This is a genomic window from Streptacidiphilus fuscans (assembly GCF_015690355.1).
GTDB classification, from domain to species: domain Bacteria; phylum Actinomycetota; class Actinomycetes; order Streptomycetales; family Streptomycetaceae; genus Streptacidiphilus; species Streptacidiphilus fuscans.
This window is the reverse complement of sequence record NZ_JADPRT010000025.1, coordinates 56,297-97,256: the sequence shown is the minus strand read 5'-3', so window position 1 is coordinate 97,256 and position 40,960 is coordinate 56,297. Positions and strand designations below refer to the sequence as shown.

Annotated in this window: 38 protein-coding genes and 2 pseudogenes (1 of these 40 only partly in view); 12 read left to right on the top strand and 28 right to left on the bottom strand. The window is 72.1% G+C overall.

Features of this window, described 5'->3' with window-relative positions; translation table 11 throughout:
- Nucleotides 1–35 precede the first annotated feature (35 nt).
- From I2501_RS37615 to I2501_RS37605, 3 genes are all read right to left on the bottom strand, one after another.
- Nucleotides 36–1,037, bottom strand: coding sequence for a glycosyltransferase family 2 protein (locus I2501_RS37615; protein ID WP_196198589.1), 1,002 nt, complete (start codon nt 1,035–1,037; stop codon nt 36–38).
- 344 nt (nt 1,038–1,381) lie between these two features.
- Nucleotides 1,382–1,888, bottom strand: a complete 507-nt coding sequence (locus tag I2501_RS37610; protein ID WP_196198588.1) for a GNAT family N-acetyltransferase — start codon at nt 1,886–1,888, stop codon at nt 1,382–1,384.
- A 272-nt stretch (nt 1,889–2,160) separates the two neighbouring features.
- A complete protein-coding gene (locus I2501_RS37605) occupies nt 2,161–2,529 on the bottom strand; it encodes a hypothetical protein (RefSeq protein ID WP_196198587.1) in 369 nt (122 codons plus the stop codon).
- Between the two features lie 251 nt (nt 2,530–2,780).
- On the opposite strand from I2501_RS37605, the gene I2501_RS37600 reads away from it, so the two are divergent.
- Both I2501_RS37600 and I2501_RS37595 read left to right on the top strand, forming a co-directional pair.
- On the top strand, nt 2,781–3,302 hold the full coding sequence (locus I2501_RS37600) for a GNAT family N-acetyltransferase (RefSeq protein ID WP_196198586.1): 522 nt from the start codon (nt 2,781–2,783) through the stop codon (nt 3,300–3,302).
- A gap of 528 nt (nt 3,303–3,830) precedes the next feature.
- A complete protein-coding gene (locus I2501_RS37595; RefSeq protein ID WP_196198585.1) occupies nt 3,831–5,675 on the top strand; it encodes an ABC transporter ATP-binding protein in 1,845 nt (614 codons plus the stop codon).
- 26 nt (nt 5,676–5,701) lie between these two features.
- Here I2501_RS37595 and I2501_RS37590 read toward each other — a convergent pair whose 3' ends face one another.
- From I2501_RS37590 to I2501_RS37560, 6 genes and pseudogenes are all read right to left on the bottom strand, one after another.
- Complete coding sequence (locus I2501_RS37590; RefSeq protein WP_196198584.1) at nt 5,702–6,268, bottom strand: dihydrofolate reductase family protein; 567 nt, start codon at nt 6,266–6,268, stop codon at nt 5,702–5,704.
- 387 nt (nt 6,269–6,655) lie between these two features.
- Nucleotides 6,656–7,903: pseudogene (locus tag I2501_RS37585) on the bottom strand (glycoside hydrolase family 10 protein); the annotation flags it as partial.
- A gap of 199 nt (nt 7,904–8,102) precedes the next feature.
- Nucleotides 8,103–8,420, bottom strand: a complete 318-nt coding sequence (locus I2501_RS37580) for a hypothetical protein (protein WP_196198583.1) — start codon at nt 8,418–8,420, stop codon at nt 8,103–8,105.
- Between the two features lie 384 nt (nt 8,421–8,804).
- Nucleotides 8,805–9,194 (bottom strand): cupin domain-containing protein, encoded by a 390-nt coding sequence (locus I2501_RS37570; protein ID WP_196198582.1) that lies wholly within the window; start codon nt 9,192–9,194, stop codon nt 8,805–8,807.
- A gap of 99 nt (nt 9,195–9,293) precedes the next feature.
- The gene (locus I2501_RS37565) at nt 9,294–9,779 is read right to left on the bottom strand and encodes a hypothetical protein (RefSeq protein ID WP_236047976.1); all 486 of its coding nucleotides are present in this window, start codon (nt 9,777–9,779) and stop codon (nt 9,294–9,296) included.
- A gap of 144 nt (nt 9,780–9,923) precedes the next feature.
- On the bottom strand, nt 9,924–10,508 hold the full coding sequence (locus tag I2501_RS37560) for an isochorismatase family protein (protein ID WP_196198581.1): 585 nt from the start codon (nt 10,506–10,508) through the stop codon (nt 9,924–9,926).
- 151 nt (nt 10,509–10,659) lie between these two features.
- On the opposite strand from I2501_RS37560, the gene I2501_RS37555 reads away from it, so the two are divergent.
- Complete coding sequence (locus I2501_RS37555) at nt 10,660–11,121, top strand: GNAT family N-acetyltransferase (RefSeq protein ID WP_215910324.1); 462 nt, start codon at nt 10,660–10,662, stop codon at nt 11,119–11,121.
- 4 nt (nt 11,122–11,125) lie between these two features.
- Here I2501_RS37555 and I2501_RS37550 read toward each other — a convergent pair whose 3' ends face one another.
- Entirely contained in the window at nt 11,126–11,521 is a 396-nt protein-coding gene (locus I2501_RS37550) for a hypothetical protein (RefSeq protein WP_196198579.1), read from the bottom strand.
- Nucleotides 11,522–11,543: 22 nt separating this feature from the next.
- Here I2501_RS37550 and I2501_RS37545 point away from each other — a divergent pair, with 22 nt between their 5' ends.
- Complete coding sequence (locus I2501_RS37545; RefSeq protein ID WP_196198578.1) at nt 11,544–11,795, top strand: hypothetical protein; 252 nt, start codon at nt 11,544–11,546, stop codon at nt 11,793–11,795.
- A gap of 161 nt (nt 11,796–11,956) precedes the next feature.
- Nucleotides 11,957–12,373: a hypothetical protein gene (locus I2501_RS40055; protein WP_236047974.1), complete on the top strand. Its 417-nt coding sequence runs from the start codon at nt 11,957–11,959 to the stop codon at nt 12,371–12,373.
- A 169-nt stretch (nt 12,374–12,542) separates the two neighbouring features.
- On the opposite strand, the pseudogene I2501_RS41020 reads toward I2501_RS40055, so the two are convergent.
- A pseudogene (locus I2501_RS41020) lies at nt 12,543–12,779 on the bottom strand (DUF202 domain-containing protein); the annotation flags it as partial.
- A 330-nt stretch (nt 12,780–13,109) separates the two neighbouring features.
- Between I2501_RS41020 and I2501_RS37535 the strand changes: the two are divergent.
- Nucleotides 13,110–13,673, top strand: coding sequence for a Chromate resistance protein ChrB (locus tag I2501_RS37535; protein ID WP_215910323.1), 564 nt, complete (start codon nt 13,110–13,112; stop codon nt 13,671–13,673).
- Nucleotides 13,674–13,732: 59 nt separating this feature from the next.
- Here I2501_RS37535 and I2501_RS37530 read toward each other — a convergent pair whose 3' ends face one another.
- The 6 genes from I2501_RS37530 to I2501_RS37505 form a co-directional block, all read right to left on the bottom strand.
- Nucleotides 13,733–13,951, bottom strand: a complete 219-nt coding sequence (locus tag I2501_RS37530; protein WP_196198576.1) for a hypothetical protein — start codon at nt 13,949–13,951, stop codon at nt 13,733–13,735.
- Nucleotides 13,948–14,730 (bottom strand): COG4280 domain-containing protein, encoded by a 783-nt coding sequence (locus tag I2501_RS40050; RefSeq protein WP_196198575.1) that lies wholly within the window; start codon nt 14,728–14,730, stop codon nt 13,948–13,950. The genes I2501_RS37530 and I2501_RS40050 overlap by 4 nt, the downstream gene beginning before the upstream one ends.
- Before the next feature lie 40 nt (nt 14,731–14,770).
- Nucleotides 14,771–15,952, bottom strand: a complete 1,182-nt coding sequence (locus tag I2501_RS37520; protein WP_196198574.1) for an ABC transporter ATP-binding protein — start codon at nt 15,950–15,952, stop codon at nt 14,771–14,773.
- Nucleotides 15,949–17,724: an ABC transporter permease gene (locus tag I2501_RS37515; protein WP_196198573.1), complete on the bottom strand. Its 1,776-nt coding sequence runs from the start codon at nt 17,722–17,724 to the stop codon at nt 15,949–15,951. The genes I2501_RS37520 and I2501_RS37515 overlap by 4 nt, the downstream gene beginning before the upstream one ends.
- 3 nt (nt 17,725–17,727) lie before the next feature.
- Nucleotides 17,728–18,744 carry an ABC transporter substrate-binding protein gene (locus tag I2501_RS37510; RefSeq protein WP_196198572.1) on the bottom strand — a complete coding sequence of 339 codons (1,017 nt, stop codon included), beginning with the start codon at nt 18,742–18,744 and terminating at the stop codon, nt 17,728–17,730.
- Nucleotides 18,745–19,017: 273 nt separating this feature from the next.
- Complete coding sequence (locus tag I2501_RS37505; RefSeq protein ID WP_196198571.1) at nt 19,018–19,755, bottom strand: SAM-dependent methyltransferase; 738 nt, start codon at nt 19,753–19,755, stop codon at nt 19,018–19,020.
- Between the two features lie 111 nt (nt 19,756–19,866).
- On the opposite strand from I2501_RS37505, the gene I2501_RS37500 reads away from it, so the two are divergent.
- Together I2501_RS37500 and I2501_RS37495 are read left to right on the top strand one after the other, a co-directional pair.
- Nucleotides 19,867–20,514 carry a hypothetical protein gene (locus I2501_RS37500; RefSeq protein WP_196198570.1) on the top strand — a complete coding sequence of 216 codons (648 nt, stop codon included), beginning with the start codon at nt 19,867–19,869 and terminating at the stop codon, nt 20,512–20,514.
- A complete protein-coding gene (locus I2501_RS37495; RefSeq protein ID WP_215910322.1) occupies nt 20,511–20,939 on the top strand; it encodes a DUF302 domain-containing protein in 429 nt (142 codons plus the stop codon). The genes I2501_RS37500 and I2501_RS37495 overlap by 4 nt, the downstream gene beginning before the upstream one ends.
- Before the next feature lie 85 nt (nt 20,940–21,024).
- On the opposite strand, the gene I2501_RS37490 is transcribed toward I2501_RS37495, so the two are convergent.
- From I2501_RS37490 to I2501_RS37480, 3 genes are all read right to left on the bottom strand, one after another.
- Complete coding sequence (locus I2501_RS37490; RefSeq protein WP_196198569.1) at nt 21,025–23,196, bottom strand: ricin-type beta-trefoil lectin domain protein; 2,172 nt, start codon at nt 23,194–23,196, stop codon at nt 21,025–21,027.
- A 225-nt stretch (nt 23,197–23,421) separates the two neighbouring features.
- Entirely contained in the window at nt 23,422–25,635 is a 2,214-nt protein-coding gene (gene helR / locus I2501_RS37485; RefSeq protein WP_215910321.1) for an RNA polymerase recycling motor ATPase HelR, read from the bottom strand.
- A gap of 100 nt (nt 25,636–25,735) precedes the next feature.
- Entirely contained in the window at nt 25,736–26,701 is a 966-nt protein-coding gene (locus tag I2501_RS37480) for a M23 family metallopeptidase (RefSeq protein ID WP_196198568.1), read from the bottom strand.
- 154 nt (nt 26,702–26,855) lie between these two features.
- On the opposite strand from I2501_RS37480, the gene I2501_RS37475 reads away from it, so the two are divergent.
- Nucleotides 26,856–28,355 (top strand): serine/threonine-protein kinase, encoded by a 1,500-nt coding sequence (locus I2501_RS37475; RefSeq protein ID WP_196198567.1) that lies wholly within the window; start codon nt 26,856–26,858, stop codon nt 28,353–28,355.
- A gap of 30 nt (nt 28,356–28,385) precedes the next feature.
- Here the strand turns inward: I2501_RS37475 and I2501_RS37470 are convergent, their stop codons facing one another.
- Entirely contained in the window at nt 28,386–29,432 is a 1,047-nt protein-coding gene (locus tag I2501_RS37470; protein ID WP_196198566.1) for a hypothetical protein, read from the bottom strand.
- A gap of 108 nt (nt 29,433–29,540) precedes the next feature.
- Here I2501_RS37470 and I2501_RS37465 point away from each other — a divergent pair, with 108 nt between their 5' ends.
- Complete coding sequence (locus I2501_RS37465) at nt 29,541–30,164, top strand: TetR/AcrR family transcriptional regulator (RefSeq protein WP_196198565.1); 624 nt, start codon at nt 29,541–29,543, stop codon at nt 30,162–30,164.
- Between the two features lie 80 nt (nt 30,165–30,244).
- The gene (locus I2501_RS37460) at nt 30,245–30,892 is read left to right on the top strand and encodes a hypothetical protein (RefSeq protein WP_196198564.1); all 648 of its coding nucleotides are present in this window, start codon (nt 30,245–30,247) and stop codon (nt 30,890–30,892) included.
- A gap of 30 nt (nt 30,893–30,922) precedes the next feature.
- Here the strand turns inward: I2501_RS37460 and I2501_RS37455 are convergent, their stop codons facing one another.
- Complete coding sequence (locus tag I2501_RS37455; protein ID WP_196198563.1) at nt 30,923–32,662, bottom strand: thiamine pyrophosphate-binding protein; 1,740 nt, start codon at nt 32,660–32,662, stop codon at nt 30,923–30,925.
- 68 nt (nt 32,663–32,730) lie between these two features.
- The gene (locus I2501_RS37450; protein ID WP_196198562.1) at nt 32,731–34,248 is read right to left on the bottom strand and encodes a sodium:solute symporter; all 1,518 of its coding nucleotides are present in this window, start codon (nt 34,246–34,248) and stop codon (nt 32,731–32,733) included.
- A gap of 183 nt (nt 34,249–34,431) precedes the next feature.
- Between I2501_RS37450 and I2501_RS37445 the strand changes: the two genes are divergently transcribed.
- Nucleotides 34,432–36,024, top strand: a complete 1,593-nt coding sequence (locus I2501_RS37445) for a PucR family transcriptional regulator (protein WP_196198561.1) — start codon at nt 34,432–34,434, stop codon at nt 36,022–36,024.
- 19 nt (nt 36,025–36,043) lie between these two features.
- Here I2501_RS37445 and I2501_RS37440 read toward each other — a convergent pair whose 3' ends face one another.
- The 5 genes from I2501_RS37440 to I2501_RS37420 all read right to left on the bottom strand — a co-directional run.
- On the bottom strand, nt 36,044–36,748 hold the full coding sequence (locus I2501_RS37440; protein WP_196198560.1) for an SRPBCC family protein: 705 nt from the start codon (nt 36,746–36,748) through the stop codon (nt 36,044–36,046).
- 2 nt (nt 36,749–36,750) lie between these two features.
- Nucleotides 36,751–37,896, bottom strand: coding sequence for an XdhC family protein (locus I2501_RS37435; protein WP_196198559.1), 1,146 nt, complete (start codon nt 37,894–37,896; stop codon nt 36,751–36,753).
- The gene (locus tag I2501_RS37430; RefSeq protein ID WP_196198558.1) at nt 37,889–39,070 is read right to left on the bottom strand and encodes a vWA domain-containing protein; all 1,182 of its coding nucleotides are present in this window, start codon (nt 39,068–39,070) and stop codon (nt 37,889–37,891) included. The genes I2501_RS37435 and I2501_RS37430 overlap by 8 nt, the downstream gene beginning before the upstream one ends.
- A gap of 62 nt (nt 39,071–39,132) precedes the next feature.
- Entirely contained in the window at nt 39,133–40,158 is a 1,026-nt protein-coding gene (locus I2501_RS37425) for an AAA family ATPase (protein ID WP_196198557.1), read from the bottom strand.
- 17 nt (nt 40,159–40,175) lie between these two features.
- Nucleotides 40,176–40,960, bottom strand: the 3' portion of a protein-coding gene (locus I2501_RS37420; protein WP_196198556.1) for an FAD binding domain-containing protein. Its footprint extends 103 nt past the window's final position; the window shows 785 of its 888 coding nt (coding positions 104–888); the start codon falls outside the window, past its right edge — the gene reads right to left on this strand; it ends in the stop codon at nt 40,176–40,178.

The window sequence follows — 40,960 nt, the reverse complement described above, 5'->3', positions numbered from 1 at the left end:
GCCCCCCCCCCCCCGCGACGGCCTCGACGCGTACGTCAGGAGCGGCCCAGCACTCCGCGGACCAGCATCGGCAGCTTGGCGCCCTGGAACGCGCCGTAGGCGCCGTTGGCGACCAGTTGGAACCTGACGCCCTCCTTGCCCTTGGGCCGCTCGTAACCCTCGGGCTGGTAGCGCTGGTAGTGCTCGCTCGCCTTCTGGAAGAACGCCTGGCGGTCGTCGGCGGGGACGCAGTCCGCCAGCGAGAGCAGGAAGAGGTAGTGGCGGATCATCCGCGTGAAGAGGTGCGGCGCGATCGCCGCGCGCACGTCGTCGCCCAGCATCCCGAACGACTCCTCGTAGCGCTCGAAGACGTCGAACTGGGTGCCACCGGGTGATCCCGCGGGGTGCTGCGTGTGCCTGCGCCGGATCTGCACGCAGTCCCACTGCAGCACGGCGGCGCTGCCGGCGGTGAGCATGGCCCGGTGGACGACGGGGATCTCCTCGTGCAGCCCGTCAGGGAAGCTGAGTCCCTGTTCGATCCAGAACTCCCGACGGAACAGCTTGTCCCAGCAGTGCGCGGCCGTGCCGAACAGCTCCGGCTGGTTGGTGATCCGGAAGGGCGCGCGCCCCTGACGCGCCAACACCTCGGAGGCGGCGCCGGGCCAGGACTTGCCGAGGTGCAGCCGGTTGTGGTCGAAGAGCAGGATCTTCAGCCCCGGAGTGCTCGTCAGCCGGTCCGCCATCGCCTGGACGGCGCCGCCCCAGACGATGTGGTCGGTGTCGAGGAAGCCCAGGTACCGGCCGGTCGCCTTGGCGATGCCCGCGTTCCGGATCCGGCCGATGCTCGCGATCTCGTTCAGCCGCACGACGGTGATCCGTCGGTCGGCGCGGGCGAAGTCCTCGATGAGGTCGACCGGGCACTCGGGCGACGCGTCCGCGACGAGGACGATCTCGAAGTCCTGGAAGGACTGGCCCAGGAGGGACTGCAGGCAGGGTTCCAGGCTTTTGCGCGTGTCGTGCGCGGCCAGGACGAAGCTGATCAAGGGTGAGCTGGGCATGGCGGGAACCTAGGGCTCGGCCCCGCGCGCGAACAAGCTCGGGCCGCTCGCTCGGCAGCATCGTTATGCAATCGGCCGCAGACCTTCACAAGATCACCTCAGAAGGTGCACGAAGGGGCGACGCAGGTCACACCGGGGTTCGGATGTGACTGGTCCTCATCTTCAACATCCTTGTGAACGGCAGGAGTTGGGTGGCCCTACGGCGGGCGTCCGGTGCGTCGCGCGGACGGCTCCCGAGCACCGGAACCGTCGGTTGACGAACGATGCGTGGGAGGTGGGCGCATGCGAAGGTATGCAGTCGCAATGCCCTGCGTCGGGGGCGTGCGTACGTGCGCCTTTCACCGTCACGGCAGCGTGCGCGTCATCCACACCCGATCGCGGCCCTGCTCGTCCAGGGTGACGCGGTCCCGCTCGAACCCGACCTTCTCCAGCACCCGGAACGACGGCGCGTTCCAGCCGCCCACCGTGGCCCAGAGCCGCTCCCGCCCGGTCGCCGCCGCGGCTTCCACAACGACGCGGGCGGCCTCGGTGGCGTAGCCGTTCCCGTGCACCCGCTTGAACAACTCGTAGCCGATCTCCGGCTCTTCGAGGGAGCCACGGCCGATCAGCAGGCCGCAGTAACCGATGAAGTCGCCTTCCTCGCGCCGACGGATGTGCAGCAGCGTGAAGCCGTTCTTCGCGGCCTCGACACGCGCCTCCGCGATGTACGCCCGAGCCCGCTCGACGGTCGTTCCGTCGCCGTCCCGCTCGCCGACGAGCGCGCAGAGCTCTTCGGCGTCCGCCTCGGTCCCCAGCTCCAGGACCAGCCGCTCGGTTTCGAGGTGAAAGGGCATCGGTTCGTAGGCGCTCATGGTCACGACCCTATCCGGGCGGTGTCGGAGCCGCCTGCGGGCTTCCCACATCGGACGATCCGGGCGCGGCCATCGGGCTGCGCGCGCCCGCGGGGGCCGCGCTGTGTTTGGGCCACCGGCGGTTCAAGTGCTCGGCCGGGGCCGACCCTCCCGCGTTGCGTCGCGTGACGTGGCCACCTCCGCGATCGGCTAACCGCCGTCCTGGCCGGCCTCGACCTCGCCTCGTCCCGGAGCGTTCGGCGTCAGTTGCCCCGGCCGCGCGCTGTGGCGGGTCAGTTGACCGGCCCGCACGCCTCTGCGCTGCGCGGCCCCCACGTACACGCCTTGAGGCTCACGTCCGGGCCGTCGTACTCCCACGGCGACTCGCGGGGGTCGGTGGTCGGGCCGTACACCCACTGGCCGGTGTTCACGTTGATGATGCCGAACTCACAGCCGCTCGGGGCGGCGATCGGATCGATCGCCATGTGGTCGTGGCCGCTCTGGAGTTCGACCTCCTCCAGCGCGACGCAGCCGCCGCTGCGGATCGTCCAGGAGCCCTCGGCGGCCTGCGCCGAGGTCGCGGCCCCCACTCCGATCACGCCCATCGCCACCACGGCGAGCGCGGCGGCTGAGGCACGCTTCCTGGTCCTGGTGAATCGCATGGAACCCTCCGGTTCGTCGGTCCGCCCCGAGCCGGTGCCGAGGCGCACCCCGAAGCTCAGCAGCGGGCAGCAGAGGGCACAACTGATCGAGTAGAACCCGTACGATCCCGTACACCCCCGGACGCCGGCCCCATGTCCAGAAGCGCATCGAAGCGATGCGGGACGAGTCCGAAGCGCTCGGGCCGCCCGGCGGCGGGCGGCTTGGCGGAAACTCGGGTGACCGTGGCACGCCGCCCCAATAGAGTCGGCCGGTGGACGAATTGCAGCGCCTCCGGGGCGACCATGAAGCGGCGGTCCTTGCCTTCGAGCTGGCCAACCGCGCGTACTTCGCGGCCTCGATCTCCGATCGGGGTGATGAGTTCTTCGAACATTTCGCCGAGCGGCACAGCGCCATGCTGGCCGAGCAGGAAGCCGGAAGCGTCGCCTACTACGTGCTCGTCGCCGAGGACGGCTCGATTCTGGGCCGGTTCAACCTCTTCTTCGTCGGGGAGGAAACCGCGAATCTCGGCTACCGGGTTGCGGAACAGGCGGCCGGGCGCGGCGTGGCGACCGCGGCCGTGCGGGAGTTGTGTCGGTTGGCGGCGGAGGAGCACGGGCTGCACCAGCTCCGCGCGGCCACCTCCCACGGGAATGCCGCATCGCAGAAGGTGCTGGTCAGGACGGGGTTCGTCGAGGTCGGCCAGGCGGGCCCCGCCGACCTCGGGGGGAAGCAGGGCGTCTGGTTCCAGCGCGGCGTGGGGGAGTCGAGGACGGCTTCCGGCGGCGCTGGGTGAGAGTTTCTCATCTGGAGCGCACAGTCGAGGAGTTGACTTCCGGAGTCCGCGAGCTGCTGCGATATGTGTACGTCTGATATTCATTGCTCCGTCCGCGTGACCGACGGCGTCCCACGTTCGGCTTATTTTCTTGAGTGCCGCATGTGAACTGACGCCGTGTAATCTCACGTGTCTCTCAGCAACAGAACGCCGTCTTCGTCGCGAAGTTTTGCCACGATCTACTCAGTTCCTCCACCCAGTGCTGGAACTGGAATCCGCAAGGAACTTCGAGAAGGAGAACTCTGATGAGCCTTCGTTTCCCGGGCCTCCGTCGTCACGGCTGGAAGCACGACCGCCACGACCGTCACGACCGCCGTCACCACTGCCGCCACGGCTGGGGCCGTAACGGCCGCTGAACGTCGCCGCTGAGGCGGTAGACGGCGAGAGTCACTTCGGGGCGGGTCCGCAGCACGGGGCAGCGGATCCGCCCCTTCGTCATGGGTTGCTGTGGGTTGCCGTGAGTTGTGGGAGACGAGAGGAGTGGGGCGGATGGGTACGTCCACGCCGACGCAGGAGGCGGGGATCGCCGCTCCGGCGGATGCCGAGGTCGAGGCGCTGCCGAGGCGGCAGCCGTCGGTGGTCGGCGACGACGGCGACGACGGTGGTGCGCCGGGCGATTCCGGGCTCCGGGCGTTGGTGCGGTTCTGGCCGTTGACGCGAGGGGACCGGCGTTGGCTGGTGCTGGTCAGCGTGTCGCTGGTGGTGACCGCGTTGGCGGAGACGGTGGTGGTGCTGCTGTTCGGGGACCTGACCGACAGCGCGTTGCAGACGGGATCGTTGCGGGCGTACTGGGGGCCGGCGGGTGTCTGGCTGGCCGTCAGTGTCGTTGCCGCGCTGGTCGGGTTTGCGGGCAACTGTCTGGGCGCATGGGTCGGCGAGCGGTTCATCCTGCGCCTGCGTGCGCGGGTCTTCGCGCATCTGCAGCGGCTTCCGGCCGATTTCTTCCGGCGACACCGGCCCGGCGACCTCGTCGAGCGGCTGACCGGCGACGTCGCGGCCGTGGAGGAGTTGGCGGTGACCGGCGCGATCGGCATCGCGTCGGCGGTGGTCAGCGCCGTGCTGTTCAGTGCCGCGCTGTTCTGGCTGCGCTGGGACATGGCGCTGGCCGTGCTTGCCGCCGCGCCCGTGTTCTGGCTGGCCGCACGGGTGATGACGGACCGCGTGGAGGTCGCCGCGCGCGCCCAACGTGCGGCGGACGGCGCGGTGAGCGCGGTGATCGAGGAGTCGCTGCGGGGCGGGACGCTGCGTCGGATGTTCGGCCGCCGGGGGGAGGAGGAGCAGCGGCTCGACGTCGAGGCGGGCGGCTGGCTGCGGGCCACGATGGCGGCGGTGCGGCTGGAGGAGTGCTACCACCAGGTGGTGGTCGTCCTGGAGGCGCTCTGCGTGCTGGGCGTGATCGGCCTGGGTGCCTGGGAGGTCGGCCAGCACCGGATGACGGTCGGTCAACTCCTCTCTTTTGCGGCGTTCCTCGGCTGCCTCTATCCGCCGTTGCAGTCCTTGGGGCGCACCACACTGCTGTTCACCTCCGCCGCCGCAGCCGCGGACCGGGTCGCCGAGATCTGGGACGCGCCGGTCGCGGAGCGGGCCGGAACGTCGGAGGCGGACGCTGAGACGTTGGCCGCCGACCCCTGCGCCGCGGCGCTGGAGTTCCGCGACGTCTCCGTCCGCTTCCCCGGCGCGGAGCACGACACGCTGTCCGAGGTGTCCCTCGTGCTCCGGGCGGGACGAACCGTGGTCGTCTCCGGACCGAGCGGATCCGGCAAGTCCACGCTGGTGCGCGCCGTGCTGCGGCTCGTCGAGCCGGTCCGCGGCGAGGTGGTGCTGAACGGCCGCCGACCGGACCGACTCCCCACCGAGCGCCTGCGCGACGAGCTCACCCTGGTGCCGCAGCACACCGACCTGCTGCCCGCCTCCGCCGCCGACAACATCGGTGTGGCCAGGCCGGACGCGACCCGCGCCCAGATCACTGCGGCGGCGCGCGAGGCGGGCCTCCACGACGCGCTGTCCCGACTGCCGCAGGGGTACGACACCGTCCTCGACCCCCTGCAGTCCCAACTCTCGGGCGGCGAACTGCGCCGACTCGCGCTCGCCCGCGCGTACCTGCGCGACTCCGCGGTCTGGATCCTGGACGAGCCCGTGGCGGGCCTGGACCCGCAGTCCGCCGCCGTGGCCGTCACCACGCTGCGCCGTCGTACGGCGGACCGCGCGGTGCTGATCGTCACCCACGACCCGTCGCCCTACGTCTGGGCGGACGCGCACCTGGTCCTGGACGGGGGACACCTGGACGGGGGACACCTGAACGAGGTCAAGCTGGACGAGGGACGCCGCTGGTGACGTCGTAGGAGTCGCCGGTGCGGGTGTCAGCGCCTCGTCTCGTACCGGGTCAGGACCACGCCGCCGGGCAACGTCCGCGATTCCACCAGGTCCAGGTTGACCCAGCTGTCCAGCGCGGTGAAGAACGGCGTGCCGCCGCCCACCAGGACCGGGTGGGCGGCGATCACGTACTCGTCGATCAGCCCGGCGCGCATGGCCGCACCGGCGAGCGTCGCGCCGCCGATGTTCATCGGGCCGCCGTCCTCGGCCTTGAGCCGGGTGATCTCCGCGACCGCGTCGCCGGTGACCAGGCGGGCGTTCCAGTCGACCTTGTCGATCGTCGAGGAGAACACCACCTTCGGCGTGTCCCGCCAGTTCCGCGCGAACTCGATCTCCGCCGGGGTGGCGTTGGGCTGCTGGTCGCCGGTCGGCCAGTGGGAGCTCATCGTCTCCCACAGCTTGCGCCCGTACAGCGACAGGCCACTCGCCTGCTCGTGGTCGAGCCACCACTGGAACAGCTCGTCGCTCGGCGGTCCGCTCCAGCCGATGTCGTCGCCGGGCGCGGCGATGTAGCCGTCCAGGGTCAGGTTCATGCCGTAGATCAGTTTCCGCATGGCCCAGCCTTCCGTCCGTGAGGTGTCCAGCGTAGAGACCAGCGCGCCTCGGGAGGCTCAGGCGCCGACGAGTTGAGTGACCGTCACGGGAATGCTCTCCCGGTTGGCGCAGTCGACCGACGTTACGGCGTACGTCCAGCCGTCCGGCGCGGCGGGGCCCGTCCATGACGCCTCCGGCGCGCCGGGGAGGACAGCGACCAGCGGGCCAGGAGCGGCGCCCGGATGCGAGGGTTGCAGGCGGATCGCGTACCGGCTGGGGACTTGCTGCCCTCGCGCGCGCAGCGTCAGCGTGACGAGTCCGGCGGCGCCGGTCGCTCCCGCCGGGCCGTCGGCGGACTCGACCAGTGGAGGCAGCGGTGGTCGCCCGGCGGCGAGGCGCGGGAGGACCGGGGGCAGCGCGGGCCGCTGCCAGTGGTCGGCGGCCAACCTGCTGACGCCGCCGATCCGGTCGGCGATCACGTCCGCGCAGCTGTAGAGGAGTTCGCCGTCGATCTGCGGCAGGCTCGCGTCGAGCGCGAGGTGGCGGGAGAGCTCGGCGGGGTCCTGCCACGCGGCGGGCTGGCCGGGGACGCCGACCCTGGAGACGGCCTGCCCGATCCACAGCTGGACGTCCGTGCCGTCGACGGCGTCCGCCCACCACCGGGCCAGCACCGCGTAGTCAGCGACGCGGGTGCCGATGCTCCAGTAGAGCTGCGGCGCGACGTAGTCCACCCAGCCGTTGCGGACCCAGCGCAGCGTGTCGGCGCCGAGGGCGTCGTAGGACTGGAGACCCGTGGTGGCCGAGCCGCGCGGGTCGGTCGAGGCGTTCCGCCAGATCCCGAACGGGCTGATCCCGAAGGCCGCTTCGGGACGCACGGCGCGCACGTGCGCCTGCATCTCGCGGACCAACAGGTCCACGTTGTGCCGCCGCCACGCGACGCGGTCGGTCCAGCCGGCATCCCGCCCGTATGCCGCGAACGCCGCGTCGTCGGGGAACGGCTCGGTGCCGTCGGGGTAGGGGTAGAAGTAGTCGTCGAAGTGCACCCCGTCGACCGGGTAGCGCGCGACGGCGTCGAGGATCGCGTCCTCGACGAAGGCGCGCGCGGCCGGGACGCCCGGGTTGTAGAGGAGTTGCCCGCCGTAGCGCACCAGCCAGTCGGGGTTCCGCCTGGCGGGATGGTCGGGGACGAGCGCCTCCAGGTCGTCATGGACCGAGACCCGGTAGGGGTTGAACCACGCGTGCAGGGCGAGGCCGCGCGCATGGGCGGCGTCGACCATGAAGCCGAGCGGGTCGTAGCCGGGGTCCCGGCCCTGAACACCGGTCAGATACTGCGACCACGGCTCGAACGGCGACGGCCAGAAGGCGTCGGCGGTCGGCCGGACCTGCACGAAGACGGCGTTGAGCCCGAGCCGGGCCGCGTGGTCGAACAGCCGGACGAGCTCCGCCTGCTGGTCGACCGGCCTCAGCCCGGGCCGGGACGGCCAGTTGGTGTTGCGGACGGACGCGATCCACTCGCCGCGCAGCTGGCGGTCGCAGTGACCGGCTGTTTCAGCGCCTGTGCTTCTTTCCGCTGCCGTTGCGGTTGCCGTCAGTTGGGGGAGGCCGACGGCTGCGGTCGCCGCGAGCGCGGCGGTGCGCAGAACGGCGGTGCGCAGGACGGCACGCCGGGTCGTCGGGAGGGCGAACGCGGCAGAGGTCCGCGGGTGGTCCGGCACGGGTGCTCCTGAGGCGGCCAGGGACGTGGTGGCTGATGGCTACCACGTGCCGGCCGCCCCGAAGACCGATGTCGTCCATAGGGCGCACAGTCAGAAGTCCGGGCCGGGGCCGGGGCCGCGCCGAGGCCGGGAGCTGAGGTCAGGCGGCAGGCACGTGCGCGAGAGCGGAGGCCAGCGCCGTGCGCTGGTACGGGCTCAGGGAGCCCAGCTGGGTGTCCTCGTCGGCCCGGGTGACCTTGAGGATGTCGTGGGCGGTGAGCCAGGAGACGGTGGGCAGCGCGCGCAGGAGCGCGGCGAGGGACAGGCCTGCGGCGGCGGGATCCCCGCGCAGGGCGTCGTGGCAGACCCGGGCCGCCGCTGTGGGCCCTTCGTGCGCGACGGCGGCGAGCAGGAGCTCGCGCTGCTGGTGTACGGCCTGCTCGGCCTCGTCGTGGGTGAGCTCACGGGTGCGGATCATTACCGCCTCCTCGGATACCGGAGGGATTGATTCCCCTTGTTCCAGGTGAGCCCAGTGTTGCCCGCGAGGTCCGGGCGCAAAAGACCTCGCGGGCAATCCTCAGTCCACTCTCACGTGCGCAGGAAGGCATCGAGGGGTGCTTTCCCTGACCGGGCAAGGGATTGCGGCTCGCGTGCGTGAGCGTCGTGCCGGACCAGGTGAAGTGAGCGCTCAGGCCGCTCTCATCGGCGTCTTACCGGGTGGGTGCGGCGGCTGTGCCTGGGGCTGACCGAGGACACCGACTGGCGCGAGGTCCGTGAGCTGGTGACCGAGAGCTACCGGTGCCTCGCGCCGAAGAAGCTCTCGGCGTTGCTCGACTGACCAGCGCCGGCCCGGCCCGGCTCGCTATTCCTCGGTGGGCAGCTCGGTGGGCAGCTTCACGGCGTAGCCCGGGACGGACGGCCACCGGACGGTCATCACGATGGACTCCTCCTCGGCGACCCAGGAGTGGTCGACGCCGTGACCCCACACGACGTACTCGCCCTGGCGTTCCAGCACCACGCTCCGGTCCCGGAACTCCATCCGGAACCGGCCGCTGATCAGCACCAGCAGGGCCGTCCGGTGCTCGCCCTCGACCCACTCCAGCCGCTTGTCACCGGGCGGGTGGACGCCCCACTTGATCTCCACGTCCTCGCTGTGGCGCGGATCGCCGGGCTCCTTGAAGTGACCCAGGATCCAACCACGGTCCAGCGCCGCGTCGGCGCCGGCGTTACCCACGTACACAGAGTCGTTCACGCCGCCGCACGCTACCAGCAGGTCAGCGGCGCAATGCGGCGGCGGTCGCCGACCCGGCTTCGGGGGCCGACCCGGCGAGGAGGTCGGAGCGGGCTGGGGTCAGCCCTCCTCGATGTCCGAGATCAGCTTGGTGCTCAGGTCGCTCTGGACGGCCAGCCTGGTGTGAGCGGCGTGCGGGCCGGTGCCCCAGGTGAGGGTCACCGTGGTGAAGAGGTGTCCTGCGCCAGAGTCGTGGTAGCGGACCTCCCAGTGGGTCGGCACGTCCTGGGCGCGCAGGACGCCGTCGGCGTGGTTGGCCTCCTCCCAGACGGTCAGCCGGTGCTGGAAGTCGTGGGTGAGGTAGTGGGAGCGGAGCTCGTGGCTGAGGTTGTCCGTGCCGTCCGAGACGGCGTCGATGTAGGCGCCGTAGAAGTCGGCCACCCGGTCGACGGCGGAGTCCGGGCTCCCCTCACGGACCGGACCACCAGCGGCGTGGTGGGTGCCGAACGTACGCAGGCCCGGCTGGGCCGCCGCCTGCGCGGAACAGGGGGCCAGCACGGCAGCGAGGGGCAGCAGCGCTGCTACGAGGCGAACGGGAACGCGCATCTGTGAGGTCTCCTCCGCTCGAACACAGGCCCAGAGCCTGGGCTGTACGCGAACCACTCTTGCCATGCGGATGCGTCGCGACGCGTCCGCCCCGGCCGAGAGGTCACCTGTTCGGGCGGGTGAATCTGCGCGTCCGGCCCCGCGTCAGCCCGCCTCGCTCGCGGTCGCCTCGCTCGCGGGCGCGAAGCTGACCTTCGCCGCCTCGACCGTCTCGCCCTTGCGGCCGGGGGCGCTGGTGTACTGCCAGTAGAGGTTGGTGTGCGCGATCACCTGGCTCGGAGGCGGGGCGCCGTACGCGGTCAGATCCTGGGTGGTGTGCGCGTCGCCGACCAGCGTCACGTCGTATCCGCGGACCATGGCTCCGTGGAGGGTGGAGCGGACGCAGGCGTCCGTCTGGGCGCCGGTGACGACGACGCGGCCCACCCCGCGTTCGGCCAGCCGCGCCTCCAGGTCGGTGTCCTCGAAGGAGTCACCGTAGGACTTGTGGACCAGCGGCTCCCCGTCCAGCCGGACCAGCTCCGGCACGTACTGCCACGGGTCGGTGTCCCGTTGGAGGCCCTCGCCCGAGTGCTGCACCCAGACCACGGGCACGTCCTCCGTGCGGGCCTTCTCCACGAGCGTGTTGATGTTCGCGATCACACGCTCACGCTCGTGCGCCTTCGCCACCACGTCGTTCTGGACGTCGATGACGAGCAACGCGGTGTTCGGTCGGTCGGGCAGGGTCGTCATGGGAGTCCCCGGTCTCTCGTCGCGGATCGATCCTGAGTCACCTCCCACGGTAGGCCGGGGCACTGACAACGAGCCATCTTCGGACACCACGGGGCCGTCGCGCGCGGCCGGCCTTGCGCCGTTGTCAGTGGGACCGGGCAGGATGGCCGCCATGGTGGAGATCGACTTCCTGACCGAGTCCGACCGCGAGCAGTGGTACGCGCTGGCCCGCGGCAAAGACGCGTACTTCAACGTCGAACGGCCCGAGGCCAGTTACGAACGCACGTGGCGACGCCTGCTCGACGACGAGCGGATACGCGGGATCGCCGCCCGCCTCGACGGCACGATGGTCGGCATCGCGCACTACCTGTTCCATGCCAGCGTCTGGTACTCCGAGAAGTGCTATCTGGCCGACCTGTTCGTCGACCCGGAGGTCCGGCGGCAAGGTGTGGCAACGGCGATGATCGAGTTCGTGGCCCAGGACGCGGAGAAGTCCGGCTCCCCGGCCCTCTACTGGAACACACTGGAGGACGCCCCGGCCCGCGCGCTGTACGACAAGGTCGGCACCTTCCACGAGGGGCTCGTCCTCTACACCTACCGACGCGCCCCCGGCCGGGGCGCCGCCGGGAGCTGACGCGTCACTGGACGCGCCGGATCGACGCGCCGACCAACTGGCCGTCGGCGACGGTGTAGGTGCCCTCGTAGACCTGGAGCGTGCCGTCGGTCTGCGTCGCGTAGAGGACGGCCTGGACCTGGGAGGCGCCGAACTCGCTGACGGTGCCCAGGCTGATCGACGCGGTGTCGGCGAAGCCCGCCACGTACTGCGCGTAGCTCTCGCCCGCGATGTTTTTGCCGCCGAGGGCCCACGCGGCTGCGTAGTCGTGGTCGGTGAGGTCCTGGTAGTACTGCTCGACCACGGCCGCGGCGTTGGTCAGCGGCGGGGTTTGGGTGGCCGGGGTCGAGGCCGCTGGAGTGGACGTTGTCGGGGCGGGCGCCGGGGGCGCGGGCGGCGGCGCGGTGGTGGTGACGGTCACCCGCGGAGCGGGAGCCGGACGCGTGGACAGGGGAGCCCTGGCCGTGGGGGTCGTCGTCGGCGGCGGTGCAACCGTGCGTGTGTGCGTGGAACCAGGCGTGGTCGTGGTCGTCGCGGGAGCAGGCGCGGGCGCGGCCTGGTGGGTGACCGTGGCTGTCACCGTGCGGGTCGGGGTGCTCACGGACCGGGAGGGGCTGCTGCTGCACGCGGCGACGACGGCCAGGACACAGGCCGTCGCGATCGCGACGAAAACGCCCTTCACTCCTCAAGGTTAGGACGCCTGACGCCGAGCCGCCGCCACAGGTCGGGGGTGGGCACGACAGGCCGGTGGGGCGACCCCCGCCGAACGGCCGGATTCGGCGGAGTACGGCAACCGGTGGGCCGTGCGGGACGTGAGGTGAGGTGTCAGCAGGGAGATCACCTGAGGGGGTACATCGTGTTCCAGAACCTTGCCCGACTGCTCACCGTCGGCGCGATGGCGGGGACCGTCGCGGTCGCCGGGATCGGCACCGCGTCGGCGAAGAGCAGCATCGAGTTCCAGGCCAGCCCGCACGCCCAGCACGTCGGACAGTGGTTCAGCGTGCACGGCACCGGCGTCAGCGACGACAGCGGCTGGCAGCGGTTCTGCGTCCAGGAGCACTACGGCACCAGCGGTGCCTGGCAGACCGTGTGGTGCGGGCGGATCGTCGACCCGACGCGTGGGCAGGACGCGACCGGGTACGGCTGGGTCCGTGCGGGTCACCAGGGCGTGCTGGAGCTGCGCGGCGTGCTGGAGGGCGTGCAGAGCTCCACGGGCGGCAGGACGTGGATCGAGACGGAGTCCGCTCCGGTCGCGGTGAACGTCGTCCGCTGAGCGGGGGCGCCTGATCGCCCGTCGTCCGGTGGTGGTGCCGACTGCCGTCGAGCAGGCGGGAGGCGCTGGGCACGCTCAGCGCCAGCGCCACCACCAGGACTGCGGCCGTGAGGAGTTGTGCGGAGCGGGGGCCGGGGGCGAACGGGTCGGCGGACGCGGCCCGGCGCACCCGGCTCCAGTTCCGGCAGGCGGTCACGGCGAGCAGCCCCGCGCACGCCATGCACGCCACGCCCAGCACCGCGCGGGCGGCGGGGTACGGGAGGGCCGGGAACGTGCCGAGTGCCGCGCCCCCCGCGAGCAGGGCCAGGCAGGTACGGATCCAGGCCAGGAACGTCCGCTCTGCGGCCAGGACGTCGCGCCGCTCACCGTTGCCCGGCAGCCCGTCCCGTGGGAGTTCGGCGGACATCGGGTTGGACGCCGAAGCGGACGTCGAAGTGGACGTCGAAGGTGAGTTCACGACCGTCTCCAGACATGGCAACGCTCCAACGTAACCATGCGTTGCCCGAGATGACGTTCTGTGATCCGGGGTGTGACCCGGACGGGTGAGGAGTGTTCACCCGCGCACGGTTCGTACGCCATCCCGACTGCAACCGGCCGTCATCGGTCGGCGTGATCATGGTGGGTGCGCTCATGAGCAGTCGAGAGCGCTCGGGTGTGTGAAGTGCGCGGACTGCGTGCAGCGCGGTCGCTTCACGTACTGTTGCGGCAGGCAGTGGATCGGTGCGGGAGGAAGATCGTGGGGCTGGGCGCCTCGGAGCGGCAGGCCGTGGGTCTGCGTTGGCTGGTGCTGGTCTACAAGATTCCGGCGGAGCCCACGCGGCTGCGCGCGGGGGTGTGGCGGAAGCTCAAGGGGCTTGGCGCGATCTACCTGCAGAACTCGGTGGCCGCGCTGCCGGCCGGGGGTCAGTCCGAGCGGGCGCTGCGGCTGCTGCGCAACGAGATCGTCGAGATGGGCGGCACCGCGTCGCTGCTCGACGCGGGCGTGCTCGGCGGCGCCGCCGAGATGGAGGACCAGTTCAACGCGGCGCGCAACGACGAGTACGAGGAGATCGTCGACCGTTGCGAGGACTTCCTCGGGCAGATCGAGAAGGAGTACCGGGCCGAGCACTTCACCTACGCCGAGTTGGAGGAGAACGACGAGGACCTGGTGAAGCTGCGCAACTGGTTCGCCAAGGTCGCGGCGCGCGACGAGCTCGGCGCGGCGGGCAAGACGGCGGCCGAGGCCGCGCTTGAGCGGTGCGCGCAGGTCCTGGACGAGTACGCGGGACGCGTCTACGCCGAAGAGGGGGAGGGCCGCTGACAGGCGGTCAACCCCCTCCTCCCCCTCGACGGGCTTCTACTTCGTTTACTTCGTTCGGCTCACTTCTGTCGAGCGGCCCTGACCACGCGGGCCAGTGACAGGCCGAGCAGTCCGGCGACCGCGACCGGCAGCAGCCACCAGGCGTTGACGCCGGAGCGGGTCAGGCCCCACGTCGCGGCGAGCGCCACGGCCACGCCGAGGGCCACGCGCCAGTCGTCGCCGACGATGAAGTCGTACCAGAACTGCCCGAAGGACTTGAGGGCGGCGATGACGCTCATGTGAGGCTCCCCTGCGTCGGAGCGGACGCGGACGCGGCGGCGGCCAGGTCGGTCGCCTGGGCCCGGCGCAGCACGGTGGTGTAGCCGATGGCGAGCAGGGCCACGGCGGGGACGATGACCAGCAGCGCGGCGTCCGAGCCGGGCCAGTTGGCCCCGGCGCCCTCGCCCGCCCAGAACATGCCGAACGAGGTGAGCATGGTCCCGACGGCGAACTTCATGGTGTTCTCGGGGACCTTGGCGAGCGGCGCGCGCACCGCGAATCCGGCGCCGACCACGGCGAGCACCGCGACGACCGCGCCGAGCACGGCCACCGGGATGTCGTGCTGGTTGTCGCCGAAGGTGACCACGATGAAGGCCACCTCCAGGCCCTCCAGGAAGACGCCCTTGAACGACAGCGTGAACGCGTACCAGTCCTTGACCCGGCCGCGTCCACCGGCGGACGCGGCCTTCGCGGCGGCGAGCTCCTCCGCGAAGGCCTTCTCCTCGTCGTGGAGCGCCTTGTAGCCGGAGCCGCGCATGACCGCCTTGCGCAGCCACTGCAGGCCGAAGACCAGCAGCAGCGCGCCGACGACCAGGCGCAGCGCGCCGAGCGGGATCTGTCCGACGGCCGGGCCGAGCACGGCGACCGTCGCCGCCAGGGTCAACAGTGCGGCGACGGTGCCCTGCCAGGCCGAGCCCCAGTGCCGACTGGTGCCGGCGGCCAGCACGATCGTCAACGCCTCGACGGCCTCCACCGCGCAGGCGAGCAGGACGGTGAAGAAGAGTACGTAAGTTGTCATCTGCCACCTCCAGGGTGCGGGTTCGAGCGATGACGGATGGTCATGGGATCTCCACAGGTGTGCGGTTGAACAGGTGGGAATCGTCGCCTTCGAGGTGCGAGGGCGACGTGGGGTAGGCGAAGCAGCCGTCCGGGTCGAGAGCGACGCGGACGGGGGTGCCGCGCAGATGGGCCTGCTTGTCGAAGACCCCCGTGAGGCGGGAGCCGTCGGACAGCTCGACGACATGGTCGTAACCGCGTCCCCGGTACGCCGTGTCGGTGACCGTTCCGGCCAGTCCCTGGCGGGACGCGTCCGGGGTGGCCTCGCTGGTTCGGTCGTCGCCGCGTCCGTCGGTCGCGTCGGCCAGGGTGACGGCCGCGGGCCGGATCAGGACCTGGACCTCGGTCCCGTCCGTACCGCACCGGCCCATGCAGGTGGCGACGAAGGTGCCCGCCTCGGTGGTGAGCAGGACGCGGTCCTGGTGCGCGGGGCCGTCCGTACGGCCCGTCAGCTCCCCGGCCAGGCCGGTGAAGCGGGCGACGAACGGGGTGGACGGGCGCTGGTAGACGGACTCCGGGGTGGCGAGCTGGACCAGCCGTCCGCCCTCCAGGATGCCGACCTCGTCGGCCAGGGCGAAGGCCTCGGACTGGTCGTGGGTGATGTAGACGGCGGTGGCGCCGCTCTCGCGGGTCAGCGTGGAGATCTCCACGCGCAGCCGCTCGCGCAGGTCCGCGTCCAGGTTGGAGAGCGGCTCGTCGAAGAGCAGTAGTCCGGGGCTCGCGACCAGCGCTCGGGCCAGCGCGACGCGCTGCTGCTGCCCACCGGAGAGCTGGTGCGGATAGCGGTCCGTGTGGTCGGCCAGGCCGACGCGTTCGAGGACCTCCGCCACCCGGCGCTCCGACTCCGGGCGGGGCAGCTTGCGGCGCCGCAGCGCGTAGCCGACGTTCCCGGCGGCGGACATGTGCGGCCACAGGGCGTAGTCCTGGAACACCATCGCCAGGTCCCGGCGGTCCGGCGCCAGATGGACCCTGCCCTCGGCCAGGGCGCGCTCGCCGAAGCGGACGGTGCCGCCGTCGGCGCGCTCGATGCCCGCCAGGCAGCGCAGCAGCGTGGTCTTGCCGGAGCCGGACGGCCCCAACAGCACCAGGAACCGGCCCGGTTCGACGGTGAAGGAGACCTCGTTCAGCACCCGCGCCGACCCGAAGGACTTGCTCAGCTTCTCGACCTGCAGTTGCTCGGTCACGACAGGGCCTCCAGACGACGGGCCGCGGGAAGGAACAGGCGCATCGCGCCGAGGACGACGGCGATCAGGACCAGCGCGCCGAGGACGACCACGACCGTCATCGCCGCGCCCGCGCCAAGGTTGTAGCCCTGGAGCTGCCGGGTGATGGCCACCGAGAGCGGCTCCGAGCCCGGCGGGGCCAGGAGTTGGGAGACCGGCAGTTCGAGCAGCGTGCCGCAGAAGGCGATCAGCCAGGTCCACACCAGCGAGCCCGCGACCAGCGGCAGCACCGCGCCGGACCAGGCGGCAGCCGGGCGGCGGCCGTGCGTGCGGGCCGCCCACAGCAGCGAGTCGCTGACCTGCCCGAGCGACCCCGACAGCAGCCGCGCCGCCGACGGCAGCGCGCCCGCCAGGTAGCCGATCACCAGCAGCGTCGTCGTCCCGTAGAGGTTGATGCCGAGGCTGGAGGCGATGGGCAGGTTGTAGGTGAAGATGTAGCCGCTGGCCAGCAGCACGCTGGGCAGCGCGATCGCGGCGAGCAGCAGCAGGTCCAGCATCCGCCCGGCGCGTCCGCCGCTCTGCCGGGCCAACGCCCGTCCGGCGACGGCGCCGAGGACGACCGCCGCGCACGCGGTGATCGCGGCCAGGCGCGCCGAGTAGCCGAGCGCGGACATCAACTCGCCCGAGTGCAGCACGTGGCGGAAGTTGCCCAACCCCAGCGCGGACAGCGACACCTGGCCGCCGGACGGCAGCAGCGAGGCCGCCGCCGCGCCGAAGGCCGGGACCCCGGCCGCGGCCAGGAAGAAGCCGACGACGCCGGTGAGCGCCGCGATCTGACCGCCGAGCCCGAGCCGGGTCCGGCGTGCCGGACGGGTGCGGCCGGACAGGATCTGGAAGCTGCGTCCGCGCATCGACCGGCGCTGCGCCAGCAGCGCGATCCCGACCAGGCCGAGCAGCAGCCACCCCATCGCCGAGGCGGACGGGAAGTCGGCCGGGAAGGTGGAGATCGACTGCTCCATCGCCCCGGTGATCAGCGGGAAGTTGCCCTGTGAGGCGAGGGTCGCGGCCACGCCGTAGTCGGAGATCGACTCGGCGAAGACGATCGCCAGCGCGGCCCACAGGCCCGGCGCCAGCATCGGCAGGATGACGCGGGCCGTGGCGAGCCGACCGCCGCCATGGGTGCGCGCGGCGTCCTCGAACTCACGGCCGAGACCGCGCAGCACCGCCGTGATCGCCAGGTAGGCGAACGGCACCCCGCGCGAGGCGAGCACCCAGATCACGCCGACCGGTCCGAAGACCACGGAACGCAGCGCGGCCGGGTCGTGGCCCAGCATCCGGTCCAGCACGCCCTGCTGCTCGACCAGCCAGGTCCAGCCCAGTGATTCGAGGTAGGAGGGGGCCAGCAGCAGCGCCCACAGCAGCAGTCGCCACAGGCCCTGCCCCTTGAGCGTGGTGCGCTCGGTCAGCCAGGCCAGCGCGCCGGCGATCACCGTGGCCAGCACCGCGGCGCCGATCCCGACCAGCAGCGAGTCCAGCAGCGCGTGCAGGGTCCAGCCGGAGAGCACCTGCTGGAACGAGGACAGGGAGAACCAGGAGTCGCCCTGCCCCATCGACTTGGGACTGATCGCGACCAGCAGGAAGCCGGCGACCGGGAGCAGCAGCACGGCGGCGAAGCCGATCCACGGCAGCAGTCGCAGCGCACCGGCGGCACGGCCGCGCAGGGCGTCGCGTCGGGGGACCCGGGGCGCGCCGACTGCGGTGCGCGACCCGGGGACGAGCGTGGTGTCGGTCATGGGTCAGTGGACGATCGTGTTCGTGAACCAGGTGTTTATGGTGCCTTCCTTGGGACCCCAGGTGTTCGGGTCGATGGCCTGGGTCGGCACCGTGGACAGGGCGGGCAGCGCCGCCTCGGGGGAGACACCCTGGACGATCGGCCAGAACAGGGAGTCACCGTTGGGGTCGCCGCTCAGCATGACCTTCTGGCCCTGCGCGCTGAGCACGAAGTCCGCGAACTTCTCCGCCTCCGCCTGCTCCTGGGAGGAGACCTTGGCGTCGATGCCGATGACGCTCGGCAGCGAGGTCACCTTGGGCAGGTAGGTGGTCTTGATGTTCTTGTCCTTGGTCCCGGCGGCGATGCCGGCCGAGCTCTGGATCAGCGCGACCTTGATCTGGCCGGTCTGCAGCGCGTGCAGGGTGTCGCCGTTGGTCTGGTAGATGTGCAGGCCGTTGGACTTGAGCGAGCTGTAGAACGCCTCGCCCTGGCTGTCACCGCCGAGCTGGTTGAACATGCCCGCGACGAACGGGTAGGTGGGGCCGGAGACGGACGGGTCGTTCATGCCGACCTCGCCCTTCCAGGCGGAGGTGAGCAGCGCCTGCCAACTGGTCGGCGGGTTCGGCGTCTTGGACGCGTCGTAGACGACGGCCGCGGTGACGGTCAGACCGGTCGGGACGTAGCTCTGGTCCTTCGGCACGACGGCCTGGCCGGCGGCGTTGAGCTGGACGTTCGGCTCGAAGCCCTTGACCAGCATGCCCGCCTGGTCCATCGCGGCGAACGCCTCGTCGCCGTCCACCCACAGCACGCCCCACTGGGGGTTGCCGCGCTCGGCCTGCACACGGGCCAGCAGCGGGCCGGTGCTGTCGTCGACGAGCTTGGTCGGGATGCCGGTGGCCTTCTGGAAGGCGGTGGTCATGGCCGAGTCGTAGCCCTGGGCCGAGTACACCACCAGCGGCACGGGCGCGCCCGTCGCGGCGGCGCTGCCGCCTGTCGTCGCACTGGTGCCCGAGTTGGACCCGCAGCCGGAAACCACAGCCATCACCAGACCCGCGGCGGCAACGACACCGAGCGATCTACGGGCACCCATGGCAGTTCGAAGAGACATGTCCGCTCCAGCACAAGTGAAAAGTAACAGTGGTTAGAACCGTGGAGCAACGCTGGAAACGGAAGAGTTGTCACCGGCAACCCGAACGTGAACACGCAGCGAACGTCAGTACATGGACGCCGGAGGCTGTGCCGGGGCTGTGTACGGCCGCGCCGGAGAGCGGACAGCGAGGTGCGGCGGCTAACGGGAGGGTAGCCGCCGCACGGGTCAGGCAGATGTCGGGCGCAGGACCAGGCAGACGAAGCCGAAGCAGTCGCGGTAGACCTTCAGCCACTCGTCGCGGTGGGTGGTGGACGCCGCCAGCGCGTCCGCGCTGTCGGGGTCGGCGGGGTGGTCCAGGGCCCAGGAGGCGAGTGAGCCGGTCCAGGACCACTCGTAGTGGTCCAGTTCGCGTCGGGTGCTGACGTGTCCGTGGACGGGGGTCCAGCCGTCGGCGACGACGCGGTCCACGGTGGTCGCGAGGTCGGCGAAGTCGCCCAGCATCGCGACGGCCTCGGGGGAGGGCTCGCCCTCCCAGAACCCGTCGCCGATCAGCACCCGTCCGCCGGGCGCCAGGTGCTTGCGCGCCGCTGCCAGCGTCGGCAGCAGCCCGCCGAAGGCGTGCGTGGCGCCGGAGCTCAACACCGCGTCGAAAGGCTGCGCGGCGGTGAAGGCGGCGGCGTCCTCGTGGTGGAGGGTGAGGCGGTCCGCCACGCCCAGCGCGCGGGCGCGGTCCCGGGCCTCCGCGAGCGACGCCTCGGAGAGGTCGACGCCCTCGGCGTGAAGCCGCGGATTGGCCTGCAGCGCGCGCAGCAGCCACTCCGCGCTCCCGCAGCCGAGGTCGAGCACCCGCGCGTCCTCGCGGGGAATCACCTGGTCCAGCAGGAGGCGCACCGCGTCGTCGTCGAGCGGGGAGGCGATCGGGTGGTCGGCGTGGGCGAGGCGGGAGATCCGGTCACGATTCATCGGGGGAGCGTGGCATGGGTCGTAGTCGGACGCATCCGCATTACGGCCACGACGGAAGCAGGTTCGTATCCTGGGATGGTCCCGGTGCGGCGCGCGGCAGGGAGGTGGGTGATGGACGAGGAGACCTCCACATCGGCGGAGATGTCCACACCTGCGCAGACCTCCCGTGGGGGTGACGGCAGGCTGCGGCCGGTGGTGTCGGAGACCGCCGCACGCAGGCGGCGGCGGGCGTTGCGGCTGCTGGTGCTGTGCGTGGTCGTGCTGGTGCCGTGGACGGTCTATCTGGCGTTCTCGCTGCCGGACCAGTTCGAGGCGCGGCACTGGTCGGCGGCGTGGGTCGGGTTCGACGTGTTGTTGCTGCTCTCGTTGGCCGCCGCCGGGCTGGCGGTGTGGCAGCGGCGTCAGGCGCTGATACCGCTCTCCATCGTCGCCGGGACGCTGCTCGTCTGCGACGCGTGGTTCGACATCACGCTCGACTGGGGCACCCGCGATGTCTGGAGCAGCGTGGCCGCCGCTGTCCTGGTGGAGCTGCCGCTGGCGTTGCTGCTCTTCCTGCGGGCCCGGCGGCTGTACCGGATCACCGTGCGCCTGGCCTGGGAGCGGATGGGCCTGCCCGGCGAGCCGCCGCCGCTCCACCGGCTGCCGCTCTTCAGCGGCCTCGACTCCCTGCCGCCGGACGGCGTCAGCGCGACGTCCGCCGACCAAGCCTCCGAGCAGGCCTCTGACCAGGCCACGGAGAAAGGACGATCTCCACGATGAAGGACGACACCAGCGGGGCCCCGCCCGCAGCGGGCGAGGTGGGCGGAGGGACGCTGAGCATCCGCAGTCCCTTCGGCGTCCCCGAGACGGTCGACCGGATCCGGCGGGCGCTGGAGGCGAAGGGACTCGACCTGTTCGCCCTGGTCGACCACAGCGGAGCCGCCCACGAAGCGGGCCTGGCGATGAACGACACCAAGCTGCTGGTCTTCGGCAACCCGAAGGCCGGCACACCCGCGATGGTCGCCGCGCCGCTGCTCGCGATCGAACTGCCGCTGAAGGCGCTGGTGTGGACCGACGACGCCGGCGTCGTGCGGGTCGGCTACCAGGACCCTGCCGAGCTGCAGCGCCGCTACCAGGTGCCGGACGAGGTGATGGGGCCCCTGAGTCACGTCGGGGAGCTGCTGGCCGCCGCTCTCGCGTCCTGATGGCGGGAGGAGGAACGAACCTGCCGGGCGTCGACGGTGGGGGACGTCGACGCCCGGCAGGCGGTGGGTTGGGAGCGGGGCCGGATCAGGGATAGCTGGTCAGGTCCGCGACCGTGGAGCTGCTGTTCACCGTCGCGCCCGTGCCGTTGACGATGTGGTCGATCGTGCCGGTGCCGCCGAGGGAGACGTCCATGGCGTCGTGCAGCGCGACCCCCGACGTGTCCGGAACCTCGATGGCGTGGTCGGCGACCTCGCTCGGGTTGACGTTGAAGTAGCAGTAGACGCCCAGCCCGTAGGCCTGGTGGTCGGTCACGTTCGGCGCGACCTCGTACGAGGCGTAGCCGTCACTGCTGCCGTTCATCCAACTCGCCTGGTCCGGCGGGTCGTAGGGCATCTCGGACTGGTAGAAGTAGGTCCGTCCGCCGTTGGCGTTCCACTGCACCTGGTACTGCTGGTAGTGCTCCACCGCGAGCCCGTACATCGTCACGTCGGTGCCGTTGACGACCAGGCCGTTGGCGGCGGTGTTGGAAGTCCAGCCCACGCCGCTGCCGTGGTCGGCCCGCCACAGCCACAGGTTGTCGCCGATGGTGGAGTTGTTGTTGACCACCAGCGTCTGGCTCGCCTTGCCGACCGCCGCGCCGCCGACGCGGAAGTAGACGTCGGAGAGCACGTTCGGGTCGGCGGAGTGGTCGGCCGAGGCGCCCGACGGGCCGATCTGCATCAGCGAGGGCGAGTTGGTCGCGCCCGCGTCGACGATCAGACCGGCGATCCGGACGCCGCCGACGTCGGCGGTGGAGATGGCCGTGACGCCGTTGTCGGCCTCCAGCGTGGCCAGGCCGAGGCCCAGGATGACCGTGTCGGGGCGGGTGACCTGCAGGGTGTTGGTGAGCTGGTAGACACCGGGGGTGAAGATCAGGTCCTTGCCCGCGGACAGCGCGGCGTTGAGCGTGGCCGAGGTGTCGGACGGGGTGGCGATGTAGAAGTCACTGAGGGGCAGTGAGGTTCCCGGCGTCGTCTGCCCGTTGCTCCAGTCGGTGCCGGTGGAGTTGGTGCGCGGCGACGGCACGAAGACGCTGTAGTTGCCCGAGGAGTCGATCGTCAGATACGGCTTCTCGACGCTGGTGGGCGTCTGGCCGACCGTGGTGTAGGGCGGGCTCGGGAAGCTCTGCGCGGGCGCGCCCGTGTCGCCGACGAAGACCATGTTCCAGTTGGAGCCGGTCCAGCTGCCGAACTCGTCGTTGCGGGACAGCCACTGCTGCTGCGAACCGGAGTTGACCTGGCCGTCGAACTTCGAGTCGCCGAAGAAACCGCCGCTGGACCAGCCGCCGTTGTCGTCGAGGACGACGTTGCCCTGGACGTGCACGCGGCGCATCGGCGAGGCCTGGGACACGGCCCATTTGGTGCTGCCGGACGAGGGGTTGATGTCCAGGTTCTCCACCCCGCGCCAGAAGTTCTCGGTGGCGTTGCCGCCGTTCCACTGCGCGTCGGCGTTGACGCCGCCGGTGATGGTGGTGTCGTCGGGCGACGCCCCGAGGCCGAGGACCTGGGTGTAGAAGCCGACGTTGACGTTGACGTTGTAGCTGCCGGGCTTGAACAGCACCGCGTAGCGGCTGCTGCCGAACTGGTTCGACTGCTGCTGGCTGTAGACGGAGTCGAGTTGGCTCTGGATCGTGGACGCCGACTCCGAGGGGTCGAAGACCAGCACGTTGGGACCGAACGGGTTGTTCGTCGTCTGCGTGGTCGGCAGCGTCCACTGCTGGTTGGCGTTGCCGGAGCAGTCCCAGATCTGTGCCTGGGTGCCGGGCGTGGTGGACCAGTTGGTGTCGTCCAGGCACCTGCCCGACTGCGGGTTCAGCAACGAGCCGTTGGTCTGCGGCTCCCAGACCTGGGCGCCGGTGCCGTTGCAGTCGTAGAGGTCCACGGTGGTGCCGTTGGCGGTTCCACCGCTGTTGACGTCCAGGCACTTGCCCAGCACCTGAAGGGTGTTGCCCGAGCCGACCGTCCACTGCTGCGCGGCGCTGCCGTTGCAGGTGTAGACCTGGATCGGGTTGAGGTTGGCGGTGGACGCGGAGCGGTCGTCCAGGCACAGGCCGCCGTAGCCGGTGATCGCGCCGGTCGCGCCGACGGTGGCGGCGGGGGCCGCAGTGGCTGAGGCCGGAGCCAGAGCCACTGCGCCCAGCGTGAGTTGGGTCAGCACGGTGGCTGCGGCCAGAAGCCAGGGTCGACTTCGGCCGCGCCGGTGCCAGGGAAGGGACATGTGGGGGACCTTTCGCTCGGGGAGCGGGGCCCGATGATTGAACTCTTGAAGTCATGGCACCGTCAATGGTTTGCGCGACACCAGGTCTGGACCAGTTGCGAATGCCCTGCTGACATGGGATTTTGGAAACGGCCGCTCATGAGCCCCGGGCGGTCGAGGTCACTTGTTGAACGCGAAGATCGGATATGACGGGCCTGCGCCTCCGCAACCTGACATGACGCCGCATCAGGAGCTCGTGAGGATCACGAGTTGCTGCGTCGCGCGCGTCATTGCGACGTAGCGGTCGACCGCGCCCTCGATTCCCTCGCCGAAGGAGTCCGGGTCGAGCACGACGACAAGGTCGAACTCCAGCCCCTTCGACAGCTCCGGCGTCAGCCAGCGCACGCGCTCGGTGGCCGTTGCCCCGGGCCGGGGCTCGTCCGTGCTGATGACGCAGGCGATGCCCTCGTCGTGGTCCGTCAGCCATGCTTCGAGGACCGACTCCAGCTCCGCAGCCGATCCGTGGACGACCGGGATCCCGCTGCTGCGCACGGACGTCGGCACGTTGGCGTCCGGGAGTGCGGCGCGGATGACCGGCTCGGCCTCGGCCATGACCTCCTCCGGCGTCCGGTAGTTGACGCTCAGTGAGGCGACGTCGACCCTCTCGAGCCCGACCCGCGCCAGCCGCTCCTCCCACGACTCGGTGAAGCCGTGCCGGGCCTGTGCCCGGTCGCCCACGATGGTGAAGCTGCGGGACGGGCAGCGCTGCAGCAGCATCTGCCACTCGGCGTCGGTCAGTTCCTGGGCCTCGTCGACGACGATGTGCGCGAAGGTCCCGGCGAGCCGGTCCGGGTCGGCGGGCGGCAGGGCGGACTCGTCGACCAGGGTGTCCTTCAGGTCCTGGCCGCGCAGCATGGTCACCGCGCCCTCGTGGTCGTCTTCGGCGTCCAGCACGTCCTTGATGACGTCGGCCATCCGCGCGCGCTCGGCGGCGACGGCGGCGTCGTGCCGTCGCCTGCGGCGCTCCGCCTCCGGATCGCCGAGCCGTCGGCGCGCGGCGTCCAGCAGCGGCAGGTCGGAGACGGTCCACGCCTGGGCGTCCGCGCGCTGGAGCGTCCGGATCTCGTCGCGGCTGAGCCAGGGCGCGCAGAGCCGCAGGTAGGCCGGGACCGTCCACAGGTCGCCGACCAGGTCGGTCGGTTCGAGCAGCGGCCAGGCACGGTGGAGGGTGGTGACCAGCTCCTCGTCCTGGAGCAGCGACCTGCGGAACGCCTCCGGCGGGACGGACGGCCCGTCCAGGTCGTCGACCATGCCGAGCCTGTCCATGAGGATGGTGACCAGCTCCTCCCAGATCTGGTCGCGCGCCTCGTTGTGCGGGGTGCCCGGGGCGGGCGCGCGGAACGCGTCCGCCCAGTCGTCGGGCGTGATCCGGACGTCGGCCCAGTCAGTGGAGACCGTCAACGCCTGGGTGGGTGGCTCCTCGTAGATGCCGACGGCCTTCTCGACCCCCTTGACCATGCCCACGGAGGACTTCAGCCGGGCCGCCTCGGGGTCGGTCTCGGCGGGTGCGTCGGCGCCCTCGGCGACCAGGTCGCGCAGGGTGCAGGTCTGCACGCCGTCCTCGCCGAGGCTGGGCAGGACGTCGGAGACGTAGTTGAGGTAGGGCTGGTGCGGGCCGACGAACAGCACGCCGCCGCGACGGTGACCGAGGCGTGGGTCGGAGTAGAGCAGGTAGGCGGAGCGGTGCAGCGCGACGACGGTCTTGCCGGTCCCCGGACCGCCGTCGACGACGAGCGCGCGGCGCGAGCTCGCGCGGATGATCGCGTCCTGGTCGGCCTGGATGGTGGCCAGCACGTCCCGCATCTTCGGCGAGCGGGTGCTGCCCAGGCTGGCCACGAACGCGGACTGGTCGTCGAGCGCGGCGCGCCCGTCGAGCCCGTCGGCGGTGAACACCTCGTCCCAGTAGTCGGTGATCCGGCCACGGGTCCAGCGGTAGCGGCGGCGGCTGACCAGGCCCATCGGATTGCCGTGGGTCGCGGCGAAGAACGGCTCGGCGGCGGGGGAACGCCAGTCGAGCAGGAGCCGGCGGCCCTCGCTGTCGGTGAGGCCGAGCCGCCCGATGTAGACGGGCTCGTCGCTGTCAGTCCCGTCGCCGCCGTCACTGCCGTCAGCGCTGACGATGTGCCCCAGGCACAGGTCCAGGCCGAAGCGCCGCAGTGCGCGCAGGCGGCCGCTCAGCCGGTGCACCTCCGCGTCCCGGTCCATCGCGGCCCGCCCGGCCCCGCCGGGAGCCTTGAGCGCGGCGTCCAGGCGGCCCGCCACGTCGGCCACGGCCGCGTCGAGGCTTTCGGCGACGGCGGCGAAGTGCTTCTCGTCGGCCGCGATCAGGGCCGGGTCGGCCTTGGCGGAGAGGCGGTCGGGGAGGTCGAAGGCGCTGGTGGTGGGGGCAATGGCGGTCAAGCGTGGACGCACGGGGCGAAACTCCCATTTCCGCAGGTACTGGCGGTAGGTCGTCGATTGTGCGCCACCTGGGGGGCCTTGCCGCAAGGCCCCCCATGCGCTATATCTTGAGAGTGGCGAGAGGTGGTCGATCCTCTCGCTTTTCGTTTTGCACCCGCACGCGGGCCCCACGGCGGTGACCGCCGGGCGCGTCGCGGAAGACGAGGGTGAGCGGTGCGCCGTCGCGCACGGCGTGGATGTGCAGGTGCGGTTCGGTGGAGTTGCCGGACGAGCCGACCAGGCCGAGCTCCTCTCCCGCGTGGACGCGGTCCCCGGGTGCGTGCCTGACCGAGCCCGGAGTGAGATGGGCGAGCAGGATGCGCTCCTGTCCCGTGTCGATGACCACGTGGTTGCCCGCCGGATGCGCGTCCGCCGTGGGGTGGTCGGGGTAGGCGTCGCGGGTGATCACGACGGTGCCGTCGGCCGGGGCGAGGACAGGGACGCGGTAGATCGGGTAGTCGCCCAACCGTCGCGGGAACAGGGCGCGGCTGGACCGCCCGTCGTGGGCGCGGCCGACGATGTCGAGGGCACCGCGCTGGGCCGGGGCGGTCCAGTGGTGGTTCAGCAGCCGCCCGTTGCCCTCGACGATCTGCCAGTCCCCGTCTCCCAGAGGCCAGTTGAGCGTGGAGGAACGGCCGCCGAGACGGTCCCGCCGATCGGCCAGCGCAAGGACGGCGAGCACTACGGCCATGATCGGCAGGACGGCGTCGCCGAGGGCGAGATCGTCGCGCAGGCGCGGAGCGCGCACGGCGACGTCGACGACGAGGCCGACCGTCACGGCGGTCGCCACCCAGCGCTCCCAGCGGGGAACCGTGGCGGCGACGGGTATGCCGAGCCCCAGGTAGGCGACGATCGCGAGCGCGACGAAGGCCAACGCATCGACGGCGGAGCTCCAGGAGTCGCCCGTCAGGCACTGCACCACCGAGTCGGCCAGCACGACCGGCCACAGCCCGACCCCGAGCACGGCTCGAATCGCTGCGCCGCGTCGGATCGCCGGATGCAGCGCTTCTGAGTCATCGTCACACATCCCCGTCAGTCCCCCCGTCAGATCTGCTGGCCCGTGCACCGGAACTGGTGCGTGCGCAGTCGGATCACATCGCCCCAGGGTAGCCAGGGTTCAAGAAGGCGCTGCGGGTGGTGTGCTCTGTGGTGCCGGAGGCGGTGCACCTAGAGTGTCCGATGTGGCAGAAACTGACGGGGAATTGATCGGCGGGCGCTATCGGCGCGTGGAGCTGATCGGGCAGGGCGGCATGGGCCGCGTGTGGCGGGGCCGGGACGAGACGCTCGGGCGGGACGTCGCCGTGAAGGAGGTGATGTTCCCGCAGGGAATCACCGCGGATCAGCGAGAGGTCCTGCTCCAGCGCGTCCTGCGTGAGGCACGTGCGGCCGCGCAGTTGAACCACCCGGGCATCATCACCGTGCACGACGTGGTGGAGCACGCGGGCGCGCCCGTGATCGTCATGGAGTACGTGGCCGGAATGTCCCTGGCCGCAGCGATCAAGCAGAGCGGCGGGCTGCCGGTACGAAGGGTCGCGGAGATCGGTGCGGCGATGCTGCGCGCGCTCAGCCGTGCCCACGCGGCCGGGATCATCCACCGTGACCTCAAGCCGGACAACGTCCTGCTGACGGACGACCGGGTGGTCATCACCGACTTCGGCATCGCGCACATGGTGGACTCCACGATGGCGCTCACCCACACCGGCACGCTCATCGGTACGCCGTCCTACATGGCCCCCGAGCAGCTCTCCGCCCAACCGCCCACGCCCGCAACGGACTTGTGGTCCCTCGGGGCGACGCTGTACCACGCGGTCGAGGGGGAACCGCCCTTCAGCGCCGAGACGTTCACCGCGCTGTGCATCGCCGTGGTCACCGGGATGCCGCGCCCGGCGCGGCGCGCGGAGGGCCTGGAGCCGGTCCTCGCAGCGCTGCTGACGAAGGATCCGGCCCAGCGCGCCGGGGAGGCGCAGGCGCTGGCCGCGTTGGACGAGGTGGTGCGGACGGGTGGGGCGGCCTACGTGCCGACGCACGTCGACGCCGCGCCCGCGTCGGCGCCCGCACCCGGACCGGCACTCGCACCGGGGCCGGGGTTCGGGCCAGCGGCGCACGGCGCGCTCCCCGGTGGCCCGCCCGCCTACTCGGCCCAGCCGCCCCTGGTGGGCGGAGCCGCGCCGTGGGGTGGCGGTCCGAGCCCGCGGGCGGCACAGACCAAGCCGAGGGCGCATCCCGTGGCGGCGGTGATCGCTGGCGTCCTGGCGCTGCTCACCGCGGGCATACTCGCCTGGTTCGCGCTCTACAACCTCTTGGGCGCGATGCACTACTCCTGGGGCACCTTCGCACTGGAGAACGTGTTCGGCGGCTTCATCCTCGCCGGGTCGCTGCTGGTCGCAGCGGGGTTCACGTTCGCCCGCAGGATTGCCAGCGCGTGGACAGTGTGCGCACTGTGCCTGCTGTACGTGGTGGCGTTCCTTGCGTTGCCGCTGTACGGCAGTGACTTCACCATGGTGCTCCAGGTCGCGTTCGAGCTCCACCAAAGCAATGTCGACACCATCGCACTGGCGGTCGACTTCAGCGGCCTGACAGCGATCGCCGCGGCGATTGCTGCGGGGATCGCCGCCAGAGCGACGTCGTCCGGACAGACGCCGCCGCGCCCTCCTGTCCGTGATCACCTCGGGGTTAGGTGAGCTTGGTCGACCACGGTCCGCACCGGCGCATCACGAGGATGCTTCCGCACCGGAGCGGCAACGGCCGTACTCGGCCAGGGCGTGGAAGGCGGCCTTCGGCTCCCAGGGCACGCCCGGGAAGGTCGTGCCGGTGCGGGCGTCCGGGAGAACCTTGACGACGCCCGGGGAGGCGAGGTCGAAGTCCCGGTGCGGGGCGTCCTCCGCGTGCGGGAGGTCGTAGCGGGCGAAGGTGTAGACGAAGGCGGCGTCGAGCGCCGACCGGTCGAAGGTGTCCAGGAGTTCGCGCAGGTAGCCCGCCTGCTCCTGCTCGTCGCGGACGACGTGGGTGGTGAAGGCGACCGGGCGGGCGTCGTCGCCCCAGGTGAGTACCGAGTCGCCGCGTGAGCCGAGATCGGCTGCGCCGCGGAAGGTCGCGCAGCCGAACTCGGTGACGGCGGCGGGCTTTCCGTGGGAGCAGAGGGCGCGGATGCCGCCGTCGAGCTGGTCGGCGTTGTGGGCGTCGCGGTAGCCGGCGTCGGAGGCGACGATGTCGAACGGGGTCCAGTCCACGCCCTCGAAGGGCAGCGACGCGTGGCCGATCCGCCCGCCGAAACGTGCGCGGACCGCGTCGACCGCCTCGCGCAGGAAGGCGTTGACGCGCGCGGGCAACGTGGCCAGCGCGGTGCGCAGTTGCTGCGGGTCGGCGAGGACGGCCGTGCGCTCGGACAGGGTGTCGCCGGGCAGGAAGCCGTCGGTGAAGAGGGAGATCTCGGAGCCGGTCAGGAAGACGACGTCCGCGCCGTCGAGGCGGAGCTTCTCGGCGCGTTCGGCGCTGTCGGTGAGGAAGTCGAGCAGCTCAGCCTGGGTGATGCCGTTGGTGAACGGGCAGTACCAGACCTCCAGCCCGGCACGGGCGGCGTGGCGGGCGGCGATCTCCAGGCGGTCGCGGTCGCCGCCGGTGATGCGGACGGCGTCGCAGTGCAGCTCTTCGCGGATGACGCGCATCTCCCGGGCGACGACGGCCTCGTCGAAGGGTTCGTGGGTGGTCGTCCCGGCGCTGGTGAAGCCGGTGTCGTAGTTGATGCCGAACGCGCGCATGCGGGAGTCCTGTCCCTCGGCGAATGAGTACGGTACGTACCGTACCCTAAATCTAGGTAGGCGTCGGCGTACGATCCGTAACGCACGAGCGGCGAAAGGGATGCGGAAGTGAGCGAGGGAGAGCGCGCGACGCGGCGGCGCGGGGCGGAGCTGGAGGAGGCGATCCTCCAGGCCGCGGCCGAGGTGCTGACCGAGTCCGGGGTCGCCGGACTGACCATGGACGAGGTCGCCCGTCGCGCCGGGACCAACAAGAACGCCCTCTACCGCCGTTGGCCCAACCGCGTCGCGCTCGGCGCTGCCGCCTACCGCCGACTCGCCGCCGCCGAGCCGGTCCTCCCCGACACCGGCACGCTGCGCGGCGACGCGCTGGAGCTGCTGCGCCGCGCCAACACCACCTGGTCCTCGCCCTACGGCGAGATCCTGCGTGGGCTGATCGCCGCGGCCGGTGGCGTCCCTGAGCTGCTCGCGGAGTTGCGCGATCCGTCGGCGAGCGGCAGCAGCGGCGACGGGAGCGAGGGCGGGATCGACTCCGCCTGGCTGACGGTCCTCGGCCGGGCCGTCGCGCGTGGTGAGGCAGCCCCGGAGGCGCTGCACCCACGGGTCGCCGGCGTGCCGACGGCGTTGCTGCGCAACGAGTACGTGACCCGCGGTGTCCCGGCAGCGCCGGACGAGGTGTTGGTGGAGATCGTCGACGAGGTCTTCCTGCCGCTGGTGCGCGGTCGCAGCGTCTGACGTGCCGGGACGTGTGCTTCGGCGGGTGGCCGATCTGATGTGCCGACCGCACACAGCTGATCGAGGCTACTCTCCCGATCATGGCTTTGAGACCTGAAGAGTTCTACGACCGCGCCCGCACCGCCGCGGACAGCGAGGGCCGGCTTCCGTTGGCGCGGATGACCGGTTGGGGCATCAGTCCCTTCGAGCAGGACGGGCTGCGGGTCTCGTCGCTGCGCCCGCCGGTCCTGCCCGAGCCCGACCGGCACGGAGAGGACCCTTCCGACTGCGGCGACTGCCGCGCGCGGGACGAAGGCGTCTGGTTCGACGAGCGTTGGCGACTGGCCAGGATTCCGGGGGTCGGCGTGCCGCTGGTGCTGATGCTGTACCCGCGCGAGCACTGCGACATGGCCGATCTTTCCGACGAACTCGCCGCCGAGCTGGGGGTGTTGACCACCCACATCGTCCGTCACGTGCAGGCGCTTCCGCACGTGTCCCGCGCGCACGTCTACCGGATCGGAGACGGCGCCGCACATCTGCACATCTGGTTCTTCGCCCGGCCCGAGGGCCAGGCACAGCTGTACGGGTCGTGGCTCCCGGTCTGGGACGACCTGCTGCCGGAGTACCCGGCGGACGTGGCCGACGCGGACGCGTCGGCCGTCGCGGATGCGTTGATCGCGTCCTACGGTGGGAGCCGATCGGCCCTCGGGGACCCGGGGCAGGACTCCGCCGCCAGTTCGCGCCTCTGAACTCGGCCTCCTCTCGGACTCGGGCGAAGGTCAGCTGTCCGGGTGGCCCAGGTGCGTCGGCGCGAACATGCGCAGAATGGCGGGCAGGACCACCACGGACGGCCCGGGCGTGGACAAAGCCGCGGCCAGGTCCTCGCCGAGTCGCTCGGGTGAGGTCGCCACAGCCGGTACGCCGAAGGACTCCGCGAGGCGGACGAAGTCCGGACGGGTCAGCTCGGTGCCGGTGGCCGCGCCGAACGAGTCGGTCATGTACTCGCGCAGGATGCCGTAGCCGCCGTCGTCCACGATCAGCCAGGTGACCGGGAGGTCGTGCTGGCGTGCGGTGGCCAGCTCGGCGAGGGAGTACATCGCGCCGCCGTCGCCCGAGACGGCCAGCACGGGGCGTTGCGGTGAACCGGCCCGCACCTCGCCGCCCTGCGACGACTCGCCCTGCGCCGCACCGGTCGCGTCGGGGTTCAGCGCCCAGGCCGCGCCGAGCGCGGCCGGGTAGGCGTAACCGAGGCCGCCCGCGCCCTGGGCGGACTGCATGGCACCCGGCCGCCGCGCGTCCCAGGCCGACCAGGCCCAGTAGCCGAGGATCGTCATGTCGAAGAACGCCGGTGACTCGTCCGGAAGCGCGTCGCGTACGGCGGCCAGGACCTGTTGCTCCAACTCCAGCCCCTGGCTGTCGATCCGCTCGCGCACCTGCTTGAGCAGTCCGGCCGTCCGCGCCTCCGCCCGGCCGTCGGCGGGGCGTTGGGGGACCGCCCGGCACAGGGCCGACAGGGCGAGGGCGGCGTCCGCGTGGATGCCGAAGGCCGGATGGTTGGATTCCAGCTTGCCCGCGTCGGCCTCGATCTGCACGATCCGGCCGCGCGGAGCGAACGTGCGGTAGTTGCTGGACAGTTCGCCGAGACCGGAGCCGACGACCAGCAGCACATCCGCGTCCTCGAGGAACTCGGTCGTGTGCCGGTCCTCCAACCAGGACTGCAGCGAGAGCGGGTGTTCCCACGGGAAGGCGCCCTTGCCGCCGAACGTGCACGCGACCGGAGCGCGCAGCAACTCCGCGAGCTCCCGCAGCTGTTCGCACGCTCCGGCCCGCACCACGCCGCCACCAGCCAGGATCGCGGGCCGCTCGGCCGCGGCGAGCAGCGCGGCGGCCTCGGCGACCAGCTCGGCTCGCGGCTGCACGGCCCGGGGCTCGGCCCGCAGGTCGCGCACCGGCGGCACGTCCGTCGGCGCAAGCAGCACGTCCTGCGGGATCTCCACCCAGACCGGGCCGTACGGCACGGTCAGCGCCGACTCCCACGCCGCCGCGATCGCGGAGGGGATCTGCGAAGCGCTGCGCGGGGTGTGGACGGACTTCACCACGTCCCGGAAACTCGCCTGCTGGTCCACGAGTTCGTGCAGGTAGCCGCGGCGTCGGCCGCCGAGCCCGGCGGAGGGGATCTGGCTGCTGATCGCCAGCACCGGGGCGGACGCGGCCGCCGCCTCCTGGAGCGCCGCCAGCGAGGTCAGCGCGCCCGGGCCGGTGGAGAGCAGCAGCGGTGCCACGGTCCCACGGAGTCGGGCGAAGCCGTCGGCGGCGAAACCGGCGTTGTTCTCGACCCGCAGGCCCAGGTAGCGCAGTCGGCTGCGGCCGAGGGCGTCGAAGAGGCCGAGGGCGTGCTGTCCCGGCAGGCCGAGCACGCTGTCCGCGCCGAGCGCGGCCAGGGACTCGACGACCAGGTCGCCGCCGAAGCGCGCGGCGCGCGACGGGGTGGTGGTGCCGCGCGATCCGGTGGTGCTCACTCAGGTTCCTTTCGCAGTAACGGTGTTCGCGAGTACGCGGTGTGGTCCTGCCGAGGTGCGCGGCGGGATCAGACGGCGGGCGCCGCAGCGGGTCGGCCGTCGCCGGTCGTCGCCGGTCCGTCGGTGCCGGGCGTGGGCTGTCCGGCGAGGCGCAGCCGCCAGGCTTCCAGTCGTGCCGCGTCCGGAGCCGGCGTCAGCAGGCTGACCACGACGTACGCGAGCAGGCTGATGCCGAGGCCGTAGTAGATCGGCTCGTTGGCGAGCACGCCCTTGGTGGCCATCAGCACGATCACCGTGCAGCCGCCCACGACGATGGAGGCCAGCGCTCCCTGGAGGTTGCCGCGCCGCCACACCAGGCCGCCCAGGATCGGCACCAGCAGGCCGCCGACCAGCAGGTTGTAGGCGACGGTCAGGGCGGAGACGACGTCGCTGAGCAGGCAGGCGATGACGGTCGCGGCGACGCCCAGGACGAGGATGAAGACGCGGTTGGAGCGCACCTCGTCCCGCACCTTGTCCCGCTCCGCGACGGCCGTTCCGTCCGCCCGGCGGGCCTCGCGGCGTCGGCTGACGCGGCGCCAGATGTCGTTCTCAGCCACGGTCGCGGAGGCGATCAGCGCTCCGCTCGCGGTGGACATCATCGCCGACAGCGCCGCGGCCAGCACCAGGCCCTTGACCCCGGACGGCAGGGCGTTCTTGACGATGGTCGCGAAGGCGCTGTCCGCGCCGGGCAGGGTGGGGTAGAGCGCCCTGGTCGCGGTCCCGATCACCGCTCCGGCGAGCGCGTAGACGAGGCAGTAGACGCCCGCCACCGTGCCGCCGAAGGACGCGACCTTGTCGCTGCGGGCGGTGAACACGCGCTGCCAGATGTCCTGGCCGATCAGCATGCCGAAGGTGTAGATCAGCACGTAGGTGAAGATCGTCTGCCCGCCGATCGAGGTGGGGGAGAAGAACCCGTGCGGCAGTCGCGCCTCCATCCGCCCGAAGCCGCCCGCCTTGACCACGGCCAGGGGCAGCAGGAGCAGGAGCACGCCGACGCTCTTGACGACGAACTGGACCATGTCCGTCAGGGTGATCGACCACATGCCGCCGAGCGCCGAGTAGCCCACGACGATCGCGCCGCCGATGACGATGGCGGCCCAGCGCGGGATGTCGAAGAGCACGTCGAAGACGCTGGCGTAGGCGATGGTGGAGGTCACCGCGAGCATCAGCGTGTACATCCACATCACCACGCCGGAGATCACGCTGGCCGCGTCGCCGTAGCGCAGCGACAGCATCTCGGCGACGGTGTAGACCTTCAGCCGGGCGATCCGGCCGGAGAAGAAGACGCTCAGGGCCAGCAGGCCGAGTCCGATGGCGAAGACCATCCACGCGCCGGAGATCCCGTAGGTGTAGCCGAGGCGGACGCCGCCGATGGTGGATGCCCCGCCGAGGACCACGGCGGCCATCGTCCCGGTGTACATGGTCGGGCCGAGGCGGCGCCCGGCCACCAGGAAGTCGCTCCTGGACCGGGCACGGCGTCTGCCCCACCAGCCGACGCCGATGATTCCGACCAGATAGGCGACGATCACCACGTAGTCGACAGCCATGCAGGCCTCCGATCCGACCGCCTGGGGGGTGGCGGTCCAGCTGTGGGGGTGTTGGGGGTCTGCGGAAGAACCTAGGGCTGCCGCCGAGCAGCCAGGAAGTGTAGGTTTCCTCCATTCCCACGTGCTCTGGTGGACGATCTGCACACAGGCTCGCCCGCGACATCGACCCGGAAGGGGCCTGGCATGCCGGCTGATTCCCTGGCTGACTCGCCTGTGCTCGCCGGACTGACGGCGGTCCCGCTGGAGGTCGTCCTGTCCGACGCCGGGCTCGGCGTGCGCCAGGTGGCCGGGCCGGTCGAGGACCGCGAGGTCGCGATGGTGCACACCTCGGAGTGGGAGGATCCCAGCCGGTACCTGCTGGGCGGCGAGCTGCTGCTGACGGCGGGACGCCATCTCGGCACCGGGCAGGCCGAGTTGGACGCCTATGTGGAGCGCCTCGTGCGCGCGCGAGTGGCGGCGCTCGGCTTCGGCCTCGCTCCGGTCCACGACGAGGTGCCGCAGGAACTGCTCGCCGCCTGCGACCGCTGGGGGCTGCCGCTGCTGCTGGTGCCGCCCGAGACGCCGTTCGTCGCGCTCTCCCGCGTGGTCCACCTCGCCATGGCCGAGGCCCGCAGCCGGGAGCTGCGCCGGATGTCGCGCGCCCAGTCCGACCTCGCCGCGGCAGCGGCACGGCCCGATGCCGTCGAGGCGGTGCTGCGGCAGTTGGCCGCGCACCTCGGGGCCTGGACGGCGCTGCTCGACGGCGACGGGCACGAGCTCGTCGCCTGCGGCGCACAGCCCGGCGACGGGGCGCGGCAGCGTCTGCTCGCGCTCGCCCGTGCGCGGGGACGCGTCCGCGCCGCAGGGAGCCGCGTCCCGGAGGCGGCCGTCGAGCACGTGGGCGAGGCGCAGCTCATCCTGCACACCGTGCCGGGCGCAGAAGGCAGCGGCGCGGAGAGCAGCGGCGCGCTCCAGTTGGCACTGGTCACCGTGGGCCGTCAGACGTCGGTGGACCGGTCCGTCGCCGGGATGGGCGTCGTCCTGCTCTCCCTGCTGACCGGCCCGCGTCACGCGCTCGGTACCGACGAGTCCGCGGCCGGAGCCCTGCTGCGCGCCCTGCTGGGAGCGGGAGCGGAGGAACTCGCCCCGCTGCTCCACCCGTCGGGCGACGCGGCGGCGTCACGCTGGTTGGTGGTCGCCGGGCGTCGGTCCGCCGCGCGGGCGGACGGTTCGGCGCGGTCGGCACGTGTCCACCTGGCGGCGCTCGGCACGGCGCTCGGCACCTCCTACCTGGAGGTCGACGGAGACTCCCTGCGCGCGGTGATCCCGCTGCCGGAGTCGGGCGACGCGGGGGACTTCCCCGACGCCGTCCGGCTCGGCTGGACCCTCGGCGTGAGCGCACCGGCCGGGACCGAGGACCTGCGCGCGGCGGCTGCGCAGGCCGAGCGCGCCCTGCACCGCGCGCTGGCCACCGACCGTCGGACGGTCCGTCACCCTCGGGACGAGGCGGGCGTGCACTCCCTGGTCGACCCCGACGAGGCCCGGACGCAGGCCAGGAACCTGCTCGCGCCGCTGCTGTCGGCCGGGCCGCCGGGAGCCGACGTCCTGCTGGAGACCCTGCACGGTTGGCTGTCCACGCACGGCAGTTGGGACCGTACGGCTGTGGCCCTCGGCATCCACCGCAACACCGTCCGCCAGCGCGTCGCTCGCGTCGCCGCGCTTCTCGACGCGGACCTGGACGATCCGGGGACCCGGATGGAGCTCTGGTTCGCCCTGCGCTGGCTGGGACGGGCGTAGGGGCTGGTATCTACGGCCGTCAGCGCCGTGTGCGTGCGAGTCTGCGGCGCACCAGGCGCTCCACGACCGCGAGCGCCAGTGCGAACGCCGCGAGCAGCGCCGCACGCCGGACGACGGGAAGCAGGATCGGGCCGAGGTCGAGAGCTTCGTCGCTGCCGGGAACGGGAGGCGGCGCGGGCTCGGCCTCGGTCGCGACTTCGGGCTCGGCCTCTGCTGTGGGCTCTGCGGTCGTCTGTGCAGAGGCTTCGGCGGGTGGCGGAGCAGCGGTCGCGGAGGCGAGTTGCGCCGACAGCCGGTCGGCGAACTCGGCGATGACACGGTCGCCGATGTCGGCCATGACGCCGCGTCCGAACTGGGCGGGGCGGCCGGTGATGGTCAGGTCGGTGTCGACGTCCAACTCCGTCGTGCCCGGTGACCGCTCGTGGACCGCGACGACCAGCGTCGCCTGCGCCGTACCCGCGCCGCGCTGTTCGCGGCCCGAGGCGTGGACGAGCACGCGGTGGTGCGCGTCGTCGCGCTCGTCGACGACGGCGCGGCCCCGGTAGGCGACGGTGATCGGGCCGACCTTGACCGTCATCGAGCCGTAGACGGTGTCGTGATCGGCGCGGTCCACGTGGTCGACGGCTGCTCCGGGCAGGCACGGCGCCAGGTCCTCGATCTGGCCGAGCGCGCGCCACACGTCGTCCGTGGGAGCGGGGACGGTCGTCACATGGTGCAGCTGCATGGTCAACTCCTCGCGCTCGTCGGCACGTTCGCCGGGACCGGGCGGTGGACCGCGCCGGTCGTGGCGGAGAGAGCGGTGCCGGTGCCGCCCCAGCGAGTGGAGACGATCTCCGCCGCGATCGAGACCGCCACCTCCTCGGGCGTCCGCGCGCCCAGGTCCAGGCCGATGGGCGCACGCAGGCGGGCCAGCGCGGCCTCGTCGACGCCCGCCTCGCGCAGCCGGGCCAGCCGGTCCTCGTGGGTGCGGCGGCTGCCCATGACGCCGATGTACGCGGCGGGTGTGCGGAGCGCGACCTCCAGCAGCGGGACGTCGAACTTCGGGTCGTGGGTGAGCACGCAGATCGCCGTCGAGCGGCTGACCTCGGTCTCCGCGATCGACTCCAGATAGCGGTGCGGCCAGTCGACGACCACCTCCACCTGCGGCGGGAACCGGCGCGCGGTGGCGAAGACCGGGCGGGCGTCGCAGACCGTCACCCGGTAGCCGAGGAACGCGCCGAGGTCCGCGACGGCCGCCGCGAAGTCGATCGCGCCGAAGACCAGCAGGCGCGGCGGGGGAGCGAACGACTGGAGGAAGACGGTCACCCGGTCCATCCGGCGCTCGCCGTTCGGGCCGTAGTGGCGCTGCGCGGTCATGCCCTGGGCCAGCTCGCCGCGCGCGTCGGCGGTGACGGCGGCGTCCAGGCCCTCGGCGCCAAGCGACCCCTCGACCCGGTCCGGCCAGACGGCGAGCACCGAGCCGACGGCGGTGTCGTCGGGTGAGGCAAGGACGGAGGCGACCGCGACCGGCTGTTGCTCGGTCACGGACTCGGCCACCGCGCCGAACGCGGGTTCCAGCGTGGCCGAGACCGGCCGGACCAGCAGGGTGATCTCACCGCCGCAGGTCAGCCCGACGGCGAAGGCGTCGTCGTCGCTGTAGCCGAAGGTCTCCAGCCGGGCCCGGCCGGTGCGGACGACCTCCTGCGCCAGCTCGAAGACCGCGCCCTCGACGCAGCCGCCCGAGACGCTGCCGACGACCTCGTCGTCCGGGCCGACCGCCATCGCCGCGCCCGGCGCACGCGGCGCGCTGCGGGTCACCCCGACGACCGTGGCCAGCCCGAACTCCGCGCCCGCCGCGTACCAGCGCCGCAGCGCGGGCAGGATCTCACGCATCTGCCGCTCCTCTCACCACGGCGGCCAGGTGCTCCAGGGCCGCGAGGCTGTGCCCCTCGACGAAGACGTCCACACTGGGCAGCGCCGCCGCCATGCCCGCCGCGAGCGGCGCGTAACCGGGGTGCGCCTTGCGGGGGTTGGCCCAGACGACCCGGTGCGCGAGCCGGTGCAGCCGCTGCATCTGCGCCGCCAGGACGGCCGGGTCGCCGCGTTCCCAGCCGTCGGAGAGCAGCACCACCACCGCTCCCCGGGCCATCCCGCGCCGGCCCCAGCCGTGCAGGAATGCCTGCAGCGTCTCCCCGAGCCGCGTCCCGCCGCTCCAGTCGGGCACGGCGTGGCTGAGTGAGGCCATGGCAAGGTCAGGTTGACGGTGCGTCAGGCAGCTGGTGACGCGGGTGAGTCGGGTTCCGAGCGTGAAGACTTCGGTCCGCGCGGGTGAGCCGCCGCTGACCCTGGCAGTGCGCGCGGCACGAGCGGCACGAGCGGCGGGGGCGGCGCTGGCGGCATGGGCGAAGCGCAGCAGCGCGTCGGCGTAGGGGGTCATCGACCCGCTGACGTCGACCAGCAGCACGACGCGGCGCGGCGAGCGCACGCGGTTGCGGCGCAGCAGGCGGACCGGTTCGCCGCCGTGGCGCAGCAGGTCCCGCATGGTGCGCCGGACGTCCACCTCGCCCCGGGCGTGGCGTGACGGGCGGCGGCGCGCGGTGCGGCGGGTCTCGCCGCCGAGTGTGAATGCGGCGAGCAGACGGCGCAGTTGGGCGCGTTCGGCAGCGGTCATGGCCGCGATGTCGCGATGCCGGAGCACCTCCGCCGAGCCGGCCAGCGCGGCGAGCGGCCGGTCGGCGGCGGGTGAGGGCTCACCCTCGCCGACCGGCTCGACGCCGACGGAAAGCCGCGGCCGTGGGCGCAGCGGCAGCGGGCGGCGGCCGTCCACGCCGCGCGGCCGCACGCCGAAGTAGGCCGAGAAGACGCGGTCGTAGCGGTCCAGGTCGTCCCGGTCGCCGCAGAGCATGAGCCGTCCCGCCCAGTACACATCCCGCCGCAGCGCCGGTCCGAGGACGTCCAGCGCGCCCAGGAATCCGCGCACCTGCTCGGGGGTGACGTCCGCCCCGGCCGCCCGCAGCGTCCGGACGAACCCGACCGCGACGGTCGCGGCCTCGTCGGCGCTGATCACAGGGGACTGTGATGGGGCAGCGGAGGAGGACGGCGGCGGGTCGACCGTCTCGACCAAGCCGCTCACGACGCACCGCCCGGCGCCGTGCCGGACGCCGTGCCCGAGGCCACCCCGGCCAGGAGCGCCGTCAGGTCGAGGCCGCGCGCCTGCTCGATGTCCTCGTGGTACTTGAGCACCGCGCCCAGCGTCGCCGTCGCCAACTCCGCGTCCAGCGCTGTCGCGCCCAGCGTGTGCAGCGCCTCAGCCCAGTCCAGGGTCTCGGCCACGCCGGGCGGCTTGAGCAGGTCGCGGGCGCGCAACGCCCGGACGGCGCGGGTGACTTCGACGGCCAGGCGTTCCGTCACCTCCGGCAGCCGTCGCCGGACGATGGCGACCTCGCGGGCGAAGTCGGGGTGGTCGAACCAGTGGTAGAGGCAGCGCCGCTTCAGCGCGTCGTGCACCTCACGCGTCCGGTTGGACGTCAGCACCACGATCGGAGGCCGTTCGCCGCGCAGCGTGCCCAACTCCGGGATGGTCACCGTCCACTCCGACAGCAGCTCCAGCAGCAGCGCCTCGAACTCCTCGTCCGCGCGGTCGATCTCGTCGACCAGCAGCACCGACGGCCATGTCTCCAACGCGCGCAGCAGCGGACGCGCGATGAGGAAGCGCGGGCTGTAGAGCTGCTCCTCCAGCGCGGCGGTGTCGCTCGCGCCGCCCGCGCCACCCGCCTCGGCGACCTTGAGGTGCAGCAACTGCCGTGGGAAGTCCCAGTCGTAGAGTGCTTGGGCGGCGTCGATGCCCTCGTAGCACTGGAGTCGGATCAGCGGCGCGTCGAGCGCCTGGGCGAGGGCTGTGGCCAGCGCGGTCTTGCCCGTGCCGGCGTCGCCCTCGCAGAAGATCGGACGGTGCAGGCGCACGGCCAGGAAGCAGGCGACGGCCAGGCCCTCGTCGACGAGGTAGCCGGTCTCCTCCAGCTGGGCCCGCAGCGCCTGCGGGCTCGCCGGTTCGCTCCGGTCGCCGAGTCCTTGGTCGCGCTCCGCTTCGGCTCCGCTGCGCTGCCCCTCAGCTCGCCGCTCGGAGCCCGCGCCCGCGCCCGCCGCCGTCCCCATCCGTGTGCCCGCCCGCCTCAGAGCGTCCCGGCCGCGGCGTCCCCGGCGGCGGCCAGGACGGCGCGGCGGGTCAGCACGCGGGCCAGGTGCTCGCGGTACTCGGCGGAGCCGTTCAGGTCCGTCGGCGGATGCGCGCCTTCGGCGGCCATGGTCGCGGCGCGCCCGATCGCCTCCTCTGTCGCGGCGGCGCCCGCGAGCGCCGTCTCGGTCAGGTGCGCGCGCATCGGCCGTGGGCCCATGTTGACCAGGCCGATCCGCGCTTCGGCGATTCCGCCGCCGTCCCGTCCGCCAGGTTCCAGGCGCACCGCCGCCGCGACGCCGACCACCGCCCAGGCCTGCGCGGTGCGGTGGAACTTCTCGTAGTGGAAACCCCAGTCGCCGAGCATCGGCAGCCGGATCTCGGTGAGCAACTCGTCCGGCCGCAGGGCCGTCTGGAGGTAGTCGACGAAGAACTCCGCCGCCGGGAGGGTGCGGTAGCCATGCGGGCCGAGCGCGACCATGGTCGCGTCCAGCGCGAGGCAGACCGCCGGGAGGTCACCGGCCGGGTCCGCGTGGGCGAGCGAGCCGCCGAGCGTGCCGCGATGGCGCACCGCCGGGTCCGCGACGGTCGCGGCGGCCTGGGCCAGCAGCCCGGCGTGCATCCGCACGCGCGGGTCGCGGACGACGTCGTGATGCGTCGTCATCGCGCCGACGATCAGTTCCCGGCCCTCCTCGCGGACGCCGCGCATCGACTCGACGCCGCCGACGTCGACGAGGAGTTCGGGGAAGGAGAGCCGCAGGCGCAGCATCGGCATCAGGCTCT

Bases quoted from the DNA above. Each gene is read 5' to 3' on its own strand.
- I2501_RS37615 (WP_196198589.1), bottom strand. From the start codon at position 1,037: ATGCCCAGCTCACCCTTGATCAGCTTCGTCCTGGCCGCGCACGACACG.
- I2501_RS37610 (WP_196198588.1), bottom strand. From the start codon at position 1,888: ATGAGCGCCTACGAACCGATGCCCTTTCACCTCGAAACCGAGCGGCTG.
- I2501_RS37605 (WP_196198587.1), bottom strand. From the start codon at position 2,529: ATGCGATTCACCAGGACCAGGAAGCGTGCCTCAGCCGCCGCGCTCGCC.
- I2501_RS37595 (WP_196198585.1), top strand. From the start codon at position 3,831: ATGGGTACGTCCACGCCGACGCAGGAGGCGGGGATCGCCGCTCCGGCG.
- I2501_RS37590 (WP_196198584.1), bottom strand. From the start codon at position 6,268: ATGCGGAAACTGATCTACGGCATGAACCTGACCCTGGACGGCTACATC.
- I2501_RS37580 (WP_196198583.1), bottom strand. From the start codon at position 8,420: ATGATCCGCACCCGTGAGCTCACCCACGACGAGGCCGAGCAGGCCGTA.
- I2501_RS37565 (WP_236047976.1), bottom strand. From the start codon at position 9,779: ATGCGCGTTCCCGTTCGCCTCGTAGCAGCGCTGCTGCCCCTCGCTGCC.
- I2501_RS37560 (WP_196198581.1), bottom strand. From the start codon at position 10,508: ATGACGACCCTGCCCGACCGACCGAACACCGCGTTGCTCGTCATCGAC.
- I2501_RS37555 (WP_215910324.1), top strand. From the start codon at position 10,660: ATGGTGGAGATCGACTTCCTGACCGAGTCCGACCGCGAGCAGTGGTAC.
- I2501_RS37530 (WP_196198576.1), bottom strand. From the start codon at position 13,951: ATGAGCGTCATCGCCGCCCTCAAGTCCTTCGGGCAGTTCTGGTACGAC.
- I2501_RS40050 (WP_196198575.1), bottom strand. From the start codon at position 14,730: ATGACAACTTACGTACTCTTCTTCACCGTCCTGCTCGCCTGCGCGGTG.
- I2501_RS37515 (WP_196198573.1), bottom strand. From the start codon at position 17,724: ATGACCGACACCACGCTCGTCCCCGGGTCGCGCACCGCAGTCGGCGCG.
- I2501_RS37510 (WP_196198572.1), bottom strand. From the start codon at position 18,744: ATGGCTGTGGTTTCCGGCTGCGGGTCCAACTCGGGCACCAGTGCGACG.
- I2501_RS37505 (WP_196198571.1), bottom strand. From the start codon at position 19,755: ATGAATCGTGACCGGATCTCCCGCCTCGCCCACGCCGACCACCCGATC.
- I2501_RS37500 (WP_196198570.1), top strand. From the start codon at position 19,867: ATGGACGAGGAGACCTCCACATCGGCGGAGATGTCCACACCTGCGCAG.
- I2501_RS37495 (WP_215910322.1), top strand. From the start codon at position 20,511: ATGAAGGACGACACCAGCGGGGCCCCGCCCGCAGCGGGCGAGGTGGGC.
- I2501_RS37490 (WP_196198569.1), bottom strand. From the start codon at position 23,196: ATGTCCCTTCCCTGGCACCGGCGCGGCCGAAGTCGACCCTGGCTTCTG.
- I2501_RS37480 (WP_196198568.1), bottom strand. From the start codon at position 26,701: ATGTGTGACGATGACTCAGAAGCGCTGCATCCGGCGATCCGACGCGGC.
- I2501_RS37470 (WP_196198566.1), bottom strand. From the start codon at position 29,432: ATGCGCGCGTTCGGCATCAACTACGACACCGGCTTCACCAGCGCCGGG.
- I2501_RS37460 (WP_196198564.1), top strand. From the start codon at position 30,245: ATGGCTTTGAGACCTGAAGAGTTCTACGACCGCGCCCGCACCGCCGCG.
- I2501_RS37450 (WP_196198562.1), bottom strand. From the start codon at position 34,248: ATGGCTGTCGACTACGTGGTGATCGTCGCCTATCTGGTCGGAATCATC.
- I2501_RS37445 (WP_196198561.1), top strand. From the start codon at position 34,432: ATGCCGGCTGATTCCCTGGCTGACTCGCCTGTGCTCGCCGGACTGACG.
- I2501_RS37440 (WP_196198560.1), bottom strand. From the start codon at position 36,748: ATGCAGCTGCACCATGTGACGACCGTCCCCGCTCCCACGGACGACGTG.
- I2501_RS37435 (WP_196198559.1), bottom strand. From the start codon at position 37,896: ATGCGTGAGATCCTGCCCGCGCTGCGGCGCTGGTACGCGGCGGGCGCG.
- I2501_RS37425 (WP_196198557.1), bottom strand. From the start codon at position 40,158: ATGGGGACGGCGGCGGGCGCGGGCGCGGGCTCCGAGCGGCGAGCTGAG.